At 63.9% G+C, this 57,671-nt stretch carries 47 protein-coding genes and 1 pseudogene (2 of these 48 cut by a window edge); 15 read left to right on the forward strand and 33 right to left on the reverse strand.

The features are described 5' to 3' along the window. From PCA20602_RS04750 to PCA20602_RS04835, 18 genes are all read right to left on the reverse strand, one after another. A protein-coding gene (locus tag PCA20602_RS04750) for a contractile injection system tape measure protein (RefSeq protein WP_281354624.1) crosses the window boundary here: on the reverse strand, positions 1 to 2,228 show its 5' portion. The gene continues 2,902 nt to the left of window position 1, outside the view; only the first 2,228 of its 5,130 coding nucleotides appear in the window; the start codon lies at positions 2,226 to 2,228; the stop codon falls past the left edge of the window. Positions 2,229 to 2,230: 2 nt separating this feature from the next. After that, positions 2,231 to 4,849 carry a hypothetical protein gene (locus PCA20602_RS04755; RefSeq protein WP_150720210.1) on the reverse strand — a complete coding sequence of 873 codons (2,619 nt, stop codon included), beginning with the start codon at positions 4,847 to 4,849 and terminating at the stop codon, positions 2,231 to 2,233. Continuing rightward, complete coding sequence (locus PCA20602_RS04760; RefSeq protein ID WP_150720211.1) at positions 4,846 to 5,232, reverse strand: hypothetical protein; 387 nt, start codon at positions 5,230 to 5,232, stop codon at positions 4,846 to 4,848. The genes PCA20602_RS04755 and PCA20602_RS04760 overlap by 4 nt, the downstream gene beginning before the upstream one ends. Next, on the reverse strand, positions 5,229 to 6,053 hold the full coding sequence (locus PCA20602_RS04765; RefSeq protein ID WP_150720212.1) for a hypothetical protein: 825 nt from the start codon (positions 6,051 to 6,053) through the stop codon (positions 5,229 to 5,231). Before PCA20602_RS04765 ends, PCA20602_RS04760 begins: the two co-directional genes overlap by 4 nt. Beyond that, the gene (locus PCA20602_RS04770; protein WP_150720213.1) at positions 6,025 to 9,927 is read right to left on the reverse strand and encodes a baseplate J/gp47 family protein; all 3,903 of its coding nucleotides are present in this window, start codon (positions 9,925 to 9,927) and stop codon (positions 6,025 to 6,027) included. The genes PCA20602_RS04765 and PCA20602_RS04770 overlap by 29 nt, the downstream gene beginning before the upstream one ends. 9 nt (positions 9,928 to 9,936) lie before the next feature. Continuing rightward, positions 9,937 to 10,386, reverse strand: a complete 450-nt coding sequence (locus PCA20602_RS04775) for a GPW/gp25 family protein (RefSeq protein ID WP_150720214.1) — start codon at positions 10,384 to 10,386, stop codon at positions 9,937 to 9,939. A gap of 27 nt (positions 10,387 to 10,413) precedes the next feature. Next, positions 10,414 to 10,710: a PAAR domain-containing protein gene (locus PCA20602_RS04780; RefSeq protein ID WP_240493581.1), complete on the reverse strand. Its 297-nt coding sequence runs from the start codon at positions 10,708 to 10,710 to the stop codon at positions 10,414 to 10,416. A 62-nt stretch (positions 10,711 to 10,772) separates the two neighbouring features. Next, positions 10,773 to 12,563 (reverse strand): type VI secretion system tip protein VgrG, encoded by a 1,791-nt coding sequence (gene vgrG, locus PCA20602_RS04785; RefSeq protein WP_150720215.1) that lies wholly within the window; start codon positions 12,561 to 12,563, stop codon positions 10,773 to 10,775. Between the two features lie 28 nt (positions 12,564 to 12,591). Further along, the gene (locus tag PCA20602_RS04790; protein WP_150720216.1) at positions 12,592 to 13,275 is read right to left on the reverse strand and encodes a CIS tube protein; all 684 of its coding nucleotides are present in this window, start codon (positions 13,273 to 13,275) and stop codon (positions 12,592 to 12,594) included. A 3-nt stretch (positions 13,276 to 13,278) separates the two neighbouring features. Then, complete coding sequence (locus PCA20602_RS04795; protein WP_150720217.1) at positions 13,279 to 13,473, reverse strand: DUF5908 family protein; 195 nt, start codon at positions 13,471 to 13,473, stop codon at positions 13,279 to 13,281. A gap of 54 nt (positions 13,474 to 13,527) precedes the next feature. After that, positions 13,528 to 13,992, reverse strand: coding sequence for a phage tail protein (locus PCA20602_RS04800; protein WP_150720218.1), 465 nt, complete (start codon positions 13,990 to 13,992; stop codon positions 13,528 to 13,530). Positions 13,993 to 14,116: 124 nt separating this feature from the next. Continuing rightward, entirely contained in the window at positions 14,117 to 14,575 is a 459-nt protein-coding gene (locus PCA20602_RS04805; protein ID WP_039398341.1) for a phage tail protein, read from the reverse strand. 124 nt (positions 14,576 to 14,699) lie between these two features. Continuing rightward, a complete protein-coding gene (locus PCA20602_RS04810; RefSeq protein ID WP_150720219.1) occupies positions 14,700 to 16,424 on the reverse strand; it encodes a phage tail sheath family protein in 1,725 nt (574 codons plus the stop codon). Positions 16,425 to 16,446: 22 nt separating this feature from the next. Next, on the reverse strand, positions 16,447 to 17,370 hold the full coding sequence (locus PCA20602_RS04815) for a hypothetical protein (RefSeq protein ID WP_150720220.1): 924 nt from the start codon (positions 17,368 to 17,370) through the stop codon (positions 16,447 to 16,449). 15 nt (positions 17,371 to 17,385) lie between these two features. Further along, complete coding sequence (locus PCA20602_RS04820; protein WP_069342902.1) at positions 17,386 to 17,961, reverse strand: Pvc16 family protein; 576 nt, start codon at positions 17,959 to 17,961, stop codon at positions 17,386 to 17,388. 244 nt (positions 17,962 to 18,205) lie between these two features. Next, complete coding sequence (locus tag PCA20602_RS04825; RefSeq protein ID WP_174980810.1) at positions 18,206 to 19,483, reverse strand: alkaline phosphatase family protein; 1,278 nt, start codon at positions 19,481 to 19,483, stop codon at positions 18,206 to 18,208. Between the two features lie 5 nt (positions 19,484 to 19,488). After that, positions 19,489 to 20,784, reverse strand: a complete 1,296-nt coding sequence (locus PCA20602_RS04830) for an ABC transporter substrate-binding protein (protein WP_150720222.1) — start codon at positions 20,782 to 20,784, stop codon at positions 19,489 to 19,491. Positions 20,785 to 20,883: 99 nt separating this feature from the next. Further along, complete coding sequence (locus tag PCA20602_RS04835; RefSeq protein WP_150720223.1) at positions 20,884 to 21,735, reverse strand: carbohydrate ABC transporter permease; 852 nt, start codon at positions 21,733 to 21,735, stop codon at positions 20,884 to 20,886. On the opposite strand from PCA20602_RS04835, the pseudogene PCA20602_RS26260 reads away from it, so the two are divergent. Together PCA20602_RS26260 and PCA20602_RS25910 are read left to right on the forward strand one after the other, a co-directional pair. After that, positions 21,679 to 21,849, forward strand: a pseudogene (locus PCA20602_RS26260) (cupin domain-containing protein); the annotation flags it as partial. The gene PCA20602_RS04835 and the pseudogene PCA20602_RS26260 overlap by 57 nt on opposite strands. Before the next feature lie 95 nt (positions 21,850 to 21,944). Next, a complete protein-coding gene (locus PCA20602_RS25910; RefSeq protein WP_246182030.1) occupies positions 21,945 to 22,193 on the forward strand; it encodes a cupin domain-containing protein in 249 nt (82 codons plus the stop codon). Between the two features lie 6 nt (positions 22,194 to 22,199). Here the strand turns inward: PCA20602_RS25910 and PCA20602_RS04845 are convergent, their stop codons facing one another. The 4 genes from PCA20602_RS04845 to PCA20602_RS04860 form a co-directional block, all read right to left on the reverse strand. Continuing rightward, positions 22,200 to 23,936, reverse strand: a complete 1,737-nt coding sequence (locus PCA20602_RS04845) for an ABC transporter ATP-binding protein (RefSeq protein ID WP_150720225.1) — start codon at positions 23,934 to 23,936, stop codon at positions 22,200 to 22,202. 190 nt (positions 23,937 to 24,126) lie between these two features. After that, positions 24,127 to 27,453 (reverse strand): hypothetical protein, encoded by a 3,327-nt coding sequence (locus PCA20602_RS04850; protein ID WP_150720226.1) that lies wholly within the window; start codon positions 27,451 to 27,453, stop codon positions 24,127 to 24,129. 206 nt (positions 27,454 to 27,659) lie between these two features. Continuing rightward, on the reverse strand, positions 27,660 to 28,670 hold the full coding sequence (locus PCA20602_RS04855) for an alpha/beta hydrolase (RefSeq protein ID WP_150720227.1): 1,011 nt from the start codon (positions 28,668 to 28,670) through the stop codon (positions 27,660 to 27,662). A 34-nt stretch (positions 28,671 to 28,704) separates the two neighbouring features. Beyond that, positions 28,705 to 29,286 carry a TetR/AcrR family transcriptional regulator gene (locus PCA20602_RS04860; RefSeq protein ID WP_150720228.1) on the reverse strand — a complete coding sequence of 194 codons (582 nt, stop codon included), beginning with the start codon at positions 29,284 to 29,286 and terminating at the stop codon, positions 28,705 to 28,707. A gap of 300 nt (positions 29,287 to 29,586) precedes the next feature. Here PCA20602_RS04860 and chrA point away from each other — a divergent pair, with 300 nt between their 5' ends. Then, on the forward strand, positions 29,587 to 30,756 hold the full coding sequence (chrA, locus tag PCA20602_RS04865; protein ID WP_150720229.1) for a chromate efflux transporter: 1,170 nt from the start codon (positions 29,587 to 29,589) through the stop codon (positions 30,754 to 30,756). Between the two features lie 22 nt (positions 30,757 to 30,778). Here the strand turns inward: chrA and PCA20602_RS04870 are convergent, their stop codons facing one another. Then, positions 30,779 to 33,454: a penicillin acylase family protein gene (locus PCA20602_RS04870; RefSeq protein WP_150720230.1), complete on the reverse strand. Its 2,676-nt coding sequence runs from the start codon at positions 33,452 to 33,454 to the stop codon at positions 30,779 to 30,781. 209 nt (positions 33,455 to 33,663) lie between these two features. Here PCA20602_RS04870 and PCA20602_RS04875 point away from each other — a divergent pair, with 209 nt between their 5' ends. Further along, on the forward strand, positions 33,664 to 34,689 hold the full coding sequence (locus tag PCA20602_RS04875; RefSeq protein ID WP_150720231.1) for a MerR family transcriptional regulator: 1,026 nt from the start codon (positions 33,664 to 33,666) through the stop codon (positions 34,687 to 34,689). A gap of 28 nt (positions 34,690 to 34,717) precedes the next feature. Here PCA20602_RS04875 and epsC read toward each other — a convergent pair whose 3' ends face one another. Next, positions 34,718 to 35,659: a serine O-acetyltransferase EpsC gene (epsC, locus tag PCA20602_RS04880; RefSeq protein WP_150720232.1), complete on the reverse strand. Its 942-nt coding sequence runs from the start codon at positions 35,657 to 35,659 to the stop codon at positions 34,718 to 34,720. Between the two features lie 196 nt (positions 35,660 to 35,855). Continuing rightward, entirely contained in the window at positions 35,856 to 37,292 is a 1,437-nt protein-coding gene (gene pdxR, locus PCA20602_RS04885) for a MocR-like pyridoxine biosynthesis transcription factor PdxR (protein ID WP_150720233.1), read from the reverse strand. A 149-nt stretch (positions 37,293 to 37,441) separates the two neighbouring features. Here pdxR and PCA20602_RS04890 point away from each other — a divergent pair, with 149 nt between their 5' ends. After that, a complete protein-coding gene (locus PCA20602_RS04890; RefSeq protein ID WP_150720234.1) occupies positions 37,442 to 37,873 on the forward strand; it encodes a carboxymuconolactone decarboxylase family protein in 432 nt (143 codons plus the stop codon). Positions 37,874 to 37,962: 89 nt separating this feature from the next. On the opposite strand, the gene PCA20602_RS04895 is transcribed toward PCA20602_RS04890, so the two are convergent. After that, positions 37,963 to 38,931, reverse strand: a complete 969-nt coding sequence (locus PCA20602_RS04895; RefSeq protein WP_150720235.1) for a LysR substrate-binding domain-containing protein — start codon at positions 38,929 to 38,931, stop codon at positions 37,963 to 37,965. A 351-nt stretch (positions 38,932 to 39,282) separates the two neighbouring features. Between PCA20602_RS04895 and PCA20602_RS04900 the strand changes: the two genes are divergently transcribed. Genes PCA20602_RS04900 through PCA20602_RS04910 form a run of 3 tightly spaced genes read left to right on the forward strand, consistent with a single transcriptional unit; the run spans position 39,283 to position 42,645 of the window. After that, the gene (locus PCA20602_RS04900) at positions 39,283 to 40,566 is read left to right on the forward strand and encodes a 2-hydroxycarboxylate transporter family protein (protein ID WP_150720236.1); all 1,284 of its coding nucleotides are present in this window, start codon (positions 39,283 to 39,285) and stop codon (positions 40,564 to 40,566) included. Between the two features lie 51 nt (positions 40,567 to 40,617). After that, positions 40,618 to 41,805, forward strand: a complete 1,188-nt coding sequence (locus PCA20602_RS04905) for a CaiB/BaiF CoA transferase family protein (RefSeq protein ID WP_150720237.1) — start codon at positions 40,618 to 40,620, stop codon at positions 41,803 to 41,805. A gap of 3 nt (positions 41,806 to 41,808) precedes the next feature. Next, positions 41,809 to 42,645, forward strand: a complete 837-nt coding sequence (locus PCA20602_RS04910) for an HpcH/HpaI aldolase/citrate lyase family protein (RefSeq protein ID WP_150720238.1) — start codon at positions 41,809 to 41,811, stop codon at positions 42,643 to 42,645. 21 nt (positions 42,646 to 42,666) lie between these two features. Here the strand turns inward: PCA20602_RS04910 and PCA20602_RS04915 are convergent, their stop codons facing one another. Continuing rightward, complete coding sequence (locus tag PCA20602_RS04915; protein ID WP_150720239.1) at positions 42,667 to 43,134, reverse strand: MerR family transcriptional regulator; 468 nt, start codon at positions 43,132 to 43,134, stop codon at positions 42,667 to 42,669. Positions 43,135 to 43,217: 83 nt separating this feature from the next. Between PCA20602_RS04915 and PCA20602_RS04920 the strand changes: the two genes are divergently transcribed. Beyond that, positions 43,218 to 44,459, forward strand: a complete 1,242-nt coding sequence (locus tag PCA20602_RS04920) for an NADH:flavin oxidoreductase/NADH oxidase family protein (RefSeq protein WP_150720240.1) — start codon at positions 43,218 to 43,220, stop codon at positions 44,457 to 44,459. A 49-nt stretch (positions 44,460 to 44,508) separates the two neighbouring features. Here the strand turns inward: PCA20602_RS04920 and PCA20602_RS04925 are convergent, their stop codons facing one another. The 4 genes from PCA20602_RS04925 to PCA20602_RS04935 form a co-directional block, all read right to left on the reverse strand. Next, entirely contained in the window at positions 44,509 to 44,901 is a 393-nt protein-coding gene (locus PCA20602_RS04925; protein ID WP_069342923.1) for a carboxymuconolactone decarboxylase family protein, read from the reverse strand. A 213-nt stretch (positions 44,902 to 45,114) separates the two neighbouring features. Next, positions 45,115 to 46,728, reverse strand: coding sequence for a methyl-accepting chemotaxis protein (locus tag PCA20602_RS26160; protein ID WP_150720241.1), 1,614 nt, complete (start codon positions 46,726 to 46,728; stop codon positions 45,115 to 45,117). Positions 46,729 to 46,987: 259 nt separating this feature from the next. Continuing rightward, positions 46,988 to 47,116: a hypothetical protein gene (locus tag PCA20602_RS26165; RefSeq protein ID WP_277990424.1), complete on the reverse strand. Its 129-nt coding sequence runs from the start codon at positions 47,114 to 47,116 to the stop codon at positions 46,988 to 46,990. Positions 47,117 to 47,320: 204 nt separating this feature from the next. After that, complete coding sequence (locus PCA20602_RS04935; protein WP_150720242.1) at positions 47,321 to 48,211, reverse strand: LysR substrate-binding domain-containing protein; 891 nt, start codon at positions 48,209 to 48,211, stop codon at positions 47,321 to 47,323. A gap of 127 nt (positions 48,212 to 48,338) precedes the next feature. On the opposite strand from PCA20602_RS04935, the gene PCA20602_RS04940 reads away from it, so the two are divergent. Further along, a complete protein-coding gene (locus PCA20602_RS04940) occupies positions 48,339 to 49,640 on the forward strand; it encodes an aspartate aminotransferase family protein (RefSeq protein WP_150720243.1) in 1,302 nt (433 codons plus the stop codon). A 78-nt stretch (positions 49,641 to 49,718) separates the two neighbouring features. Here PCA20602_RS04940 and PCA20602_RS04945 read toward each other — a convergent pair whose 3' ends face one another. Further along, positions 49,719 to 50,555, reverse strand: a complete 837-nt coding sequence (locus PCA20602_RS04945; RefSeq protein WP_246182031.1) for a molybdate ABC transporter permease subunit — start codon at positions 50,553 to 50,555, stop codon at positions 49,719 to 49,721. Between the two features lie 43 nt (positions 50,556 to 50,598). Continuing rightward, the gene (locus tag PCA20602_RS04950) at positions 50,599 to 51,552 is read right to left on the reverse strand and encodes an extracellular solute-binding protein (RefSeq protein ID WP_246182032.1); all 954 of its coding nucleotides are present in this window, start codon (positions 51,550 to 51,552) and stop codon (positions 50,599 to 50,601) included. Positions 51,553 to 51,766: 214 nt separating this feature from the next. Between PCA20602_RS04950 and PCA20602_RS04955 the strand changes: the two genes are divergently transcribed. From PCA20602_RS04955 to PCA20602_RS04975, 5 genes are all read left to right on the forward strand, one after another. Beyond that, a complete protein-coding gene (locus PCA20602_RS04955; protein WP_150720244.1) occupies positions 51,767 to 52,174 on the forward strand; it encodes a hypothetical protein in 408 nt (135 codons plus the stop codon). A 336-nt stretch (positions 52,175 to 52,510) separates the two neighbouring features. Further along, positions 52,511 to 53,941 (forward strand): glycosyltransferase family 39 protein, encoded by a 1,431-nt coding sequence (locus PCA20602_RS04960; RefSeq protein ID WP_174980814.1) that lies wholly within the window; start codon positions 52,511 to 52,513, stop codon positions 53,939 to 53,941. A gap of 119 nt (positions 53,942 to 54,060) precedes the next feature. After that, a complete protein-coding gene (locus tag PCA20602_RS04965) occupies positions 54,061 to 55,047 on the forward strand; it encodes an aliphatic sulfonate ABC transporter substrate-binding protein (protein ID WP_150720246.1) in 987 nt (328 codons plus the stop codon). Between the two features lie 332 nt (positions 55,048 to 55,379). Continuing rightward, a complete protein-coding gene (locus PCA20602_RS04970; protein ID WP_150720247.1) occupies positions 55,380 to 55,751 on the forward strand; it encodes a hypothetical protein in 372 nt (123 codons plus the stop codon). Positions 55,752 to 55,878: 127 nt separating this feature from the next. Then, positions 55,879 to 57,671, forward strand: the 5' portion of a protein-coding gene (locus tag PCA20602_RS04975; protein WP_246182033.1) for a TonB-dependent receptor. Its footprint extends 457 nt past the window's final position; only the first 1,793 of its 2,250 coding nucleotides appear in the window; its start codon is at positions 55,879 to 55,881; the stop codon falls past the right edge of the window.

A 57,671-nucleotide genomic window follows, 5' to 3' on the forward strand; every position in this document is an offset into this window, starting at 1 on the left:
GCCGTGATCCCGACATCACTCATATCGGTCTCTGCGAGCGCAACTTCGCCGGAATCCGCCGCAGCATCCGGGTCCGTTGCGTCTTCTGAATGCATGCTCGTGGCCGCATAACCGGTGAGGTGTTCCTCGTCTGCCTTGCTGTTGTGGATAGCTACGCTTGAATCCGCCTCCGTTCCCGTCCTGACATCAACATGCGCACGCGCCGTCAGATTTACGCTCGCGTTTTCCTCGTCTGCCTTGCTGTTGTGGCCAACTATGCTGGTATCCGCTTCCGTGTCCGCCATGACTCCGACATGCGCACTCGCCATCGGATTTGTGGTCATGTTTTCCCGGTATGCGCCGCCTTTGTCGCTGTCCGCACCACGCCCGCCAATCATCTCCGTTTCGATGCGTGTCTCGGGCCTGCGCGCATCTGCGCCGGCAAATCCGCCCCCGGTCGTCGACAGATGCGCGGCCGCTTGCAGGGCCACCGTCGCCTCGCGCCCCGCCACGTCCTCAGTACCCGATCGCGTCGGAATGCGTGACGTCAATGTACCCGGCGGCGTCGTGAGGTCGTCAGTCGTCATCGTCAGCAAACGAGACAGGAGCAGTCCAAGCATGTCCTCCAGCATCGACAACGGGAATGTCGAGGCGACGCGCTCACGCAAGTCCGGGACCGTTAGGTAGTGATGCAGCGCCTCGCTTAGCAGGACGGGATGGTTTTCCATCAGTTGCGGCCAGACGCTATAGAGCGGTTCGGCTTGCCCGCGCGTAAAGGCGGCTGCCAATAACGCTTTCCATCGGGCGACCCGTGCGCCGCTTGAAGGACTATGCGTCGTCGCCCTCGCCTCGAGCGTCGACGCGTCGGATGGAGGTGTCCACGGGTCTCCCGCCACGTGTCGGGTGCCGCGGTCAGAAGGGTGAAGCGTCGCTTCTGGCACCATGCTGACGGGCGTGCCGAGCGTCTGACTCACCCGGTGCAACGCGTCGATCATTGGCGACGGCAGTGCCCCCGTTCGCCCCAAGGTCGCGGCACGCAACACCGCCCGAATGCTCGCCGTTGCTTCCTCGTTCGTGCCTGGCCAGACACTGAGGCGAGCGCGGGAAAGCACGGCCTGCCAAACGTCATGCCAGGGCATCGATTGCGCGCCGGTCCCCGACAGACGCAGGCCTGCCACCATCAATCTCGCTCTCGCGACCCGTTGTGCGTCTGCGCGCAACGTTGGACGCCAACCGGCAGTGACCAACAGCAACTCAAGCGCATCAAGTTCGCGCAGCCATTCGGGCGCGGCATTTGGGTACAGCGCCCCGATCATTGCCGCGACGTTGCTCGCCGAAAACTGCTTCGTCAGGCGTTCGATCAAGACTTCCGGCGAGGCGCTTGCCTGAATTTGCCGACGAACGCTCTCGACGCCGCCTGCAAGCACCCGAGCGAGCAGACGGTCTAGTGGATCGTCCGATACCTCCGATACCGTCGATGCCACGGATGCCGCCGATTCCGTGGAGCGAGCCGAACTAACGCCCGAGGTCGCAGAGGTCGATTCACTGGATTCAGCCGAGGCGACCGCGCCAACAGGCGTGACCGAGGCGACCGAACGCCCGGTCATCGTCGAAGCCCCCGACGCCACAACATCGGAAGCACCGGAAGCCGCGACATCGGACACGCGAGCAGGCCGCTCAGTGTCCGCGTGCCTGCCGGGATAGCCATCACGCGAGTTGCCCGCTACGTCGCCCACTGCCAGACCGTGCGTCAGGAATGCCATGAGATCCGCGACGTCGGCGTCCGCCTGCGTCGCGAATCGGCGGGCCTTCGGTACGCGGGTCTTATCCGTCGGATCATCCGCCCCGTGGTTGGCGTTCAACGGCACCGGCGCGATCGAAACGTCTTCATGTTCCTCATGTCGCTCGGAGCCCTCGATGCTCCCCGCGCGCCCATCATCCCCTTCGCCCCCTTCGCCCCCTTCCTCCCGCCCACGCCCATCACCCAGCACCTCAGCCAGCACCAACGCTAACTGCTCCGCCAACACGTCGGGCAACGCTTCGGCCTCGACTTCGCCGAGATCGATGTCGAGCCGGTCGATACGATGGATCCCGAGGTCGCGGGCCGCATCGTCGAGCACCGACGCCATCACCGGCAGCAAACGCTCGACGACCAGCGCACGAAGCGGTTCACCCTGCGACATGCCCATCTCCCCAGACGCGAACGTCAGGTCGAAGTCGAGCTTGCGGATCCGATGACGGGCCTGCACCGCTACACCCAAAGCGTGAGGTGATGCGCCCGACGGCGGCGCATCAGCAACGCGCGCAGGCTGGCGCTCGCAGCGTCGAGCCGGTCCGGCGACGACGACGTCTCCCGCTCCCGAAGTCGCGCACGCCACAGCCCGTAGCGGTGCTCGAAGTCGCGCATGGCGACGTAGTCCAGCCAATGGAATTCCGGCAGCAGGTGCGCGGGCAGATTGCGGCAGACGGTCTCCTGCGCGAGCAGCCGGAAATCGGGATCGCTGAATCGCGCCGTCCATGCCGGGAAGACGACACTCACGCGCGCGTTGAAGAACGACGCGGCTTCGTGCGCCTGCGCTTCCGTCTCCCCTTCGGTTTGCGTGGACAGCCGATGCGGACGCAGCAACACGTGCTCCACCAGATAGAAACCCTCCGACGCCTGATTCAGCTCACACAGGAATTCGCGCAATATCGCGACGTACCGGTCGGCGTAGGCCACCGCCTCATCCCCATGAAACCGCGCCAGTTGCACCTCGTCGGCCGCTTTCCCGTTCGTGGCGTCGCCAAGGCGGGGATCGTGCGTGCGGAAATGAACGTGCAATGCGTCGCCATGCTGCCTGAGCACATAGTTCTCCAGACGCACGCCATGCACGAGCAGGCCGCCGGGCAAGGTGTCTCCCGATGCGGTATGCGCTTCGCTCCGGTGCGCCGCCGCCGCCGACGGCGGCTCGCCCTGCGACTTGAGCACGATGAGACGTGCCGCCGCATGCTCGTAGCTCGTCTTCGTCGCCGTAGCGTCGGACTGCAACCGCAGGTGCCAGCGCAGCAACGCGTCGCTCAGCGGCGCACGCGGCGGTTCGGCCGGCAAGCCCAGCAGGATCGAAATCTTCGCGTGGACCCCGGCCACGTTGGGCCGACCGTCGGCACGCACATCCATCGCAGTGATATCGAATGCCGACGCCCGGTCCCGCGACAGCGTCGCGATGTGACGAAGGAAATCGAGTTTGTTGTCGATCAGCCAACGCGCACCGTGCGCGTCCTGATAGTCGTCGAAGCGTCGCAGCGACTTTTGCGAATACGTCTCGCCATACATGGCGAGCAACACGTCGAGCAACCGGCTGCGGCGGTCCTCGGCCCGGTCTTTTCTCGACACGATCCGCTCAAGGCGGCTGCGCACGGCTGCCGGGGCGTCGGTATAGAACGCCTCGATATCAGGCAATGCGTCGTTGTCGATGGTTTGCGAGAAATAGGTTTCGTACAACGTGTCGACGGAGAACATCCGGCCGACCGATTGCAGGTTTTCCAGATAGTTGGCCATCAACTGCTCGGCCAGATAGAGATAGGCCTTCAGTTGATGCGCACTGACCCGATTCGCAAGCGGCGCCGTGGGCGGCACGCCGAATCGGTTGATGCCGTAGATCGCCGGAAACTGGTGCTGAATCGAGTAGTAATCACGCAGCGCGCGCGGCTCACCCTGCGGTGCCGGCACGATGCCCGCCACCGACTGCTTCGTGTTACGCAGCGTATCGAATTCGAAGCGCGCCTTGGCCAGCGCTACGCGAGCGTCGTCGAGCACTACCCGCGACTTTTCCTCCCGGCGGTGCTCGTTGCCGCCATTCGACGCCTGCGCCCTCGTGCCGCCACCGACCGCACCGCTCGCAAAGTGCAGCCGCAGGAAGCTGCCCTGCGCATCGCTCGGAAACCGCAACCGCAACACCCCGCCCGATGTGCCGTTCATGCTGTCGCCGTTCACTGGTTTGCCGTCGGCATCGCACAACGCAAGACGCTGCACGTGGGCCACGCCATCGACCGCCTGCACCAGCCCGACGAGGCGCGCCAGCGCGATCGGCGCGCCCTGCGCCTGCGCGCCGGTGCTCGCCACGTAGCCATGCTCCGTACGCGGCCCGGCAAACAGGGTCTCGAGCGGAATGCCGGCATCGAATGCCTTCACGTATCGCTCGATCCGGAAGCCCGAGTGCACCGCGCGCGCGCACTGAAAGAAGATGTCGGCAAAGATCGACGCCGGATCCCGTTCGCTGTGAATCTGGATCTCGCCGCACAGATACACGGGTTGCACCGGCACGACGACGACATCGGACAGGTCTTCGCCCAGATTCCGATGCGCATGGAACACTTCCCTGACGCGCAGACATACGGCGGCTTCATGCTTCGCGCGGGTGACGTCGTCCGCGTTGTCCTGAAGGGCGTCGTTGAGCTTGATGGCGACACGGCACAGACCGTGCGCGGCATGGACGTTGTCGAGCGGGCGTTCGTCTCGCGTGAGCCAGACGTCTTCAAGCTCGGGAATCGTGTCGTAGAAGCGCTTGCGATAGTCCTCGAACGTGAGCACCTCGCTTGGCAGGATGTCGTCTGCCGGATGCAGTGCGTGACGCTGGTAGTCGATCCGTCCGTCGTCGCCGACCAGATAGTCTTCCGGCGGGAAGTCCGAGCGGTACCCCAACTCCGTGATGGCGTAACACAACTGCTCAAGAATCGTGACGCCCGGATCGTGCAGGTTGTAATCGGTCCAGCGCTCGCCGCACAACGCCTGCAACGTCGCAATGCCCGCGCGACGCAATGCATCGAAATCGAGCCCATGAGGATCGGACCCGGCGCCGTCGTGACGGGCGATGGACTCGGGGGCGTTCATGGCATCCTCACGCCGGGCACCCGCCCGGAATGACGTGCGGCGCGCACGGGGCTGCCCGATGTGCGTTCGCCAGCAGCACGGGCGGCGTGCAGTTGTGCCTTCAGGTCGTCGATCAACACGTGTACTCGCTGATACGGCAGTTGCCCGAGGGCCTCCACGATCAGCGCGAATGCGCCCGGATCGAGCGAACACACCAGCGGCGCGCCCGGGGTGACGGCATTGGCCTGCCGGTTCAGCATACCGATCAGCTCGAAGACCCGCTTGAACGGAAGCTCGCTCAGCGCGCTCATGAGCAACTGCGCGTCGTCCGCGGTGAGGACGATGTCTACGGTAGCGGGCGCCGCGCTGCTGCCCGTTGTACCCGACGTGGCGGTCATGGTCATTGCGCCCCCTTGGGTTCGGGGTCCGTCGCGCTACCGGTCATCTCCGGATCGAACCAGAGCGTGGTCAGGTAGTACGTCACCCAGGTCTTGGGCGCACCGGCAGCGTCGCGCGCCGAGTCGTACGGACACCCCACGCGCATTTGCAGCACGTAGCTATGCTTGGCGCCATCCGGCGCGTCTGCCCACTGGAGCTGGAGACGGTTGCACTTGCTGCCGAAATGGGACTGACGATAGTCGATGTCCCCCTTGCCGTTGTAGGCCATGACGGCGTAGGCGTGCATCACCGCGAATTTCCCGCTGCCCCGCTTGCCCACGCCAGCCGTGATCTCGAAGGCCTGACAGCCGGTGAGCGGGTCCGTAATGTCGTGCCATTTCCCGTCCGCCTGCACCGCGCGTGCACCGGGACGTCCACGTCGCCCGTCGGCAACGACACGGCCGGCCACGTCGAGTTCGAATCCGACGGCTGGCGCGGCCTTGTCTGCGGCTGCCGTGGCCGTGACGTCGGCTTTACCTAGCTGACGCAGTGTCAGCGCCGTGGGGTTGTCGCCGTTACCGAACGCCAGCCCCCCGGCTTCGCCGTCGAGCTGAATCGTCCAGATGGGGCTTTTCAGATCGATGTTCTGGTAGAAGCTCAGCAGCTTGCCCTGATTGAGCTGCGACACCTTAAGGCCGTCGACAGGTGTCTTGTCGAAGCCTTCGTCCACGATGTTCAGCATGGAGTCGATCAGCTCGGAGAACGCCGTCGCCGACGGCATTTCGCCATTACCGAACTTGCGTCGCAGGGTGTCCCGGTTACGCCGGGCGATCGGTTTTCCATTCATGGTCGTCATCCGAAATGATGAAGGTGGTGCCGATTTCGAGTTGGCTCAGCGTGGTCGGCACGCCCTCGTAATCCTTGTCGTCGTCCACCGCGTCGATGGCGTGATGGGCCACGGGAATCGCGATGCTCCACGGGTATAGCGGGACGATGTCGGTCTGCGGCCCCGTTGCGTCTCCGGTCCGGCGTGCGGTGTCGGACAGCGTGAACGTCTGCATGTCGGTCGCGGCCAGCTCGGCAGCCTCGGCGCCGCTCGCCACCGTCGCGATCCGAAGCATCGAGAATCCGGAGACGTACTGCACATACGGCAGCGACCCGATGTAGGCCTCGATGTCGTGCTGGCGAATACACCATCCGAAATGCGTGCGATAACCCACGTCGTCCTGCCACGGCGTGAGGTAGCGTGAAATCGCGGCATTGAGCTGTGCCAGATAAAAGCCGTTACCCGCCCGGTCGGTGAAGCGCACCTTGCATCGCACCTGAATACGCTCATAGACGGGGTTCTCGACCGAGACGTCCGCCCACGGCGACGACAAGGCGTTGGCGAACTCGGCGATCTGCCGGATCAAGTTGCCGTCGAGCATCGGCATCTGCTCGGCGTCCTTCACGGCGGGCCAGTACGGCAAGGGCACGATGAGCGCCTGACCGGGGCGGACGCAATCATGCGGCCCGTGCTTCGTAGACAGATTGGCGAAGCACTTCACTTTGTAGACTTCGGGGAAGGCTTCCAGAATCAGCGACTCGAAATCTGCCGGTGTCACGGCCCGTTGCTTGTGACGAAGACGCTCGCTCACGCGCGTACGCATCTGCTCGCGGGTCTCTTGCGGACGCCCGCCGCAGGACGGCAGCGGCTGGACGAGCGAGACGATCCCGGGCAGCGGCCGCCGGCTGCGCGTAATCGTCCCGGCGGGCAGCACCATCGGCGCTTCCTGCGGCACGTCCGGCCCCCGCCTTACCTGTACGGCCTGCGCATGCACGGCGTACAGGCTGCAATACTTCTCCATGTCGCGATCGGCGCTCACGCGCAGCCAGTAAAGCCCGTCCGGCATGACCGTGTTGCGCTTGCCGATGTCGGCAGGCACCCGCAGGGTGACGATGCCGGACGTCATCAACTGATGTGTGCCGTCGGTCAGAATGTCCCGCCGTGACAACGGCTTCCACACATTGCCCGAGAGATAGCTCCAGTGCAGACCGGCCGGACGCCCTGGGTCAGCGGCATCCGTGACGTCAGCATCGTGCACGACCGGTGCAGCGACGGGCCGGGAGTCTGCGCGCAACTGGAACAGCAGCGTTAGCGTCTCACCGGGTTCGCCCAGTGCGCTGGCGTCGATACCGACATAGAGATTCCCGGCGTCCTCGAAGCGCGGCAGCAACTCCGGCGCGGGGTAACTCGTCATGTCAAGCGATTCCCAGCCCGCCGGGAACAGATGGAGGAAACGCCCGTCTTCATCGCGATTGGCGATGCGGTCCACGCTGATGGCGCCCGTCGCGGCGTAATCGAACGAAATCGTGTTGACGATCGGGGTGTACGGCGCACGTGGCATCGGACGCGCCCTGCGCCACATGCGCTTGCGTGAATTCGCGAGCATGGTCGTGGACAACGTCTGCGGATACGCTTCGTGACCGAAGGCAAACGCCGGTGCCGCAAAGGTGAACTTGAAGAAACCGTTCTTCGCGCCCGGCCCCCAGGTCAGCGGGTGCGCGGGGCTCACCCCGGCATCGGGTTCGAACAGCGACGCCAGGTGCCCGGCGTCCCAGACGATGGTGTTGTCGATCCGCTCCCCCTTGCCGGGTGTCACACGCGTGTGAAAGAGCGGCACCACTGGGCGTGGGGCCTCGCCCGCCGGCAGCCACCCGCCTTTCGCGAGCACTTCCACAGACGCCAGATAGTCTTCGTTAGCCAGCCGTACGTCATAACCGTCGTACCACGTACCGAACCCGCCCGTCACGCGCGGCAAGTCCGCCCACTCGATGCGCAGACGAAAGCGTGTAATGCGCTTGACGGCCATCTCCGTACTCCCAGCCACCAGATAGCTGCCAAGACGCGGCAGCGGTCCGAACGGGGCGAACGGCGTCGCGGCACTCAATTGGCCGATGTTGTTGTACAGGACCAGATCGCGGCAGCCTCGGGCCTCGACGTCGATCCGCGCCCCCGTCACGGGCAGATTGCGCAAAAGGCCGTATGGAAACAGATACGCGCCGGGGTTGATGAGGCATCTGAGGAGCGGCGTTTCGACGTCGAACTGCTCGCCGTGCAACGTGGGCGAGTAACGCACGACCGATGGCGATTGCGGAGGAAGCACGAAGCTCAATCGCAATTCGCGGTCTTCGAGTCCCGGCACGTAGCCTGCGATGTCGATCCAGCCCGTCTCCCCCGTGAGCGCGACGGAGAACAGACTGCGAAGGATCTTGAGATAGAGGTCCTGGCGTCGCAGATGCATCGCTTCGGATGCCTCGTCCGACCTTTCCCTGGTCTCATCAACCTCATCGCTCTTGCCGAACACCGCATCGGCCACCTGTCCGAGTTGCGTGACAAGTTTATCGTCGGCGAACGTGATCGTCAGCGTCACGATCCGCTCGCCCTCCTTGAGCAACAGGACCTTGCTGGCCAGTGCGAATCCGATGCGCGCCTGTCCGTAGGGACGAATACCGGCACCGGGCTTGGGCGCACCGAGAATCGGCCACGCCTGTGAGTGTTCGGTACCGGGCGGCGCGCAGGGCACTTCGTCGAACCACGCGGCCGTCGGCCATTTCCGTCCATTGGCACCCGCACCGGGATCTTCCGGCAGCAGGTTCTCCGGCATGCTGTAGCCGTTGTGATCGAGGAAGAGCGTTTGAACCCGGCTCACGCGCGCGCCACTCACGCGCAGCGCGTCTTCGGACAGATAGAGGATGTCGCGACCGTGGGCATCGATCCCGGCCGGAAATGCCGTGCCGGCGGGCACCAGCACGTCACGCGCGTCCGGGTTGCGGCGCAGCACCAGCCACGTGTGATCGGGCACGACACCGCGCGGCGTGCTGCCGAGCATGCGCTCGTAATAGAAGTCGATGAACTTCTGGGTGTAGCCGTTGAGCTTGCTCTGAAGCTTCTCGAACTGCCTCACGAAAGCGATCAGCATACCCACGGCCGGGTCGTGATTGCCGCTATGCAACGACGCGGGCAATCGCGACAACGCCTCCTTGCGGACCATTTCAATGGCCTTCATGTAGGCGTGGAAATCGGCGCGCACGTCCGCCTTCGTCAATGTCGATGCAGCCGGCGTTGCCATCGATTCGGCCGATGACGTCGGCGCGTGTGCGTCACCCTCGGCGGCATACGCGACGACCGATGTCTGCGCTTCCGTCCATACCGGATCGAGCGGCGTTTGCAGGTGCGCCGAGCTCAGCGCGCCGAGCACGCCCGACTGACGTCGGCTCAGTTGCATGATGACTGCGCGCAGCACCGTGCGCAGCCCGAGGCCGTTATCGCTTTGCGCCTGCGAAAGCGCTTCGAACCAGTCATTGAGCGTGACGATCAGTTCGGGAACGGGAGACGCCCGCAACATCGACCGCAAGCCGGTCCCCTCGCCGCTCGCGCCACCCACGCCGTCGTACTCCGGCGTATCGCGCCACCATTGGGCGAAGCGCTCCGTCTCGCGCGTGAGGTCGAAGGCGAGGATGCGGCTCATGACCACCGTTTCGTCCGCCCGGAAGAACGGCGACCAATCCCCTTGCGGCTCGTCGTTGCCGTTATGGAAACGCACCAGCGATGCGAATTCGACGACGATGTCGAGCAGTTCGTGAAACGTCATCTCGTCGAGACGGAAATACCCGTCCTGCAATGGAGGCAGCGCCCGCATCGCCTGACTGGTTCCGTCCCGAATGATGAGGTTGTGCATCGGCTGGCGCTATCCCTGAGTCGGCGACTCGATCTGCGCCGCCGGCACGTTCGTGCCTTCGAGGAAGTAGAACGGATAGACCATGTTGGTGCGAGTGTTCGTACCGCGCACGGTGTAGTCGATCAGCACGTCCACACGCCCGTCGATTGCACTCGACGCATCGATCTCGATACGCTCGACCGTCACGCGCGGCTCGAAGAACAGGATCGCCCGGTCGATGGCGTCGCGCATCTCGGTCATCACGCTTTCGCTGATTTCCTCAAAGACATAGGCCTTGATGCCGCAGCCGAACGTCGGCTGCATGATCCGCTCGCCGGGCACGGTCGACAGAATGATGCCGAGGCTTTCCCGAATATCGGTCTCGGCTTCGACCATCTGCGTGCGGCCGTTCGCGGCGCTGTCGCCGAAGCGCGGCGGAAACGCCCAGCCGGTGCCGAGAAACGATTTGTCTGCGCTCATGTGCGCTCCCCCGATTCAGTCACCGACTCACCCACCGATCATTACCGTCGGGCAACCCATGACGATGGCGCCGCCGTGCGCGCACGTATCGCCGACGCGGGCGGCCGGTTTGCCGCCGATCATCACGGTCGTCGAGCCCATGACGATGCTGTCCGGCGGGCCGACGCAAATGCAGTTGTCCGTCACCACGGCCGCAGGCAGCTTGCCCACGAGTACGGTCGGCACGCACGGGCCGATGATCGGGCCGCCAACGTGTGGAATCGGGGCCGGCACGGCGGGCGTCTGCATCGGACAGGTGTGCATGTCGGTGAGTCGGGCGGCCATCGGCATCTCGTGGTCTCCTGGGGCTGAATCGTCTTACTTACGTGTCTGACGCGCCTGCTTCGTCAGTTGATCATCACCAGCGCGCCCTTGACGGTCGTCTGTCCGCTGGCCGAGAGTTCGGCCGTGGCCGAGCCCTTGGCAGTGAAGCCGACCTTCGCGGTGCTACTGATGTTGAGTGCTTCGCTGGTGATGTCGGCCTGCGCTGAATGCTCGATATTCGCCACGGCGCTGATGCTCACCTTCCCCTGGGCGTTGATGACGATGTCCTTCGGGCTGTCGAGCGTGATACCGCTGGGTGTCATCTGGATCTTGTTGTCGTTCTGATCCGTCAGACAGATCGACTTGGCGTCGTCGCTCATCTGGATGGTGTTGTTCTGCGGCGTGATGAGCGTGATCACCTTCTTGTCGTCGTCGAAGATGACCTTGAGCAGCCCTTTCGTCCACAACGCCTTCGTATAGTTTTCGGCCGTCAGCTCATACGGCATCTTGCGCTGGCTGCTGTAGACACTGCCGAGAACCACCGGGTACGACGGATCGCCGTTGAGATAGCCGAGGATCACTTCGTCGCCGATCTCCGGAATGAAAAACGCCCCGACGCCCGACGATCCGTAAAAGCTGGCCAGCCGAGCCCAGACACCGACGGTCTCCGCCTGAAGCACCTGCACGGCCACCTGAATCCGGTATTGACTCTCGGGGTCGGCGTCGAGCTTCATGACCTTCCCGATCTGCAAGCCGCCAACGCCCGGCAGCAAGCCCGACGCCATCACGTCGCCCGAGCCTCGACGTTCGGCGAACGGTTCCGGCGACATGCCGAAATCCACTTCGGTGATCCAGTTGCCGTCGGCAATGCGATGCTGCACGGCGCTGACAAACACGCTGCCGCTGAAGCGCTTTCCTACACCCACGAGTTCGATCATGGTGCCGGGTTTGGCCGCCGCGCTGCCCTGAAACGACATGCGTCCGCGAATTCGCGCAAGGGCGGCGCGCATTTGCGTGGCATCGCTCCATGACTTGAGGTCGTCCGAAGGCACGGGGACCGTCGATTGCAGGCGAAAGGTCGACGGGCTTGCCACGGCGGCCAGCGTCGATGCGCTCAGATTGCCCTGCGCATACAGCGAGGTCGACGGCGACGTCTGCTGCACCATCGCCTGGGTGCTCGGATCCCAGGCGGCCGCCACCACGCTCTGCAACTGGGTACGCGCATCGATATCCGCGGAAAACGACATCAGATCGATGCCGTAAGTCACTTTGAGCACGGCGGCGGCAGATGTCTGCGGCGCTTTGACGGTCACCTTGCCGTTGTCGTCTGCAATCACCAATGCCCCATTGGCTTCGGCGCGCAGCAGCACGAAGTCCCAATCGGTGCTGTAGAACTGCACGATCTCCTTGTGCTGGGTGGTCGTTGCGGTCACCTCTGCGTCAGCGCCGACCTTCTCGATCAACTGACTGATGATGTCGCTGTCCTTGCTGTCGATGTAGTTGGCGTTGTTGCAGCCAATCGTCATCTTCACCGCCTTGTGACGGCACTCGATCACCAGACGCGCCTCGTTGTTTCCCGTGATGCGGATGCTGTGACGGATCACCACACCGTCGAAGATCTGCGTGGCGTTCGCGCCGTATCCCGCACTGATGACAATGGCCGTGCCCGGTGCGAACGTCTCCAGATCGCTCACCGGGAAGTCGTTATCGGGCATGTCGCCGTCGAGGATTTCGATGCGCGCCTGACAAATGCGGCCGACCGCGCGCTCGATGTCGACCGAGATCACGCGAATCGTGTCGGCAATGGCGCTACCCCCGCTCGTGATCGTGAGCTTCAGGACAGCGCTGGTATTCAGAGCGGGAGAATCGGCCATAGGGACAGACAGGTCATCGGGAAAATAATCAGACGAGCGGCGGGAAGCGCAGCATCATGCCCGGCTCCAGCTTGCGAAAGCCGGTCAGGTTGTTGATACGCGCGACCTCGCGGTAATACGACGGATCGTTGTAGATGCGATTGCACAGCAGCGGCAGCGTGTCGCCGGCCGTCACCTCCACGAGATGGCTCAGATCCGGCGAACTGAGATTCGCCCGCAGCGAGCTTTCCGTCGCACTGACCCAACCGACGATGCCCAGCGTGACCCGCGCGCGCAGAGGCTCGCCGGTCGGTTTGAACATCGTGTAATCGAGTCCGATCGACTCGACCCGACCGAAGAAGATGAACGTTCCCCACAACAAGCGCACATAGTTGGGTTCGTGCTTCTTGCCGTCGTACTTGTAGATCACCGCCAGCATGGCGTCGATCATGTCTTTCACGCTGCGTGAGCCGGTACCGTCGACGACACCGGTGCCGTCGAGCACCAGGTTGTCGATGGTGATGGTCTCGGGCCGCACCGCGCTGAAACGCGGTATCGCGCTGGGCTGCCCCAGCGTCTGCTTCTTGTTGTATTCGATGCTCAGCTTGCGCTTGTAACCGATCGGATTGATCAGCGCTTCGAACGGCGTGCGGCTGCCGTCCACAGAGATCTGCCCGCTGGAAACGGTGCACGGGGCGATACTGAACTTGCGCCGCGTGAGACTGGTCGCCATGACTTAACGCTCCCGGGCGCGTTCGAGCATCTCGCGCACCAGCGCCCGGCATTCCGCCAGCAGTTCCGCACGCGCCTGATCGTCAAACGCGCTCGCGGCGACAGGCAGATCCTCGACCAGTGCCGGCTGTCCGGCGCTCTGTGCCGCGCGCTGCACCACCGTCGATTTGATGCTCAGATGACCGATTTCGATAGGCACCGGTGAATCCCCCGATTCTTCGTATGTCTCGTAACGTCTCGTGCTGGCGGCGCGCTACATCATGCGCGACGAAAACGTGTAGCTCAGCACGATCTTCTCGATGGCGACTTCGTTTTTCGTCGAACCGAAGCTCTCGATTTCCCACTTCACCGGATAAGCGTTCGCGAAGGTCCAGATCCGGATCGGCAGGTGCAGTTCGTCGAGCAACTGCACCATCAGCGTTTGCGGCCGGATCGGCACGATGAACTCGCCTTCGAACACGGAACGGCACCACATCACTAACGGCGACGTCATGCCCGCAATCCCGCGCTTTAGCTCCAGATGCGGATGCTTTACGCCCTTGGGGAGCGTGTGGACGAAGCGGTTCTCGCCGCCCTCGGGCACCGACTCGGTATCGATCTCCGTCGTGATGCCGGAGACCTCCTGAAACGAGGCGTCGACAGCGCCCGCCGTGGACGAAAACATCACGCGGAAATGGAAAGCCGACGGCGGATAGGGATCGAAAGGCGATGACGGCATGTCGGGCAAACGGGAAACGCTTGGGAAACTCGGAAAGCTCGATAAGCAGAAGCCGCCAGCAGGGCGAACCGCAAGCCGGCGCTGGCGGCCCGCGCAGCGGGCGCACCAGTGCGGCGAACGGGACTCAGCTGTTGGCGATCGTCAGACCTTCGTGCACGATCTCGATGGTCTCGATGGCGACTTCGTTGCCTTCGGACTTCAGGTCGGTACCGGTGATCTTCGTCGGCCAGGCGTTGGCGAGCGTCCAGACCATCGTCGGCTTGCCGGCCTCGTCGAGCAGGCTGATCGTGACCGGCACCCGCTTGATCGTGTTCATCTTGATCTGGTTGAACCAGTCCCAGAACTTGTTATCCGACTTGAACACGCCCTTCTTCATGGTGACGTTGCCGTACTTCTTCATGCCCGGCATCTTGATGACGGAGAACTCCGGGCTGTCGCCATGCCGGTACTTGATTTCCTCGGACTGGACATCCAGCCCGCTCACTTCCTGAAACGACATGACCTGCGAGTCCCACTTCACCTGAAAGTAGAACTTGGGAAGGGGCCAAACCGTGGTGGATTGTTTCGAACCATCGTCTGCCATCACACACCTCGTCTATGGATTGCATGCGGAAAATGCCGGTCGGTACTGGCGCCACTTGCGCTATTCGCAATTGACGTCGCGCACGCTCGACTCGACCGGTCAAACGGATCGTGACCTAGCGGTCTCAGGATTTCTGCATCTGTTGCTGGAACGTGAGTTCGATGAACTCGGCCGGACGGCTCACCGCCACCAGCACCGTCACCTTGAGCATGCCTTCGAGAATGTCGTCGCCGGTCATCGTCTCACCGAGCCCGACGAAAACCTGGAAGGCATCGTCCGGGCTCGCGCCGGCCAGTCCGCCGCGCTTCCACACGCTGGTGAGGAAGTTGCGCACCATGCTCTTGATCGTCACCCACGTATTGGCGGTGTTCGGCTCGAACACATAGGCCTTACACGCCAGACGCAGCGATTCCTCGATCATGATCATCGTGCGGCGTACGCTCAGGTAGCGCCAGTCGAGGCTGTTGCCGTCGAGCGTGCGCGCGCCCCACACCATCACGCCTTCGCCGATGAAACTGCGAATCGCATTGACGGACTTGCCCGTGGTCGGCACGTTCAGGTCTTCCTGATCCGCGTTGGAGATGTTCACGCTCGGCGAGACCACACCGTTCAGGCTGATGTTCGCCGGGGCCTTCCACACGCCCCGCGTGTTGTCGACCAGCGTGTAGAGCCCTGCCATACCGGCGGCGGGCGGCATCAGGTTGACCTTCTTCTGGAGCGCCTGAAGCACTTGCACGTAGACGTTGCTGATGACGCTCAACGTCTTGTGCAGCGTGGCAATGTCGTCTTTCGACATCGGTGCGGCGGGCGCGGCACCAGCGTCGGCGGCTTTCGCGGCATCCGCGTCGCCGTCGGCCGCCGGAGCGGCAGGCGCTGCGGCAGCGCCGTCAGCCGTCGCGGCAGGTGCGCCGCCCGTCAGCTTGGCGATCACATCCTTGACCTGTTTCGCCTTCGCCTTGTCGGCGGGCGACGCGCTGTCAGGCGGATTGATCACGGCGCCGAGTTCCGTGGTGATCAGCGTCTGGAGTTGCGCGGGGTTGGAAATCTTCGTGAAGTCGAGGTCCTTGTCCGTCACGATCGACGTGTTGACCCACGGGTAATACGCCGCGCCGAAGTCGAGGAACGACGACCCCACGTCGTCGCGGAAATTCGTGATGCAATCGCCGCCGGGCGCTTGACGGTCCCACATGCCGTCGAACAGGTCGAGAATCGCGAAGCGGTTGCGCATCGTATAGCCGCAGTGCTGAAGCGCGTGCGTCTGTACCTTTGCGCAATCCTGCCGGGCGAGCCGTACCGCGTCGGGCACGAGCACCATCGTCGGCTCCTGCTCCTTGACAAGGCTATCGATGCCGTCGATCAGCTTGCCCGAATCGATGTCGCCGTCCGCATAGGTGCCGACCGACACGATGTAGCACGGCCCGCCGCCATTCTGGAAGAAGAACAGCATGCTGTAGTACAGCAGGTATTCCTTCGTCTGCGGGGTGAACTTGAACGGCTTGCGCGCGCCCACGGCCCCGATGAAGAGATCGGTGACGACAGGACGCTTGGGCGGATCGCCCGCGCCGTCGGCCGGAGCATCGGCGGCGGGCTTGTCAGCCGCTTTGTCGGCCGATTTATCGGTCGTGATGGCGTCGAGGGAATACGTCGTCGGCGGCGGCCCGCCGAAGTACATGACGAACTCGGCCATCGAACTGATGCGCCAGGGTGTGCCGCCCAGCGGCGTACCCTTGTTATCGGCGAACTGCGTGTAGCCGATGAACGCTGGCACTGCTGTGGCGACTTCGACCACGGAATTGGGAAACGCGTTTTGTTCGACTACGTATACACCTGGTGTTTTGTATTGCGCCATGAGTTCACCTCGGTCATCGATGTCAATTGATGTAGATCTCGGATACCAGTACTGCCCGGCTTTGCGCCGATTGTTCAGCTTCCTGCGGTTTCTGCACCTTCGGCGTCTTCTGCGTCAGGCTGCCGATGTCGGCATTGGGCAGTCTCCGGATCAACACGCGTTCACCCGACCGGCCCCGTTCCCGCAACTGAAAGCGCTGCGGGTATTGCTGCTGCATTGCAATCTCTTGCTCACTCTCGAAGATCACCGCACGGCGCCCGCCCGAGCGGTCTTCGCTGCCGGTGGTGACGAAACTCACCGTCTCGTCGAGATCGACGACGCTTAGCGCACCGCTGTCCTGCGGGCACACGTAGTAGTAGCGCCAGCAACTCGTGCGCGCGGCGAAATTGACGACGTAATCGATGCCGCGCTGCCCGTCGCTGTCGTCGAGGGCGACGTGATCCGACAGATCGATCTGCGCGACGAGCAAGGGCGGATTCACGCGATCGGCGCGTTCGAGATGCGCAGCGAGCGCCGGCGTGTCCACGGCAACGGCATCGGTCGCTTCGATGCACGCCTCGGCATGCAGGCGACGCGACGACGTCTGCCCGTCCACCGGAACGCTGGACCGACTCTGCACGACATAGACCGACGACCTGCCGGGCATGGTCGGCAGCGTGTAGAGGGAGAAATCGGTGTCTTGCGCGTACCACTTGAAGGTGGCGACGGCGTCGCCTGCGCGAAGCCTGTCGAGCAGCACCGCACGACGATCCGACGCGCAGAACACGGCCACGCCCTGCCGGTGCGGGCGCACCAGCAAATCACGCCGCCGCACCCAGTCGGCGGTCGCGGGCGTGGCCACGTGACGAAGCCACTGACCCGGCGAAGGCCAGTACGCGTGAGTGACGTCGACAGTGAATAGCCGCGTGTAGCCCGGCACTCCTGGCGCGCAAGCAGACGTAATCATGCCCCGTAGTTCCGCTCAGTGGTTAAGTACAGGCACCGGCGCGCGCACGGTCGGTACAGTACCGGTGATGTCGTCGGTGTCGGGCGCCATCAGCCGCACCTTGTACAACACGGACGGCAGGTATTTACCGCCGAGCATCGTCCAGAGGTTGCTGAGCTCCCGGATATTGAGGTTCTCGATTTCCAGCACGAGCCGGTCGATGCGCGGATCGAGCGACGGCGACGAGCGACGATCGAACACTGGATTGCGCTGGAAGAAGGCGATGGCGCCGGAGATGAGCTTCAGGGCGTCTTCGTAATTGCCGCCGGTGAAATTCGCGGCGACCATCACGTAGAGATTCAGATAGAGCGGCGCCACGCCGACCGACAGATGCGAAGCGCCCGCGTCGCCGGGAATGCCCTTGCGCACCGGCCCGGTATCGCGCTCGATGTGTGTGAGGATGACAACCAGACGGTTGTTCGTATTCGCGACAGCCTGCCCGTTGAGGTCCACCAGACCGGACATCGTCACGATGTCGTCGGTCAGTGTGTAGGCTTGCTTAAGATGTTCGTTGAGCCGCCCCGCAAGGTGGCCCACAGCAGCGTTAATCATGGTTCCCCGATACCCTTTCGCAATGCGGTTGCAAAATCTGATTCGGTACGACACTTTCGACTACTGGAACTGGCTTGTCGCAAATTTTCCTACACCGTCTCGCATGACGAAACGCGACGATCTGGATTCCTGAGCGTTATGCTTCCGCCCGGTCAATCTGCTTTTGATTTTTTGCTGCGGAACTGTAGCACAAGCGCGTTGTGAATAGCGCGCTTGTGCAAAAACGTGAAAGACTTTTGGAAATCTACTGAAATTTCAGGACGGACTGCCCTTGCATGTCCGGCGCAGGCACGCCGAGGAAGTCCAGCACCGTAGGTGCGATGTCGATGAGGCTCGTCGGACGCGTGACGAGCGCAGCATCACCGCCGCACTCGACGATCAGGAACGGGCGAGTCTCGTCCGGCCCCCAGCCGCCAGGCTCGCCGAAACCGGGTGTCTTGACCTTGCCGGGCTCCGCCGCCGCCCAACGTTTGCCTCGGACGCCGAAATCGTTTCCGCCCGGCAGATATCCCATGTCGATGGCCGCGACAACGCCCTCCTGCGTCGATACGCCTCGGCGTATCAACCGTTCACCAGTCTCGACCGTCCCCACCCATGGCTGTTCGCGCAACCGGTCGAGTATCCCCAGAAACGCCGGACGCCCCGTCTCTGTCGCATAGATCAGGGCTGAGGTGCCCTGTGCCGCGACCGCGATATCGCCACGTTCGACGAACGCCGCCAGCCCTTGCGCCCCCAGCCACGCTTCGATATCGACGCTGTCGCCGATCGTCTCCTGCCCGTGATCCGAGCGGACGATCAGCAGCACGTCATCGCCCGCGTCCCGAAGCGCATCGACCGTCGTGACGACCTCGCTCACGCAGGCGTCCGCATGACGCAACGACGCGAGGTGCGCGGGCGAGCCCAGGGGGGCGCCGTGCAGCGTTGCGTCGGGATGCGCAAGCCACAGTACCGCGACCGAGGGTTTGCGCGCGCGCAGGACTTCCTCGCAGAAGCGCGCCGTCATCTGCCGGTCACCGTCGAAATCCTGCCCGATGCTCAGCGCGTCGGCCTCCGGCACCGGATCACCGCCGGGCAGAAACGATCCCGCGCGGTGATATACCGTGCCGAAGTGATCCGGATCGAGAAAGTACGCGGCGCCGGGCGAAACATTCGACATGGCGACGAAGCCACGCATGCCGGCCACGCGTTCGGCGAGCGTCGGCACCTTGAGCGTGCGGCCGGTGGCCCGGCGCATGTGGTGTCGGAAGTCGGGATGCCCTACGTCGTACACCCGCACCTTGCCGTGCTCGAACAGTCCCATGCGGTTGCCGTGCAAACCATGTCGAGACGGCACACATCCCGTGGCAATCGACGCCGCCGAGACCCGCGTCACCGACGGGAACACCGCCTCATGCTGCGCGAACCACCGGCCCCGCGCCGCAAGGCGGCTCAGGACCGGGGTGCGCACCGGGTCGATCCAGTCCCGATTCAGCGCGTCGCAACAGACCAGCACGACCATCGGGTTTTGCTTCTGCGAGGACATCACACTCATTGCGGCAACAACGCCCCCACGTCAGCCGCCATTTCGGACAGCACCTTCTCCGGCTCGCCTGCACGCTTGCCGCTCGCGACCGATTCGAGTTTGTCCTTGATGATGTCGATGGTCTTCAAGCCGTTCTTGCCCGGGAACGCATACCAGCCAGACGCATACGGTTGCTCGCTCACGGCGACCGCATAGTTCGGGTTTGCCTTGTAGAAGTCGGTCAGCAAGTCGCCCGCTTTCCGGTTCGGCGGAAAGTAGCCCGTGCGACGCGCCACATCGGCAGCTTGCTCCGGCTGCGCGGCAAAGCGAATGAAGCGCCATGCGGCCTGTTGTTTGGCCGGATCGCGTGTCGTGATGAGGAGACCGTTACCGCCGGACGGCAGCTTCGACACGCCGGGCTTCAGGTCGGGATACGTGCCGACCACGACCGGGAAGCGACCGGCCGCCAGCTTCTGAATCGCATTCAACTGCGACGACGATGTGGCGAAAATCCCGAGTGCACCCACCGCGAATTGCTGACGCGCACTGATGTGATTCAGATAGGGCATCCCGCCCTCCTTGACGAAGCGGGCCAGCTGGTTGATCGCCCACTTGCCTTCGGGGCCGCCGAAGGCGACGCGACGCTCAGCCGCGTCGAGCATCGTGCCGCCCCGACTGAAGACCAGCGCCTGCCACATCCAGTTGCCCGTCTCGTCCCACGCGTAGAACAGGCCGCTATTGCCTGAACCCAGCGCATTGATCTTGCGCGACAATGCAATCACTTCATCCCAGGTCTTCGGCAGATTGTCCGGATCACCGCCCGCCCGTTTGACGAGCTCGCCGTTGTAATACAGCACCGGCAGCGAGATCGCGAACGGCATGGCGTAGCTGTGCCCCTTGATTTTGCCGGCGTCCAGCATCGATGACGTGATGCCCTGCGCGTCGAGTGACTTGTCAGCGGCGATCATCGCGTCGAGTTCCACGGCGACGCCGGCGTCGGCCGTCGCCCGGATACTGCTCAGGCCCTGCATGGTGACATCGGGCTGGGTGCCGGCGACGGACTCGCGCAATACCGTCTGGATGGCCTGCTCGTATTCGGCAGCAGGCGCACGGTAGACGATCTTGATGTCTGGGTTTGCCGCCATGAAGCGTTTGGCCAGTTCCTCCATCGCCGGGCGGAACAGGTCCGGGAAGGCGTAAAGGACGGTCAATTCGTTGTGTGCCGCGAAAGCCGGTGTGGCGACACCGAAGCCGCCGGCCATCACGGTGGCCATGGCGGCCAGTCCGGAGAGTTGTTTGATCCAGGTTCTGCGTGCGTTCACGTCGATACTCCAATCGTAAAGAGGACGAGTCGTGGGATCGTCCCGTGGGTCAGCGGTTGTGGGAGTGGTTGTGGGGTTGCAACTGTCGTAATGCTGCCGTCAGCCTTTCAGTCCGGAGAGCGCAATGCCTTCGATGAAACGGCGCTGGGCCAGCAGGAACGCAATCACCAGAGGCGCGATGACGATGGACGCCGCTGCCATCAGCGCGCCGTAATCGGTGCCCGCCTCTTCGTTGCGGAAGAACGCGATACCCAGCGGCGGGAGCAATTTCTCCGGCGAAGACAACACGATCTGCGGCCAGAAGAACTCGTTCCAGTGCGCCGTCACCGAGAAGATGCCGAAGGCGATCACGGCGGGCAGCGCCACCGGCAGCATGAGCCGGAACACGATGGCGAACTCGCTGAAGCCATCGAGACGTGCGGCGTCGAGCAACTCGTCAGGAATCGTCTGGAAGTACTGTCGAAGCAGATAGATGCCAAAGGCGGAGAATGCATGAGGCAGCGCCACCGCCCAGATGCTGTCGACGAGTCCGAGCTGTTGCGCCAGCAGGAACTGCGGGATCGCCACGACCTGCGTCGGCAGCATCAGACAAAACACCACGGCACCGAACAGCACGCCGCGCCCGCGATGCGAGATCTTGGCCAGTACATAGGCGCACGGCAACGCCAGCAGCAGTTGCAGCGCGAGAATCACCACGACCACGAACGCGCCATTCGCCAGATAACGCAGCATCGGCATCATCGAGAAGACCGTGGCGAAGTTCTCGGCGCAGGCGTAATGCGCCGGCAGGATGTGCAGCTCGCGACCGAACACCTCGTTCGCCGGCTTGCATGCCGTCAGGAGCATCCAGACGAACGGTGCGAGCGAGATCAGCCCCGTCACCCAGAGCACCGCGTGACGCACGACCCGCATCGCGCGGCCTTGCCGATTCATGGGCGCGATGCGGCTCATGCCGGTACGTTCTCTGCCGACGCACAGGATTACCCGCCAGGCGGGTATCTGCGCAATCCGCCTGGCTCGTCGCATCGACCGTCCAGTCGTGATGGGGCGACGATCTTCGTCAAACTGCGGCAGATGTCCGCGACGCAAGACCAGCAGGTCACAGCCTGGATACCCGCGAGGCTTCGCACTGGAAACCTGCGGCAGGTGGCGAAGTCTGCGTGCTGTTCGTCGACGCGCAGGAGCACGTCGAGCTACGGCGCCTTCATGCGAACGAGACGATCCGGTGCGGCGATACATCGCACATCGTCGAGGTACTGGTCACCGAGGGAACCCTCCTGCTCGAAGGCGCGACGCTTCCCGCAGGAAGCTGGATTCGGCTACCCGCAGGTGATGCCATCACGCTGACAGCGGGATCAGACGGCGTCTGCGTCTACCGCAAAGTCTATATGCCGCCTGTGCAGGCCTGACAACGTTCAGGTCCGTCTGGCCAGCACTTCGTCTCTCGGCCCGGCATCCACGACACGCCCGCCCTCCATCACGACAATGGTGTCGAAACGTTCGAGCAGACTCGGACGGTGAACCGACGCCACGATGCAAGCCGTCGGAAAGGCCGCGTACATGCGATCGAAAACGCGGCCTTCCGCGAGCGGATCGAGGGCGCTCGTCGGTTCATCAAGCAGCAGCAACGAACTGCCCTGCGCAGCCAGTGCGCCGCGCGACAACGCCAACCGTTGACGCTGTCCGCCAGAGAGATTGCTGCCGCGTTCGTTCAGGGTGCTGGACAAGCCATCCGGGAGGTGTTGCAGAACGTCGTCGAAAACCCCGGCGTGAACGGCCGCCGTCAACGCTTGCGCATCGGCCGGCTCGCCGAACGTCAGGTTCTCTTCCACACTTGCCTCGAATACCTCGGCTTCCTGCGGAATCAGCGTGGCGAGCGTTCGTAATGCCGGCCAGTCCGTTGCCTTGCCGTCGCAAAGCAGTTCGCCGCTTTGCGGAAGATAGAGACCTGCGAGCGTTCTCAGCAACGTGCTCTTGCCACCACCGCTCGGGCCGATCAGCGCCACGCGCGAGCCGCGCCGCAGCACGAGATCCACACCGCGCAGGCCACCGCGCGCGTCGTCCGCGTACTGCCATGACACGTTACGCAAAGTCAGCGTATCCCAGGGAGTGTCGGCGATGACGCCGGGCACGGCGTCGGGGTCCCCAGGAGCTTCCCAGATCGGCTCGGCGCTGCCGTAGTCGGTATGCATGCGGGCGAAACTCTGGAAGTTGGACGCCATCGCGCCCACGACCGTCGCCGCCTGCTGCGCGTACTGGTAAATCATGAACACGGTGCCCAGCATCACCGCCTGTCCCGGCTCACGCGACTGCAACACGTAGACCACCACGAGGATCCAGGTCAGCCCCATGCCGAGAATGTCGACGGCAAACCATTTGCCTTCGTTGACCGTCACCGTGCGGCGCAGCGGCACCATCACCGCCTCCATCCGGTGCCCCAGCAATTTGCGCGAGGCGGCCTGCAATCGCAGACCGATGACCGTTCCGGCGTTACCGACGAAATCGAGCAACGCGGCTGCATAACGTCGCTCGGCGTCGTTTTCGGCGCGGGCGAGTTGCATCAGTAAGCGATCGAAACGCAGGATGATGACGGCGATGACGACGTAGCCGGTCACGGCAATCACACCGCTCGTGCGCGAGAGCAAGGCAAGCGCCACGATCGGACCGACGAAATTGAACGCGCTTTGCAGATAGCCGAACTGGTTCTGCGCGAAATCGGAAAGCGCACGGCTCGACTGGACCACACGATGTTGCAGCTCGCCGGAGTGCCGACCGTCGCGCCATGCGAGCGGTGCGGCAGCAATGCGCGCATAAAGCTGATCCGCCAGACGGACACGCACGCGCACACCGACGTTGCGCTCGAGAATGCGTCCCGGGCCATGCAGGAGCCAGGACAGTAGATAAATGCCCACGAGACAGACGATCCAACGCCCCGCCGCCGTCATGTCGCCCTGCTGAAGTGCGTTGATGGCCTGCGCCGCGAGCCACGGCATGGTCAGGCGCAGCAATTGTGCCGCCGACAGCAACCCGGCCGCTCCCAGCAGATGCGCACGAACGCCTTGCGCGTGGCGCCAAAGCGCCCGGTAAAGATCGCGAGCGGCGCTGCCGAGGCCGATGGCGGGTTTGCGCTGGGAAACTTCGGGCGCCGTCATGCGTTCGTCGCTCCTTTTCGCTGAAGAATGCAGGGATGAATTCGGGAAACCCACGGAAATGCGCGGGCTGCGGCCATCTGTTCGCCAGGCCGCCGGAAGGCTGACGGCCTGACGCTCACGCCAACCGGTCACTCGACAAGATTGACGTCAAGACGGGTCAATATAGGGGAAAAACGCGCTGACGTCGCGGTTACAACGTCGAATGCACGTGCGCACCATCCCCGCCCGGACGACGTCTCGGTGTCGGCTTCGGCCCCGCTGTCGTGGAGAGCAACGAGGGTGTCGCCGTTGTCGGCGTGCGCTCACGCGGCGACGGGGCGATGTAATAGAACCGAAGTTCCGCATCCGGATAGTGATACGGCGCCATGGCGAGATTCACGGCACACGAATCGCAGAACGGCAGCCGTGAGCACATCACAATGGAGCGCACAACCCCTTCGCCCGCCGGGTGATCGGCATAAATCTGCGCCAGAATCAGCCGCTCGGTGTCCAGTGTGCGCGACTTCGTTTCGCCCGATGCCGGGTGGTAAGTCGGCATGTTGGCGTCGGCGATGGCCAGACGCAACGCTGGCGGCTCCGTCGGTTCGCCCCGACGCCGTGCGTTTTTCTGATGAACAACGCTGTGTTGCCGTTGTGCATATGCCTGACCGGCATCCACGAAGCGCACCGTCGGGGCGTTGGTCGGTAACTGGTTGCGTTGCAGGCCGGACATGCAATAGTAGATCACACGCGTGCCGTCGGTCAGAATCACCTCGGCCAACGCGATGTTCGCGTTGCCGGCCAGCATGCGCAGTCGGTTCTGCACGTCACGCGACGCCCGTGCCGCGCCGGTGACCAGTGCCTGAAGTCCCGACATCCCTGGAAAGACCTCGTGGAAGAGCGCCAATACGTCGCGCGCGGTCTGCACGTCGCCAGTGAACGGCAACTGCGACCAGACCGCCAGCGGCGACGGGCGCGACACGAAGTCCCGCGCGACGGCGTTGACGAAGGCATCCGCTTGCGAGGGATATCGCTGCCAGCGTGTCCAGAGCTGCTGAAACGTCGGCAACAGGGCGGGATCAACCTCCGGCAACACGGGGGCACGCGCGCCGTCCACTTCATCGGCACCGGCTGCGGCACCGATAGCAGCACCTCTGGCTGCCGCCACCCGACGTTCGATGGCATGCGTGAGCTGCTGCACGGCTTGCCGCGCCTCGCTCACCGACAACGGGATATCCTCCAGCCCTCGCCAGACTTGCGCCGGTGATGGCGCCTGCGCCCACATGCGCAAATACAACTGCAACAACGTGCGTGTCTCGCCGTACGAGATCGTCGGCAGCACAATCGCGTTTTCCGCAGCCGCGCGATGACGCTGGGCAATGCGGTACTCCCGGATATCCTGATGCTCTGCATCGCGCCGTCGCAGCCGGACGTGACGCCGCGCTTCATGCGCCTCCATATCGGGCAGGAAGAAGCGGTAATAGACGTCATGCGAGAGTTGAACCACGCCATAGAGCTTGCCGTGATGATCCCGATACGTGCCGAAGGGTACGGCGATCTCCATGCCGCCGAGGCTGATATGCACACGCCGGCCGCCGACCGGGCCGTCCGAGGTTGCCTGCTCGAAGAAAGTCATCTCGCCGTCCAGCGTCCGCACGTAGACCGACGCATCGACCACCGGAGAGTCCGGCCCCACGTGAGGGACATCGTCTTCGTCGAACGTCCCAAGCCGCCCGAACGCGAAGAATCGCCGACGGCCGTCCGGCGCCTCGAATTGCTGCGCATAGACCGCGACACGCAAGCGCAGTACGGGCGACGCCTCGATGACCTGATGCTGCGTCACCGTCGCGCCCTGCTCCGTCACCGTGACCTGCCCTTCGCGCTCGGAGTGACATTCGAGACACATGCCGTCGACGTCGGCCCCCATTCCCCGCGAGATACGACACAACGTGTACGGCCCGGCTTCGGCGCGTATTTCATCGAGGGGACGGAGATTGGACGCGTGCTTGCGTGTATGTGCGACGGTTGCGCCGTACAGCACCCCGTCGACCTCAAAGACCTGCACTCCGTTCTGCGTCAGTTCCGGACGGTACTCGACGTAGACATCAGGCGGCAATGTCCATTGCACACCCCGACCCAGTTCGCTTTCGAACGATTCGCGTTCATAGGTCGGATGTCCTTCGTGGGGCACTGGCGCCGGGGTCTGTGGCCATAGATGCGCGAGCAAGGCCAGCGCGTCCTTGCGCAGCGATTCGGGACGCACCACCGCCGCCAGACACTCGAACCCCGCGAGCGTCATTCGTGCGGCCAGCCCCTTCGCCCGATCGAGCGCCCGAGGGTCGCCCGACGCGGTGTGCCGTCGCGGCCGTGCGGCAGGCGAATCTGCCGAATTGAGCGAATTGGGCGAATCTGACGGCGCCGCCGATTCCGCCGGTGCGTGACGACGATCGCGAGGCAAATGCTGCGCGACGGTGTCGATCAGCAACTCCGCAATCTCCTCCATGTCCGGAGAATCGAGCACCGACGCGTTCGGCGACGGCCACCCCGGTGTGACGGGCGCCCCGGCGCGTTGCGTCCAGAAGCGCAACTGGTCGTCTTCATGAATCCTGGACTCGATGGACGGCCAGTCATTCCCCCACAGCGTCGGGCCGTGCGTGCTGGCATAGCATCGGGGCCAGAAGGTGTGGCGCGGCACACAATTCAACAGTTCGGAGACGAGTCCGGGCGCCTTGTCGGCGAGCGACAGCGCGTACTCGCGCCATGCGCCGTCCGGGCTACGCAGCATCAGCAAGATCGCATGCGTGGCCTCGAACGTCGTGCACCGCGCTGGCGTTCCGGATGTCTCCGGCGTTTGCCGCCCGGCAGCGCGCTCCAGATTCAGATGCATGCGAAAAGGCATCAGCACTTCGGCGTTGGCAAATACCTCGCGCGTTTCGGGGTCGGCGGCGGCCACGGCCTCGCGGATCAGCATCACCACCGCGCGCTGCACGTCCTGTCGATACGCGAAGTGACCGGCGCTCGCCGCATCGACGCCCGCCACCAGCGACGGCGCCCTGCCCAGCGGCCTGACATCGGCAGACGGAAGACAGGCCGGTGCGATGGCACGCACGTCCGAGGTTGTCCCCATGTCCAGCAGCCCGAAGATGCCGGACGTGATGCTGGCCTGCGGCAAGACCGTCGGCGCGGCGACGGCGCGCGGCCCCTCGACGAGATCCCGGCGGGTCGGCACGCGCGCGCCGGACACCGTGGCCGCAGAAGCGAGTCCACCGACGGTCAGCAGTGTCAATGCAAAAACGGCATATGAGGCATCTCTCGCTGTCGTCCGATCCGGCGTGACGGGCATCGCGGGCGTCTCGCGCGTCGCTATCACACGGCTCGTGCGCTTCCGGGAGCCATGGCGCGCCCCCGTGTGGCGCGACGCTCTGCCCGCATGCCAGTCATCGGCAAACGCAGGCCGAGGGCTGCGCGGCAACGCGTGGTACGACGATGACGCGGGACGATGGGCGTGGTGCGGCATCGCCTGATGCAATCGAGTCATTCAGCAATCCTCTATAAATCGCGCTGCGAATGGCCATCGTGCGAATGCACGCCGGATCGCATTACGCAGCCGGGAGAGAACGCTAACTTGGCAAGACGCCGCGTGATTGCTGAAACGAACCGTCAGTTGTGCCAGAGTTGACGATCATGTCGTGCCACACCAACAAATTGGGCGTTGGCCGATGACACCCGCCGTCGTCGACCACGTCAATCCGTGTGTGCCACGTCGGCCATGGATAGATGCTCGTGGACGAAGCGCGTCACTTCGGCGCGTAACTCCCGATCCTCCGGCGCGCCCATGAATCCGCCGTGCGGCATCGCTTCGAACACATGCAACTCACACGGCACCCGCGCGCGGCGCAACGCCCGGTGCATGCGCACGGCATTCGACAGGAACAGATCGCGTGTCCCGCTCTGGATGAACGTCGGCACAAAGCCCTTGCTGAAATCCCCGAACAACGGCGACAAGTGCGGATCGGACAAATCCGCGCCGGCGGCATACAGCAGATTGTTGGACATCAACGACCTGGGCAAGAGCACGTCCACCCGTTGATTGAGTTCGAAGCTGTCGCCGGACTCCGTCAGATCGAGTTCCGGTGACAGCAGCACCAACGCCCCGGGTAGCGGCAGACCTTCGTCGCGTGCGCGCAGCACCATGGCTGCCGCGAGATTCGCCCCCGCAGAACGGCCACCGATCACGATCTTCTCCGGCGAGTATTCGCACAGCAGATGGCGATACACCGTCAGACAGTCGTCGAGTCCGGCGGGGTACGGATGCGCGGGTGGCATGCGGTAGTCGATGCCCCAACAGCGCACGCCCAGTTGGTCGGCTTGCATCTGCGCACCGATCCGGCAAACATCACCCTCGCCGAGGACCAGGCCCCCGCCGTGAAGATCCACGTAGACGACATCGTCCGTGACGAGATCGGGCGGTGTGGCGACATGGGCCGTCGCGTTCCCGAGCGTCAGCGTCTGCACGGACGAGCGCAACCGGCCCGCGTACTGCGCCATCGCGGCGCCGTATTGCGCGTCGGCGGCGGCCTTGAAGCGCGTCCAGCCGTCGATGTCATCCGGTAACGGTGTCGTGTGCAAGGCATTGAACGGCACGCCGTCCGCATTGACCAGACGACGTAATGCCGCCTGGGCCTCGGCGCTGACACTCTCGGGAAAAGGGATAACGCGTGCGGGAACTCGCACGCCGTCCACAGGTGAATTCATGACTTTCGATTCGGTAGAAGAAAGATGCGACGCGTCAATTAGCGCCGGGCGTCGACGGCCAGTGCCGGAGGGACACGTTGAGCGCGTCGAGGCTGCGTTGCCATGAGATGTCGGACCCGGGTGCACTGTGCGAGAAGCCTGTCGCCAGTTCGAGCGTGATGTAGCCCATCAGGAAACCTCCGAGGAAGCGAACGGCATGGACCTGCTCGTCCTCCGGCACGCCATAGCCGCGCAGCACGGCGCGGATCAATTGCGTCAGTTTCGGCCCGGCGCTCGCCGCCGCCTGTGCCGACGTCAGCGGGTACCTTGCGGCGGTGAAGCGTCCCGGATGCCGACGTGCGTAGTCGCGATGGGCATCCGCCAGCGCTTGCAGCGCCTCGCGCCCGGAGAGACCCGCCATCGCTTGCATGGCCGCGTCGGCAAGCTGTGCGAGCGCGAACATGGCGATCTCGGCCTTGAGCGTGTCCAGATTCTTCACATGCGAGTACAGACTCGGCAGACGCACATCGAACTTCCGCGCAAGCGCTGCCCCGCTGAGTTGCTCGAAACCGATCTCGTCGGCCAGATCTGCGCCTCCTTCCACCAGACGTTCCAGCGTCAATCCCGCTCTGACCATCGTATCCCTCGCGCTCTCACATCAAAACTACTTAAATAAGGAAATTTCCTAATCATATTAGTTAACGATAATCCGATCAAGCAACGGATGTCGCCAAACCTGATGAAATGCGGAAGCTCCGCCATCGGCATCACACGCGTTTCGCGGCAAAACGATGCCGTACGCCAACGTCCCCCCAAGGTCACGGCTTCGCTGCTATGCTCGCGAGACTTTGGCTTCCGGCTTTCGTGCGCCTGTCCTTTGAAGAACCACCTCTCCCCGAACACCGAGGCACGCCCTCGGTCGCGCGAGGCATTCGACGTGCTCTGCGCCTTTCTCATCCTCGGCCTGACGAGTTTCGGCGGGCCGGTGGCGCACATCGGCTATTTCCGTCGTGAGTTCGTGCAGAGGCGCCGCTGGCTCGACGATGCGAGCTTCGCCGATCTGGTGGGGTTATGTCAGTTTCTGCCCGGACCGGCGAGCAGCCAGGTCGGGTTCTCGCTCGGCCTGCTCAGGGCCGGGTGGCTGGGTGGTCTCGCGGCGTGGTGCGGCTTTACTCTGCCCTCGGCGCTACTGCTTCTGGGATTCGCCCGCGTCGCGCCGCAACTGGGTGGATCGATCGGCAGCGGTGTATTGCATGGCCTGAAGTTGGTCGCGGTCGCCGTGGTGGCGCAAGCCGTGTGGGACATGGCAACACGGCTTTGTCCCGACACGCGGCGTGCCGGCATTGCACTGGCTGCCGTGGCCATCCTTGCCTTGACGACGACCGTCTACGCACAACTCATCGTGATTGCGCTCGGCGCACTGCTTGGCTTTGCGCTGCTGCGCACGGAAGGACTCGCGCCGACGGACGCAGCGGCGTCGCTGCGCTTTCCTGTCTCTCGAACCGCGAGCGTCCTGGCACTGATCGTCTTTTGCGTCCTGCTATTCGGACTCCCTGCCCTGCACCCTCTGACCGAAAGCCGGGCGATCGCCATCTTCGACGGTTTCTATCGCTCGGGCGCTCTGGTTTTCGGTGGCGGGCACGTCGTGCTGCCCCTGCTTCAGGAGCAGACCGTGGCATCAGGATGGGTGTCCGCGAATGACTTTCTGGCGGGCTACGGCGCTGCGCAGGCCGTGCCCGGGCCGTTGTTCACATTCGCGACATTTCTCGGCGGGTTGTCCGGCGGGCCAACGCACGCGTGGTCAGGCGCAGTGCTCGCCACGGTAGGCATCTTCCTGCCGGGGCTGCTGCTGGTCGTCGCGGCATTGCCGCATTGGCAGGCATTGCGTTCACGCCCCATCACAGCAGCCATGCTGGCCGGCGTCAACGCGGCCGTCGTCGGCATTCTCGCGTCGGCGCTGTACTCGCCCGTGTGGACGAGCGCCGTGCACGCGCCGGCCGACTTCGCGGTGGCCGTCATCGCATTTGTCCTGCTGGTGCGCTGGAAAGCCCCGCCGCTGGCGGTGGTCGCGTTATGCGCCATCGCCGGTGCGGCGGGGATCGTCTGAGAGCGACGCGCGCTGTTGCCGGTTACTGCGCGTCGGACAGACGTTCAATGTGCAGACGTTCCACCGACTTCGCCGCGCGGTCGACATCCGCCGGGTCATGCCACAACGGCTTGCGGCCGAACGACGTGTACATCTCCAACTGATCCGCGTAATGCGACGAACGCGTGCCGTCCGGGGCGATGAAGCCGCTTTGCCCCGGCGCGACGACGTCGTAAGCCGCGACCTTCGCCCGGCTACCCGTCGGACCGAACACGATCAGATCGTTCTCCGTCCCCCGGTTCATGTAGACGGGCGTACGCACCGCTTCAGCAGCGTTAGCCTGCGGGATGCCGAAGAAGTTGTTCGCGCGGAACGTCAGCGGCACGGTCGGTGCACGCCACGCCGACATGTCCGGCCCGAGCTTCGTCTTGAGCGATGCAATCGTGTCGTCCAGCGCCGCCAGAATCACGTCGTTGCGGGGTTGGCCGCCAAAGATGTCAAAGGCTTGCGGCACGCCCGACTTGTCGCCGCGCAAGGCCTCGTACAGGACCTTGCTGCCGTTGCCGATGTTGAGCGAACCCGTCGGGCCGTCCTGCGGCGCGGCATAACCGCTGGCCAGGAACCACTTGTCGTACGGCGCGGGCACCACATGGCCCAGCGTCCGCTTGAGCATCGCGCTCAGCCATGCGTCCATGATGGCCGGGCCTGCGGTGTCGTAGTGACCGGTGTGCCCCGCGTCGCGAGCCAGACCGTTCCACGCGGCAAGCTGCATCGCGAGCTGACGGCGTGCGTCGGTGGCGGGCAGATTGGCGGTGGCGCCTTCGATGAACGGCAGGAAGTGCGTACGGTTGACGTCCACGGCGCTCGTGTCCTTGAGGATCTGCCACATCTCGTCGACGCCCAGCTTGTTATGCGCTTCGATGCGATTGTCGATCTCGACGACGCGGTCTGCCCCGCCCCACACGAACGCGAACAGATCGCTCGCCGGATAGCCCTTCTGCGGCGAGTTGTTCCAGTTGGCGATCCAGCCTTGCTTCGGGTTGTAGACCTTCGGGTTGGTCGAGAACGGCAGCAGGCCCTTCCAGTCCCACTCGCCGGTGCCCGGCACCGGCAGACGCGGGTCGTGCCCCGGCTGACGCGCCGGATACGCCCCCGTATGCACGTAGCCGATGTTGCCGGACACGTCGGCGTAGTACCAATTGATCGTAAGCGCATGGCGCGCAGCCTGTGCCGTCCACGACTTCCAGTCCTGCGCCTGCGCCTGGTGCGTCCAGGCGAGCAGCGACTGCACTTCGAGGCCATCCCACGCGCGCGCCTTGGCGTACGCAATGTGTTGCTTCGCATCGCGCTGCATGACGATACCGTGCACCGTGCGATAGACCTCCTGCACGACCGGCTCGGCGCCCTTCACCCGAATGATCTCGACACGCTTTTCCATGTCGTGCCATTGGCCCATGTGGAAATACCGGTTCGGGTTCGCCGGATCGAGCTTCTCGGCATAGATGTCGATGTCGTCGCCAAAACCGGCCGTCGAGCCCCACGAGATCTTGCCGTTGTGGCCGAACAAGATGCAGGGATAGCCGAACGGGGTGTTGCCCACGAGATCGAAGCCTGCGCCGTGCAACCCGATACCGTAGGTGTAGGCTGGCGCGAACCAGCCGAATTGCGGGCCGTTGAGCATGATGGCGCGGGCGCCGCGCGCCTTTTGTTTTCCGACGATCCACATGTTGCTCGTCGTCGGGAAGCCTGCCGGACCGGGCTGTCCGGACTCCGCGAACTGCGCGAGCATCGTGGCGGCGTTGGTCTCGGCGTCCTGATGCAGCAACGCGCCGTCACTACCGCGTGCAAGACGTGCGAAGGTCGGCGCGGGGCCGTCGTAGCGGGCAAGCGGCTGCATCGGCGCGCCCGTCGACGCGCCGACCTTGACTGGATAAACGCCGTCGGCGGCAGGCACGGTGGACGGCGCATCCGGATTCGTGATCCACTTCAGTTCATCGAACAATGCCATGCCCTTCTGCGGGCCATATTTGTCCTTGAGGGCCGTCACCAGCGCCAGATTGTCGATCTCGCTGGTCGCATCCGAGAAGCGGTTGGCCATGGTGCCGACGAAAACCATCGCAACATCGAACGCGTCCCAGTTCGCGGGCTGGAAGCCGAGGTCATTGAATTGCTTGGGCATGCGCGTAGACGGTTGCGCGCGAATCTGCGCGATCCATGCGTTCATGCCTGCGGCGTAGCCGTCGAGAATGTCCCGCTCGCGTTGGGGCAGATCGGCCAGTTGACGGCGGATCGACGCGGGCCAGTAATTGCCGCGAATCGACTTGTCGAAATCGACGAATTTCTCGCCCAGCACTTCTGCGACGGTGCCCTGCGTGCTGCGACGCGCCATCTCCATCTGGAACAGACGATCCTGCGCAATGGCGTAGCCATAACCGTAGAACAGCGCATAGGTCGTCGAGGCATAGATGTGCGGCACGCCGAACTCGTCGCGCTTGATCGTCACGTCGGTGCGTCCGGGGACTTTATCGGCGGATGCCGCCGCGACCGTTGCACGGGGGGCGGCGATTGCCGCCAACGGCACCGTCAGTGCCAGACTCAACAGCGACGCTGCGACACTTGCCCAGAGGCGATGACGGTTAAGGCGCACACCTTGCGTGCGGGCGTGCCCGAGCGCAATCGATGAAGGTGAGGAAACGCTCGAGCGAGAAATCAAGGTCATTCATGTCTCCGTAATTGTTATGAGCCAGCGCGTTGAAGCCTAACATGATAAAACCGACCGGTCGGTTAATTATTCAGAAAATAATTCGACAGCAATGGCTCCGTTGCGTAGTGTCGGATACCGGTCAGAAAACCTGTCGAATGTCGTTGACCTGTCCCTTGGGGACGGCCCGAGCATAGCGTCACCCGGTCAACACTCAGAGGTGAACGATGAACGATTTTGCGGTGCGACTTAACGCGTCGGATGCGGCCCGCCGGCTCGGTGTCTCGAACAAGGCGTTACGACTTTACGAGCAGCATGGGTTGCTCAGTCCGGCCAGAACGACGGCGGGATATCGCGTCTACGACGCCGCCGAGATGGCGCGCGCCGCGGAAGTCGTCGCCCTTCGCGCATTGGGTTTGAGCCTTGCCCAGGTGGCGAGCGTGCTCAAAGGCGACCGTCAGACCCTTGCCGACGCGTTGGCCGTCCACGAAGCGACGCTGGATGGCGAGATCCGCGAGCGTCTGCATCGTATGGAAACGGTCCGGAGTCTGCGGGCGGGATTGGACGCGGGACGGATGCCCGCCGAGGGCGAGCTGCCTGGTCTTGTCGAGCAGGCAGCGCCGAGCGTTGCGTTCGATCTGCCATGGCCGTGGGGTGGCGAGCGGTTCGAGATGCGGGACATCCGGCCGCTGAACTACATCATCGGCTCGCTGGGCAGCGGCAAGACACGTTTGGCGATGCAGTTGGCGCAGGCGATGCCCGGCGGGACGTTTCTTGGGCTGGATCGTTTGCAGGAGACGTCTGCCGCGCATGCCCTTCAGTCGTTGGAACACGACGCGGCATTGCGATCCGCAGTTACCCGCGCCGAAGGGTGGCTGCTGGACGACGGCGCCGAGTCGTCGGTAGCGCTGACGGTGTTGCTCGTCACGCTGGAAGCCGAACGCGCGGGTGCGCTGGTGGTCGATATGGTCGAACAGGATCTGACGCAGTCCACACAGGAGGCATTGATTCGCTATCTACGGCAGGAAGCGAGGCCGCGCAAACCGCCCCGCTTTCTGATGACGCGCTCGTCCTCGATTCTCGACCTGAGCGCCGTCGGCCCACATGAAGCCATCATTCTGTGCCCCGCGAACCACAGCCCTCCCGTACGCGTCGCGCCTTACGCGGGCGCGCCGGGATTCGAGGCCGTAGCGACGTGTCTCGCGTCGCCCGACGTTCGCGCCCGCATCGCCGCGCCCCCGTCGATGGTGTGACGCCGCGCCGGGCGAATGCGGGTCGCGATCAGGCGCGTTCGTTATCGCAACCGGAGACCGGCGGCGAACCGGCTTCGGTGCGCGAGCGGGCTTGCGTGATGTTGCTGAACGGGGGCACGTCCTGCGTGAGCCAGACGTTACCACCGATGACCGAGCCTTCCCCGATCGTGACGCGTCCGAGGATCGTCGCTCCTGCATAGATGACGACGTTGTCTTCCACGATCGGGTGACGCGGCAACCCTTTGCGCGGATTGCCGTCGTCGTCTGCCGGGAAGCGCTTCGCGCCAAGCGTGACGGCCTGATAGACGCGCACACGCTGGCCGAGGATCGCCGTCTCGCCGATCACCACACCGGTGCCGTGGTCGATGAAGAAGCCCGCGCCGATCTGCGCACCGGGGTGAATGTCGATGCCCGTTTCGGAGTGCGCCTGTTCGGCGATGATGCGCGCGAGCAGCGGCAGTTCCAGACGATACAACTCATGCGCGATCCGGTGATGGATCATCGCGTGAATGCCGGGATAGCAGATGAGCACTTCGTCCACGCTGCCCGCCGCCGGGTCGCCCTGATAAGCCGCCAGCACATCCTGATCGAGCAGCCCGCGAATCTCCGGAAGCCGGCTCGCGAATTGCTGGATGGCCGAGTGCGCGCGTTCCTCGATCAGCGCTGCCGTGATATCGGCGTCGTGACGCGCCTTGTAGCGCCATTCGAGCCGGGCCTGTTCGGCAAGACCGTTCAGGGCGCTCGTGAGCGTGTGGCCGACGTAATAGTTCTCGCCTTGATGATGCAGGTCGAGCGGCCCGAGCCGCATCGGGAACAGCGCGCCCTTGAGTTGCACGACGATGTCCGCCAGACGCTCCCGCGACGGCAGATCGCGACCGCCGGATTCGAGCAGCCGGCGCTGACCGTCGCGCCAGCGCAAGCGGGCGTCATGCAATGAGGAAACGATACCGTCGATGTCGAACGCTGCCACGGGGGAAACTCCTGAGAAGCATGAGGTGCAGACGGCGCATGCGCCGCCGTTGCACGAAATCGGGGGACGCGCGAGCGCCAATCCACGAAGCATAGCGGGTTTCGAAGGCACCTGTCCTGACGTGGTCTTATCGAGTCCCTCGCCTCCTCGCCCTGAATCATCGCGGATCGCCCGGATGCGCACCGGGCGTTGTGCCTTACGGCGATTCGATAGCCGCCTTGAGGCGTCGGCTCAACGCCATCGCCGTGGCCATATCGGGGAGATTCGTGAACCCCATGAGCAAGCCCGAGCGTGACGCCTTGCCGCCATACCAGCGGCTGAGCGCATGCACGGCGAGTCCTTGCACGTGCGCGGCTTCGGAGAGCGGCACGTCGCCCCGTCTGGCGAGGGCATTGCGCAGATACGCCAGCGTCTGGATGCCGCCCGCTTGCGGTTGCACATACAGATCGTCGCCGAAGACGTCGGTGAGCGCATCGCTAAGGTACCGACGTCGCTCGGCGTAGAGCGAGCGCATCTTGCGCAAATGCCGGGCGAAATGCCCCTGCTCCATGAAGTCGGCAACGGTGGCCTGCACGTGCACCGAACCGGGGCCACCCAGTTGGCTGGCCGACGCGGCAAAGCGCTCGATATGCGCCTGCGGCACCACGAGATAGGCAAGCCGCAGGCCGGGGAACAGCACCTTGCTGAACGTTCCCGTGTAAAGCACCCGGCCGTCGTGATCGAGACTTTTGAGCGCGGGCAATGGACGTCCGTGATAGCGAAACTCGCTGTCGTAGTCGTCCTCCACGATCCAGGACTGCTGTTGCCCTGCCCATTCGAGCAGTGCAAGCCGACGGGGTAATGACAGTGTCGTGCCCGTGGGGCTCTGATGCGTCGGCGTGACGACAGCGAAGCGGGCGTTCGGCGCACGTTTGACGCCTTCATTGACGTCGAGCCCCTCGTCATCGACGGGAATCGACGCGAGTTGCATACCGATGCTCTCGAGGAAATGCCGGGCATACGGATAGCCGGGGTCCTCGAACCAGCCTTGCGCCCCTGGTTCGATCAGGGTTCGGCACACGAGATCGAGCGCGGCGCGATAGCCGGGCGTGACGAAGACCTGTTCGGCGGTGCAGGCGATACCGCGCGAGATGCCGAGATACGTTGCGATGGCGTGGCGCAATGGCGCATAGCCCGCCGACTCGGGATAGGACATCGACGCCAGGTCCATGACCCGCAGGCTCCTGCCGGCGAGACGCACCCAGGTCTTGCGCGGGAAGGCGTCGAGTGCGGGCAGTCCCAACTGAAACGGACGCGGCGCGCCGACCGCCGCCAGCGCATCTCTCGGCACGGAAGGTTGCGGCGAGGGCGTCGCGACCGGTGGCGCCGCCTCGCCGAGGTGCTCCAGACGCGGGGACACGAACGTTCCCGCGGCGCCCCGGGGGATGAAGTAGCCTTCGCTGGTGAGCATCTGATAGGCCAGTTCGACGGTGCCACGCGCCAGATTGAGTTCGCTGGCCAGGCTGCGCACCGACGGCACCCGGTCGCCCGCACGAAGCTTTCCGCTCGCGATGGCGTCGCGGTAGCGGCGGTAAAGCTGGAGGTAGAGCGGCGCGTCGTCACCGGGTCCGGGCTTCAGATAGGGATAGTCCATCCGGAATGTCCTATTGATTTCGTCAATTCTTGCATCTGAACACTAGGACATGATTCTCGTAAATTGGTGACGTTGCGACAAGCCCCCGCTATTCGTTCTTGATTGCACTTGATGCGCACCCCGCGCACCCACTTTTTTGGAGAGTTTTGATGAGCACGCTTCGTTTGTCCTATTACACATTGTCGTCCGAGGCCTATCAGGGATTTGCCGCCACGAAGAAGGCGCTGGAGAAGAGCACGCTTGGCAAGGCGCTGATCGAGCTGGTGTATCTGCGCACGTCGCAAATCAACGGTTGCTCGTTCTGCCTCGAGATGCATGCGAAGGCGCTCCGTAAGGACGGCATGCCCGATCACAAGATCGACAGCCTCGCCGGCTGGCGCGTGAGTTCGCATTACAGCGCCCGTGAGCGCGCAGCGCTGGAGTGGACGGAATCGGTCGTCGCCATCGACCAGACGCATGCCCCGGACGAAGCGTTCGATCCGCTGCGCGAGCACTTCAACGACACCGAAATCGCCGACCTGACATTCGCCATCGCCCTGATGAGCGCATTCAACCGTCTGGCGATCGGGATGCGTCAGTAAGGCGTCGGCGATGCGGCCTTGCCCCCCGACCGGGCCGCATCCACCGCGCGTGTTGCGCATGCCGCAGCCATCGGCCATCACGACGTCGCTCAGACGTTCACGGCACCGCTATCCACCGGTCGCAACGTAATCCCCTTCCAATGCCCGTCCGCCTGTAACTCACGGACGAGGTCGGCGATGCATTCGCGCACTGCGATCGTGGCCGATCCGACGGGCAGCGAGTTGGACCAGCAAATGCTCGCCGGGCGTTGCAATTGCGGCGAGACGATGCGGCGCGAGCGCGGACGCAAGGCCGGATCACGCGACGCCAGCGCCGATACCGGCAGAATCGAACACGCATCGCCCAGACGCGCAATGTCGATCAGTGTCGGCAACGAGTCGATGTCCGCCACGATGTTCAACTCCGCATTCGCCTGCGCGAAGCTCCGCTCGATCAGCAGACGTAAGCCGTTCGACGCACTGGGCACCACGATCGGCACGTTCGCCAGCAACGCCAACGCGCAAGTGTCGTGCACATCGTCCTCGTAGATCGCTGGGCACACCCGATGTCCACCCAGCACGTAAAGTGCCTCGTCGAACAGCGGCATCACCGAAATCCCGCGTGTCTCCGAATCCCGAAACAACATCGCCAGATCGAGGCGTCCGTTCGCCAGCAACTCGCCGATGTACCCGCTCATGCTTTCGAAGATTTGCAGGCGGATGCCCGGGTACTGCTCACGCACCCGCGTGAACAGCGGCACCGCGAGAATCGACGCAATCGTCGTCGGGAAGCCCACCGCCACCGGCCCCGCTTCACTGCCGCCGCCCTCCCGCACTTCCTGGCGAATCTGCTCCATCTGACGCAGCACCACCCGCGCATGCCGGTATAGCGCCTTTCCCGCATCGGTCGGCGTCACCCCCTGCGCGCTGCGCACCAGCAATTGCGCTTGCAGTTCGTCCTCAAGCCCGCGCAACTGCGCGCTCAACGACGGCTGGGCGATATGCAATCGCTCGGCCGCCTTGGAGACGCTGCCGCTGTCGACGATTGCCACGAAATTTCGGAGTTGTCTGACGTCCATGACCTCGGGCCACCGACACCGTCGCATCAGTGGGTTGTCTCGAAAAGCCATAGCGTACTGCTATACGAGAACGGACGAAACTCAGCTTTTCGACCCATCGACCGGGTTAACACCCGATTCTCGTCGTTCGAGAACACCAAGCCATAGTCTGGCCCTATACCCACATCCAAAATCGGTATTTCCTCCCGCAAGGCACGCGCGCCTATAGTCCCGTCAACAAACCAATTCCAATACGGAGACAGCAGGATGCGAGACGGACTCTCTGCCACTGCCGCGCAAGGCGGTCAAGGTGGTCAAGGCGCGACTTCCCCGGTGCAACATCACCCACTGCGCGACCTGTGGTGGCGCATCATGGATTTTCGTGTAGGTATCGTGCCGCTGCCTGTGCATCTGGTGCTGATCGCCGCCATCGTAACGACGGTGCTCACGACCGGCAAACTTTCCGCCGAGCTGTCCCCGATCATCGCCTTACTCGCCGTGTGCAGCTTCACCTGCATGGAAATCGGTCAGCGCATCCCGGTCTTCCGCAGCATCGGCGGGCCGGTCATTCTGGTGACGTTCCTGCCGTCGTGGCTTGTGTTCTCCAATGTGCTGCCGCCGTCGGTCGTCACGCCCATCGTCGCCTTCTGGAAGCAGAGCAACTTCCTGTATCTGTTCATCCCCGGCATCATCGTCGGCAGCATTCTGAGCATGGATCGCAAGGTCCTGATCGGCGGCTTCGTGCGCATTTTCGTGCCGCTCGCCATCGGCTCCGTCCTCGCCGGCCTTGTCGGCACGGCCGTCGGCACGATGCTCGGCATGGGCCTGTTCCACACGGTGTTCTTTGTCGTGATCCCAGTGATGTCCGGCGGTCTCGGCGAAGGCGTGATTCCGCTCACCATCGGCTACTCCGAAGTGATGCATCAGGCGGCTGGCGATCTGCTCGCTCAGGCGCTCCCCGCAGTCATGCTCGGCAACGTCTGCGCCATCGTCTTCTCGGGTGTGCTCAATGCCATCGGCAAACGCTATCCGGCGCTGACCGGTAACGGCCAGCTCATGCGCACCGGCAGCGACGACCTCGGCGCGCACGATGCCCACGACGCTCACGGCCAACCTGCGAAAGGCGTCGACGCCACCGACATCGCCGCCGCCGGCATGATCGCCGTCTGTCTGTATTTCGTCGGCATGCTCGCCCAGAGCACGCTCGGTCTGCCCGGCCCCGTGATGATGCTGGTGCTCGCCGTCGCCGCGAAGATCGGCTTCATCTTCTCGCCGAAGCTCGAAGCCGGTGCCGGTGTCGTCTACAAGTTCTTCGCCACCGCCGTGACCTATCCGCTGCTGTTCGCCATCGGTGTCGTGATCACGCCGTGGCAGAAGGTCGTCGCGTCGTTCAACGTGCCGACGCTGGTAACGATCATTGCCACTGTCCTCACGCTGATGGCAACGGCCTTCGTCGTGGCCCGCCGCATGAACATGCACCCCATCGACGCGGCCATCGTCGTCGGCACGCACAGCGGCATGGGCGGCACGGGCGATGTCGCCATCCTCACCGCCGCGAACCGCATGCGTCTCATGCCGTTCGCACAGATCGCCACCCGCATCGGCGGCGCCATCACGATCACGCTGAGCCTCATCGTGCTCGCCAGGATCGTCTGATCACGCCCCGCCCCTCGCTCAACCTGTTTCGATTCTTCGGAGATTTCTGTCATGAGGCCCTTGGACGGCATCAAGGTCATTGCGCTCGAACACGCCATTGCGGCCCCGTTCTGCACCCGTCAACTGGCCGATCTGGGCGCACGCGTGATCAAGATCGAGCGTCCCGGCGCCGGTGACTTCGCCCGCGCCTACGACGCGCGCGCGAACGGCATGTCGTCGCATTTCGTGTGGACGAACCGCTCCAAGGAAAGCCTCACGCTCGACCTCAAGCAGGACGCCGCCCAAGCCGTACTCCACGATCTGCTCAGCGACGCCGACGTGCTCGTCCAGAACCTCGCCCCCGGCGCGGCCGATCGCCTCGGCCTGAGCTACGAGGCGCTGTCCGCGCGCTATCCGCGCATCATCGTCTGCGGTATTTCGGGCTACGGGCCCGACGGCCCTTACCGTGACAAGAAGGCCTACGACCTCCTCATCCAGAGCGAGTCGGGCTTTCTCTCGGTGACGGGCTCCCCCGAAGCCTCAGCAAAGGCGGGCTGTTCCATCGCCGACATCGCTGCCGGCATGTACGCGTACACGAACATTCTTTCGGCGCTGATTCAGCGCGGCAAGACCGGCAAGGGCTCGCGCATCGACATCTCCATGCTCGAATGCATGGTCGAGTGGATGGGGTTCCCGCTGTATTACTCGGTGGACGATCAGACGCCGCCGCCGCGCGCCGGTGCTGCCCACGCCACGATCTTCCCGTACGGTCCGTTCGAAACCGGCGACGGCAAGACGGTCATGCTCGGGCTGCAAAACGAACGCGAGTGGAAGACGTTCTGCGAAAAAGTGCTTGAACAGCCACGACTGGCCGAGGACGCGCGCTTTGCGTCGAACCCGAAGCGCCTGGAGAACCGCAACGCATTGCGCGCCATCATCCACGCGGTCTTCATGCAGCTCGACGCGCCCCAACTGGTGAGCCGGCTCGATGCCGTCGGCATCGCCAACGCGAACCTCAACGACATGCATGACGTCTGGGAGCACGCGCAACTCGCTGCGCGTCAGCGCTGGGCCGAAGTCGCCACGCCCAATGGCCCGATTCGCGCGCCGATCCCGCCGGGTATGCCGAGTGCCGGTTCCGAGTTCACGCCACGCATGGACCCGATTCCCGCGCTGGGGCAGCATACCGATGCCATCCTCGCGGAACTCGGTCGCAGTGCCGATCAGATCGAAGCGCTGCACGCAGCGCAGGCGGTGTAAGCCATGTCGACCGCTCCCGTCATTCGTAGCTGGCTGTTCGTGCCCGGCAACCGCCCGGAACGCTTCGACAAGGCATGTGCGTCCGGGGCCGACGCAGTCATCCTCGACCTCGAAGACGCTGTGTCGCCTGCCGACAAACTCGCGGCCCGCGAACAGGTCGTCCACTGGCTGACAGCACGACAGGCCGACGCCACCGCGTCCGCTCCTGTGCCCATCTACGTGCGCATCAACGCGGCATCGACGCCGTGGTTCGAGGCCGATGTCGCCGCGCTCGCCGGGGTGCCGCAACTAGGCGGTCTCGTCGTCCCGAAGGCGGAAGACGTCGCCACGCTCGCCCGCGCAGCGCAAGGTGCTACGTTGTCGTTGCGCCTGGTCCCGTTGATCGAAACCGCTCAGGCATTTGCCGCGCTCGGAGACATCGCCAAAGCGCCGCGCGTCGAGCGCCTGATGTTCGGCACTATCGATTTCCAGCTGGACATCGGGATCGAAGGCGATGGCGACGAGCTGCTGTACTTCCGCTCGCAACTGACGCTCGCCTCGCGCCTCGCCGGTATTGCCGCGCCGGTCGACGGCGTGACGACCGCGCTGGACGACGCCGCGCTCATCGAAGCCTCGGCGCGTCGCGCACGTGCACTCGGGTTTCGCGGCAAGCTGTGCATCCATCCGCGTCAGGTCGCGCCCGTGCATGCCGCCTTCGCATGGCGTGATGACGAGATCGCGTGGGCCGAACGTGTGGTCGCCGCAGCCAACGCCAGCGGCGGTGCCGCCGTGGCGCTGGACGGAAAGATGATCGACGCGCCGGTCATCGCCAAAGCCAGCGAAATTCTCGCCAGCCGCTGATCGACGGCGGTCGATGACGTCTCAGGCGCGCTTGCCGACAGGCGCGCGCCGGGGCACGATCTCCGTGCCGTTGTCACCGCCGATATCCCCTTCTCGAACGGAAGCGAGCACGCGTTGCGATGCTGCCGCGCAATCCTCTCCCGCCTCCCGATGTTCGATGGCGTCGATCAGCGACGTCAGATTGCGCTTCGATACCGCCAGCTTCTGCGCCAGTGCATCGATCTCCGCGACCTTGCGACGGAGCATCTCCAGCAACGTGTCATGCGGCCACGCCTTGAGATCCGGCGGCAGGATTGCGCGGATTTCGTCGAGCGTGAATCCCGCGTTCTGCGCGCGCTGGATCAGGCTCAGACGTGTGAGCGCATCGTCGTCGTATTCCCGATAGCCGTTCGCCTGACGCTGCGCATTCGGCAGCAAGCCCTCCGCCTCGTAAAAGCGAATACGCGACGCCGCCACACCGCTCGCCTGCGCCAGTTCACCGATCTTCATGGTCTTGCTCCCACCGCTTGACATTGAAGTGAACTTTAAGGTTATGGTCGTGCCATCGTCAACTGAAGATTCGAGGCGCGACCGTGACACTCTTCACTTCCCTCATGCTGCCCAACGGCACATCTATCCCCAACCGCATTGCCAAGGCTGCCATGGAGGAAAACATGGCCGACGCCGATCACGCACCGTCCGACGACCTCATCCGGCTGTACGACGCCTGGGCACGTGGCGGTGCGGGGCTGATCATCACCGGCAACGTCATGATCGATGCGCGTGCCATGACCGGGCCCGGCGGCGTGGTGTTAGAGGATGACAGGCATCTCGCACGCTTTCGACACTGGGCCGACACCGCGCGGCAACGGGGCGCACAAGTCTGGATGCAACTGAACCATCCGGGCAGGCAGATGCTCTCGGCGCTGGGCCAGCCGACGGTCGCACCCTCTGCGATTGCCCTCGAACTCGGCACGTTCTCGAAGCGCTTTGCCATGCCCCGGGCGCTGACCGAGACCGACATTGCCGATGTCCTCGCGCGCTTCACCCGCAGTGCCGTGCTCGCGGAGCAAAGCGGCTTCACCGGCGTAGAGATTCATGCGGCGCACGGCTATCTGTTGAGCCAGTTCCTGTCGCCGCTGACGAACCGGCGCGAAGATCGATGGGGCGGCAGTCTCGAGAATCGCGCGAGGTTATTGCTCGACGTCGTGAAATCGGTGCGCAACGCGGTCTCGCCCGGGTTCGCCGTTGCGGTCAAGCTCAACTCGGCCGATTTTCAGCGCGGCGGGTTCGGCCCTGCCGACGCGCGTCGCGTCATCGACATGCTCGGCGCGCACGGCGTCGATCTGATCGAACTCTCCGGCGGCAGCTATGAAGCGCCCGCGATGCAAGGCGAGGCGCGCGATGGGCGCACGCTCGCGCGCGAAGCCTATTTCCTCGAATTCGCGCGTGACATGGTGGCTGTCGCCACGATGCCGCTGATGGTGACGGGAGGCATCCGCCGCCTCGCTGTGGCCGAGCAGGTGCTCGAAAGCGGCACGGCGATGGTCGGCATTGCCACGGCGCTGTCCATCGATCCGGAACTACCGAACCGATGGCGGCAAGGCGATGCCTCTGCGCCACAACTCAAGCCCATCCAATGGAAAAACAAGGCGCTCGGCTCACTCGCGAACATGGCGGTCGTGAAGTTTCAGCTCAAGCGCCTGAGCGCCGGGCGTACGCCAAACCCTGCCGTCTCGCCCCTGCGAGCGCTCATCGCACAGCAGATCGGCACGGCATGTCAGACACGTCGATACCGTCAATGGATGACGCGCGGCGCGGCGATACCGCAGTGATGCGGCATGGCGACGGTGAAGCATCAGCTCACCGTCGCCGCCGGATGACTTACTCGAAGGCAGGATCGATCGGCACGCGGTACCCCACGGCCAGTCGATTGGTTTCGTTGGCCATGCCGACGACGGCCAGCAACTCGCCGAACATCTCGTCCGTCATTCCCGCACGACGAGCGCCCGCGGTGTGGCTGGCGACACAGTAGCCGCAATTGTTGGTCACGCTCACGGCCACGTAGATCAGTTCCTTGACGAGCGGATCGAGGGCGCCCGCAGACATGATGTCCTTGAGGCTGCCCCACGTGCGCTCCAGTGTCGGGGGATGTTGAGCGATGTACTTCCAGAAGTTGTTGACGTCAGGCACACCGCGCGTGTCCTTGATGTCGTCGAAAACGGCTTTGACTTCGGGCGAGGCGGTGGCGTACTCGACAGGCTTTTGCTGGCTCATGGGTGGCGGCGCCGGACAGGCGGTCGTGGAAGTGAAAGCGTAGGTTACAAGCTCTCGTGCGCAGTTGTGTGCTCATTGGGGCGTGGAGCCGCGCCCGATCTTCGACGCGGTGCCCGGCGCATAGTCACTGCGTCCCCAAATTGGGGGGACGTTCGTCGATTCGAATTCGGCGGATCGACCGATCTGCCGACGAACGTCTTCACGCTTGCTGACTTAAGATGTCACCGCATGCAGCCGGGTACGCGCCATGCCAGCCGTGCCAGACATCAACGTCAAATCGTCGCTCTGCTGGGTCAGACGAAACACGGCCACGGCGGCTTTCAGCGCTTCGGCCTGCTCGGCCAGTGATTGCGCTGCCGCGGAGGCTTGCTCCACCAGTGCGGCGTTCTGCTGCGTGACTTCGTCCATCTGCGTGACCGCACGCGCGACCTGATCGATCCCTGCCGTCTGCTCTTCCGATGCCGCCGAAATTTCGGCCATGATGTCCGTGACGCGTTGCACGCTGCCGGCAATGCTGTGCATCGCCGTGCCTGCCTCACCGACGATCCGGCTGCCCGCCGCCGAACGCTCGGCCGACGTCTCGATCAGTGTCTTGATGTCGCGTGCCGCGCTCGCGGAGCGTTGCGCCAGCGTGCGCACCTCACCCGCGACGACGGCGAAACCACGCCCCTGCTCCCCCGCCCGGGCCGCTTCAACCGCCGCGTTCAGCGCCAGAATGTTCGTCTGGAATGCAATGCCGTCGATCAGCGCGATGATGTCGCGAATCTTGGCAGAACCGGCATCGATGGCCTGCATCGTCTGCGTGACTTCGACCATCGCCGAGTCACCCGCCCCGGTCTGTTCGCTCGCCTGACGCGCCAGTTGATTGGCCTGACGGGCGTGCTCCATGTTTTGCCGCACGGTGCTCGTCAACTGCTCCATGCTCGCCGCCGTTTCCTCCAGCGACGCGGCTTGCTGCTCGGTACGGGCGGACAGATCCAGATTGCCCGCAGCAATTTCGCGCGCACTCGCGGCAATCGCTTCACCGCTCTTGCGCACCTTGGCCACGGTGTCGTTGAGTTGCATCTTCATGTTGCCGAGCGCCGTCAGCAGACGGCCCATTTCGTCGCCCGACGTCACATGCACCGGGCGTTGCAGATCGCCTGCCGCGATTTCCTGGAAATGTTCAAGCACGTCATCCAGTGGACGCGTAATCGCCCGGTTCAGCGACCGCGCCGTGAGCAGCGCGGCGATGATGGCGAATGCGATGGCACAAAGCGTGAGGACGAACAGCCGGTCGTAAGTCGTCACCGCCGAATCGAAGCTCGACTTGGCGCGGGTGTCGTAGAGCGTCTTGAGCGCCTCGTTGGCGTTCACGTATGACGTGTAGCGCTTGCCCAGCACTGCTGCCTGCGTGTAATAGACGTCGGTCTGGCCGGCGGCGATGCTGTTCTGCACCAGGGTGAAGGCGTCCTTGAGCGCCTGACGGGCACTCGTCACGTCTTTGGCAAGGCGTTGCTCTTCAGCATCGGACGGCAGCGCCAGATAGGCTTGCCACGCCTTCTCCGATTCGCCCCAGTACTCGGTTCCCTTCTTGACGTCCGCCGCCTTGATTTCCTCGTTCGGCGCCTGCGGCGCACGCAGCACGACGGCACGTGCACGACCGATCTGGATTTCCGACTCGCCGAGCAACCGTGTACTGGCGAGCTCCTTGTCGTACACCTCGCGCAAACTGCCGACGGTGTCGCGCAACCCGAGGAGCGCCAGCGCTCCGATGATCAACACCAGTGCCGCCAGACCGGCCACGGCCGTCCGCAACCGCCAACGAATCGTCCAATTTTTCAACATTTGCGCTTCCGCCTTTCGTTCTGTTCGTGGCCGCCGAGAGCGGCGGTCACCGTACGCCACCCGGCACGATACCCCTGTGCCCGTGACAGCGTTAGCGGCTCCAACGGCGCAAATGCGAAAAACTTGAGTGACGATCGGGAGACTGGCGCTTACTCAGCGAATTGCGCGCCAGTTCACGAAATATACGAGGGATATATGAGGGACATATGTCAAGTTGGTGCGCGATGGGCGCACGACTGGAGCGCTGGCTTACCGCGCCTTACAGCGCCCGCTTGACGGTGCGTGCGGCCCCCGAAATGTCCTGCCCCACGCCGTCGACGGTATTGCAGCCCGCGAGGGCAAACAACGAACCGACCACCAGGAAAAACGCCACGAAACGCGCCAACATATCGACCTCGATACAAAAATGCTGCAAAAAGTGATGACCCTCGGGCTTCCGGCCGTTGATGCCCCCAGTGCCGGGTCCCGAATGCTTTTGATTGACACCTCACGTCGCGCCGACAGGTGCCGTACGCCGTGAAGCAATGCGCAATTGTGCTTGAAATTCGCCCGGACGGGAACGAACGTCGGCACCGCCCACGTCGTGCCCGCGTTACAGCACCGCCAGCGTCTGCCGAATATGCTCGGCGAACGCCACACTCAGATGCGTGGGACGCGCGCGATCGAACTTTACCGTAATCCCCACGGACGGCAACGCCGGCAAGGTATCAGCTGTAACAATGCGTAAATCCGCAGGGACGGCCGTCTGTGTCATGACAGCGAACGCCTGCCCGGAGCGTGCCAATGCCGTCAGCCCCGCCAGATTGCTGCTCGCGTACGCAATTCGATAGGCACGTCCCGCTCGCGTCAGGGCTTCACACGCCGCGATGTGGTCCAGCGTGTCGGGATCAGAAAGCGCTAGCGGTAATGGCTCATTCATGTCGGACAACACGGCGTCGAGCCCCGGGTTGCCGATCCACACCAATGGCTCGCGGCGGATCACGTTGCGCTCATCGACACCGTCGGGCAACGAAATCAACGCCAGATCGAGCGCGTGACGGGACAGTTGCTCCAGCAGGCGTGGCGTCGGCTCGCAGATGACCTCGACCTGTGCGTGAGGATGCGCCACCGCAAATTCGCGCAGAAGATGGGGCAGGAACGCCGCCGCGTAGTCGTCCGGGCAACCGAACCGGATCGTGCCGGTCAGACCGCTCCCCGACATGTCGGCCATCGCTTCGTCGTGAGCCCGCAAAATGCGCTGCGCGTGGGCCAGCAAGCGTTCGCCGGACCCCGTGAGCACCACCCCCCGCCCCGTACGCTGTAGCAACGGCTGATCCACGATCGCTTCCAGCCGCTTCATTTGCTGACTCAGCGCGGACTGGGTGCGGGCAATGCGCTGAGCGGCCCGACTGAGCGAACCGGCCCGCGCGATGGCGACGAACGAACGCAGCAAATCGATTTCCAGCATCGCACTCAAGGTATTAGCCTCGCTTCTATCTTTCATTAGCACTATTCGCTTCTATGAAAGCAGAGCGCTGCTTAGACTGCAAGCGGTAACGATTCACTGCCGATTCCCTCAACGTCGCGAGCTTCAAGCCGCGAACTTCAAGCCGCCCCTCGGAGATTTCCTCGTGTCCAAGAACCAAGACGCCGATTTCTGGCGCAACGCCCGCCAGCACCTCATCCGCTATGGCGGCACGTTTGAACCGGCGATCATCGAGCGTGCCGAGGGCAGCTTCGTCTATGACGCCGACGGGCGGGCCATTCTCGATTTCACATCGGGTCAGATGAGTGCGGTGCTCGGCCACAGCCATCCGGACATCGTGGCGGTCGTCACCGAATCCATCGGCAAGCTCGACCATCTGTTCAGCGGCATGCTCTCGCGCCCCGTCGTGGATCTGGCGACGCGTCTGGCCGACATCACGCCGCCAGGGCTCGACCGTGTGATGTTGCTGAGTACGGGGGCGGAATCAAACGAAGCCGCCATTCGCATGGCGAAACTAGTGACCGGCAAGTACGAGATCGTCGGATTCGCACAGTCGTGGCACGGCATGACGGGCGCGGCGGCCTCCGCGACGTACAGCGCGGGACGCAAAGGCGTTGGCCCCGCCGCCGTGGGGTCCTTCGCGATTCCTGCGCCGTTCACCTACCGCCCGCGCTTCGGCCCGGCGGGTCAGTACGACTATCTCGCGGAGCTGGACTACGCCTTCGATCTGATCGACCGGCAGTCGAGCGGCAATCTGGCCGCCTTCATCGCCGAGCCGATCCTGAGCTCGGGCGGCATCATCGAGTTGCCGCCCGGCTATCTCGCCGCGCTCAAGCGCAAGTGCGAGGAGCGCGGCATGTTGCTGATCCTCGACGAAGCCCAGACCGGCATCGGACGCACCGGCACGATGTTCGCGTTCGAGCGCGATGGCGTGACGCCGGACATCCTCACGCTGTCTAAGACGCTCGGTGCGGGCTTGCCGCTCGCTGCCATCGTGACGTCCGCCGAGATCGAAGAACGGGCGCACGAGCGCGGCTATCTGTTCTACACCACCCATGTCTCCGACCCGCTGCCCGCTGCGGTCGGCCTGCGCGTGCTCGACGTGGTGGCCCGCGACGGACTTGTTGAGCGCGCCAACGTCATGGGTGAGCGGCTGCGCAACGGTCTGCTGGGGCTGATGGAGCGCTTCGAGTGCGTGGGCGACGTGCGTGGCCGGGGCCTGTTGCTCGGCATGGAGATTGTCAAGGATCGCCGCACCAAGGCGCCGGCGGACGGCCTCGGCGCGAAAATCACGCGCGAGTGCATGAACCTCGGCCTGAGCATGAACATCGTGCAACTGCCGGGCATGGGCGGCGTGTTCCGCATCGCCCCGCCACTGACCGTGAGCGAAGCCGAGATCGATCTGGGCCTGTCGCTGCTCGGTCAGGCCATCGAACGTTCGCTGTAAAAACAAGCGGCCCCGCGACCACCCGGACAGGCAATTGCGGAGCCGCTGCGCGCCCGGTTCATCAGTTAGCGCATCACGTCAAAACACGGTGTCGTTGCCCTGCACTTCTCGATGGCGGCGTCGCGTCGCCATCAACACGAGGATCGGCAACGGCAATGCCACGACAAGCAGCAGCCACAGCAGCGCATAGACAGCACCGAGACTATCGTTCTGCAAGTTGACGTAGAGCTTTACCGGGATGCCTTGCGGGAAGTAAGCGAAGATCATGACGATGCCGAACTCGCCGATCACGCGCACCCATGCCACCACGAGCCCCGCGGCAAGCCCGCCCCGCGCCAGCGGCAACGTCACGCGGCAGAACACCTGCCACGGGGTGGCGCCAAGACTGCGGGCCGCCATAGGCAAGACGGGCGGTACCGCTTCGAAGGCAGCACGCGCTGCAAGGATGAAATAAGGCAGGCCACCATAGACTTGTGAGAGCACGAACGCTGGCGGGTTGTTGCCGAGCATTACGCCGCCGCGCGCGAGCAATGCGCCCAACGTCCCAACAGGTCCGTACGCCGTCGCCAGCAATATCCCCATCGCCAGCGGCGGTGTCATGAGCGCCACCAGCACGAGCGCCTCGCCGATGCGTGCGACCCGCGACCGTGTCGACGCCAGCCAGTGTGCGACCCGCGTGCCCAGCACGACGATGATCGCCATCGAGACACAAGACAGTCCGAGCGATACGGCCACGGCATCCCAGTCGCCGTAAGCGAGCCGGAAATGGCGCCATGGCGTCTCAAGCGCCAATGCGGCGAACGGCACAGCCAACAGCGTCCAGGTGACGATTTCACCCAACCGGCCAAGGCCATGCCCGACGGCACCCCATCTTCGGCCTGCCGTGAACGGTGGGCCGTCGCTCCATTTCTGCACGAACGCTTCCTTCAGTGTTCCTGGGCTTTCATCGATTGCCGGATCAGTGATAAAGCGCGTCGCCCTTCGGTTTGCCGTAGCCGTTCTCGTCGAACAACTGCTGCCCCTGCGTCGAGGTCATGAAGGAGAGGAAGTCGTCTGCCGCCTTCGGATGCGCGGCGTTCTTCAGCTTCGCAGCGTAGAACACCAGCGGCTGCGGACGAACGGTCTTTTCCTTGCCATCCGCCGCAGGCAGCGCGAACGACACGGTGTCGTACCAGTTTTTGGAAAACGCGGGATTGCTCAGATTGATTTCATCGGGAAGTGCCACATAGGGCAGTTTGGCCGAGCGGGTGGCGCTTTCGTAGCCCGAGGCAGCGTCGACCTGCCCGGCTTCGAGACGCGTCAGCAAGCCGCCCTCGCCGAACACTTGCTGCGGATTGCGAATGTCGCCCAGCACGGAGTGCGCGAGGCCCGCCTGATCGTAGTACTTCTGCGCAAGCATCAGCGTGAAGACGATGTTCTGGCCCTGCGGGTCCGTCGCGGGGTCAGTGCGGCCGAAGCGCAGGCCCGGCGTTTGCAGCACCTTCCACCAGACGGGATGCGCCGCATCGGAGCCTGCGAGACGGAATGCTTCGCCGAAGCGGCCCTTCGGGTTGTAGGCGATGACCATGCGTGTGCTGGCCACCGGGATGGCATCGTCGATCAGTCCCGCGTCCTTGAGAATGGCCATCGGCCCCGGGGTGATTGAGACGAATACATCGGCCGTCGATCGTCCCGAAGCCAGCAGACGAGCCAGCCCGTAGGCCCCTTCGCCCTGGCCCTGATAGGTCACATGCTCGCGCTGCGCGAAGGCCGGTCCCAGCGCCTTGTCCATCACCACGCCCATCGAACCGGCGTATGCCACACGGAACGTGTCTTCGGCATGCGCCGGCATCGTCCCCGCCATCGCCGCAGCCACGAACGCCACCACTTGCATCGTCGCGGCAACGCACGAACCGAACCGCAAAGTCTTCACAGCCTGAACTCCGTTATATAGATTGGTATATAGCGAATATCATATACCAGGCGTAGCGCGCGTTTGTGACAACCCTACAAGATTCGATGGTTTGCAACGCTTCTTGTGCTCTGCGCGCGCCATCGCGCTACCATGTCTGACGCTGTTCCCTTGATGCCGCGTCAGCGCAAATCACTCGCCGCGACGACGGCGCGAAGTCCACTCGACATCCCCCATGAGCGATCTTTCCTTCCTCGACCACGCCGCATTCCTTACCCTCGCCGAATCCGCCAGCAACGTCGCTATCGATTGCCAGTGCACGAAAACGCCGCTCGACGGCTGGGCCAGCCTGCCTAACTCCTTGCCCGAATCACAGTTGGAAGTCGTGGGCACGTTGTGGGATCAACAGGCCTCACAGGAGCCGACGTTCGCCGAATACCACCCGGACGGCACGTCGTACTGGGCGCCCGATGCCCCCATCGCACCGCGCTACTTCCCGTACAACCGTGCCAACGTGTGCCGCTGCCGCGAATGCGGCCGTCTCTATCTTCGTTATCAGGAAGGCGGCGGCTACTTTGTCGATCAGCGCATCCGGCACGTCGATCCGGCGCGGATCGTCGACGCGCCTGCCGAGCACGCATAACGACAAGCACGGCCCGTGCCGCGCCGGTCGTCAGAAAGATTGTTGCCTTCTTTTTTCATTCGTTTTCATTTGTTGACGTCTGTGAACGAGTGTTGTCGATATGCGCCTCGCCGTCATGCGATGGCGCATTAAATCCCCAAACAAAACAAGGCTCTACACCGCAATTCAAATGCACCACATTTGATTTGGATTGCAAAATAACTCCAAGAACATGCGCGCACTCGCCCGGTCGAAGCGCGCATGCAAAAACACGACGCCTCCTCAACGACGCCTGTCTTGGCGCCCATTCGGCGCGCAACGTCCGTGCGCGCGCTCGCACGGCGTGCCGCGACGGCGATGCAATACTCCCCTTCGCTTTACGTCGCGATCTACGCCATCGTCTGGACGCTCGTCAGCGCCAGTCTGGACCCGACCGTCCCGTTCGACGCCGTCGAAGCCCTCAACTGGGCGCGTAACGCCGAATGGGGAACGCCGAAGAACCCCTGGCTGGTCGGATTTTCGATGTGGCCAGCACTCGGTCTGACGGGCGAGGCGCTGGCGTTCTACTGGTACGCGTCGCACTTCGCAGCGATTGCCATCGGCATGCTGGGTGTATGGCATCTCGCCAGACGACTGTGTGCGGACACGCGCCTCGCGTGGCTGGCAATGCTCAGCCTGCACCTGACCGGCGCGACCAACATCGACATCCTCCCGTACAACGACAACTACCTGCTGGTCATGTTCTGGCCGTGGATGCTGTGGCTGTTCGTGCGCGCGATGTGCGATTCGCCCCGGTACTGGATCGGGTTCGGTGTCGTCGCCGGTCTCGCGGCCATGACCAAGTATTCGACGTTTGCGCTGCTGGGCGCCATGTTCGTCATCACCGTCTGGACGCCGGCGACCCGTCAGCATTACCGGCACCCGGCCTTCGTGCTCGGGCTCGTCCTCTTCACCGCACTGATTACGCCGAATATCCTCTGGCTCGCGAGCCACGACTTCGCCGCGTTTCGATGGGTCGACGATCAGATCCGACAGCGTCTGAACTTGCATGGGTTGCGCGGTGCGCTCACGGCGTTCTATCCCGTCGTCACGCTCGCCGTCGTCATGCATCTGGCCGGTATCCGCTTCACGCAAGCGCCGCGATCCGTGCAGTTAGCCGCCTGTGCCGTGCTGCCGCCGCTGGTGCCGATCCTCGTGTACTTCACGCTGCATGACGGCGGACGCATTTCCGAATGGCTGCAACCGTTTGCCGTGCCGTTGCCTGCGCTGCTCGTCGGATGCGTGGCCCCCGCCACCGGCAAGCGCGCGTGGCGAATTTCGCGATGGCTGCCTCTCGTCGGCCTCACGGTGCTGATCGGATACGTTACCGTGCTCGGGCTGAATCTGCGCAACGCGGGGCAAAAGTTCGCCGGGGTCAAGACGGTGAGCCTCGCCATCGAGCAGCGCTGGAACCAGCGCTACGACGTGCCATTGTCGTTTGTCGGCAACGACCATCTCGCCACGTGGTTGACGTTCTATGCGCCGAGCCAGCCGCGTCTCATGACGGCATGGTCGTCGACCTCGCGTCCGAACATCTACACGCGGGATCTGGATGAGGCCGAGGTCCGCGCACGCGGGGCGATTCTGCTCGGGCATCCCGGACGGTCATGTCGACGGGCGAGCTTCGCGCGAACGCTGTCGTTATGGCCCTCGCTGAGCATCGAGTTTCGGGAGACCCTGCCGTTCGCCTATCACGGCGGCGCGTCGCCTATTCCACTTTGCGTCGCTTACATCGCACCGCATCCCTGAATATCCAAAGCAGAATCGCTTCGTTGCCCCCGCGCGGAACCGGTCCGGATAATTTCCCTTCAATTTCTCGTCGATCGGTCCCATCCGGCCTATTCCAACATTCATACGGGGCAACGCTCATGAAACCGCTGAAACCACGCAAGGCACTCTCACGCCGCCAATTCCTCGGTGTGCTCGGGGCCGGAGCCGCCGCCGTGGCGCTGCCGTCGTTGCCCGCGCATGCGGCTTACGAGCCGCGCAAGTTCCGCATCGGTTACCAGAAGGCTGCCAGCACGCTCGTGCTCGCCAAGGCGAACGGATCGCTGGAGGCGCGTCTGCGTCCGCTCGGTGTCGAACTCACATGGGCGGAATTCGCCGCCGGCCCGCAACTGCTCGAAGCGCTGAACGTCGGCGCCATCGACTTCGGGTACGTCGGCGAAGCGCCGCCGGTCTTCGCGCAAGCGGCAGGTGCCGACTTCGTCTACAGCGCTTATGAGGTGCCGACACCGCTTGCCGAGGGCGTCGTCGTCGGCAACAACTCGCCGATCAAGACCGTTGCCGACCTGCGTGGCAAACGTGTCGCGTTCAACAAGGGTTCGGACGTCCACTGGTTCCTCGTCGCGCTGCTGCGCAAACATGGTCTGGACTATGGCGACGTCAGCCCGGTGTTCCTCGCGCCCGCCGACGCCCGTGCCGCCCTCGAACGCGGATCGGTCGACGCGTGGGCCATCTGGGATCCGTTCCTCACCGCGGTCCTCGATCAGAGCCCTGTGCGTCTGCTCGCCAATGCCGAAGGCGCCGCCGATCATCATCAGTTCTTCCTGAGTCAGCGTGCGTTTGCGGAGAAACGTGGCGACGTGATCAAGGCGACGCTCGAATCGCTCGGTCAGACGGGGCTGCAAATCCGCTCGGATTACGCGGCAGCCGCGACGCAGCTCGCGCCGATCCAGGGGCTAGACGCGAAGATCATTGAGAAGGGACTACGGCATTACGCGCACATCTACAAGCCGGTATCGGAACCCGTACTGGCCGCCCAACAGCGCATTGCCGATACGTTCCTCCAGCTCCGGCTGATTCCGAAGCCCATTCGCGTGGCCGACGCCACATTGCGGCAACCGATTGCCTGAGCCCACGCGTGCCCGGCACCTCGCCGGGCACGCGCCTGCGGTGCGTAAATTCTCCAGGCATGGTGGTGACGATAGCGCCATGCCTGCGCACGTTGCGCCTTCGCCAGTGCACGCCCGCCCACTGCACGCGCCCCGCTTTCCGTCCGCACGCCTCCCGGCGCCCTCCCCGAACGTCCGCCTTACGTATTCCGACTTGGCAAAGTCACCCCGAATGTGACAGAATTCGCAACTCAGTTGCATTGCAACTTGGTTGCATTTAATCGCCGACGCTGTCATGCAGCGTTCCGTCGCGTTCGCGCGCTCTCGTCTTGTTTTCCGTTTTTCTTCGGCCCATGCGTCGCCGCTGGTTACCTTTATGGCTGGTCGTCTGCGTGCTGGTGTCGCAGATGGCGCTTGCACGGCACGTCGTGTTTCACACGGCGGCCGCGCTGGCGGCTGCATCGGCTGCATCGGCGCAATCGGAACGTCAGCATGGTCTGACGGATACTTCCGATCAGCATGCGTCGGACGAAGACGGTATCTGCGAGCAATGCCTCGCCTTCATCGCGGTCGACGTTGCACTCCCGGCGCTACCGGTCTTCGCCGCACTGCCTTCCTCTCGCGACTGGCACTACCCGCCTGCCGCGCCATTGCATGTCCGCTCGGTCTCACGGGGACCGACGCGCAACCGCGATCCGCCCCGCACCTCGATGTCGCTTGCCTGAGCTCGCATTAGTTCGCCCAGGCACTTCCGAACCAGAACATTCGCCGCCGCCCGGTGCGGCTCGCCAGCGTTGGCGAGCGCGCCCCCGGCCGCGCGGCGTCCACACGTCAAGCACATTGAGGTCCGGCATGATTGCCCGCTCCACACGATTCCGCTCGCTCCGAGCTTTCGGCGCTTTCGGCACTTTCTCCTCGTCACGCCCGTCGCGGGTTTCCCGCGCAGGCACGCGCGCTCAGTTCTCCCGTCACGCCCTGGCTGCGGCGGCCGCATCCGTCTTCGTCGTCAATGCGCACGCGCAAAGCGCGAACACAGCGCCCGGTAGCGACGCCAACGTCTCGCTCTCCGGCACTACCGTGTCCGCCAAGCGTCTCGACGCCGCCCGCAACGCGTTGTCGCCCGACACCGGCAGCTCGGTCTACAACTTCGACCAGACCGACATCCAGACACTGCCGCTCGGGAGCAACACACCGCTCAATCAGGTGCTGCTGCAAGCCCCGGGCGTCGTGCAGGACTCTTACGGTCAACTGCACGTGCGCGGTGACCACGCCAACCTGCAATACCGGATCGACGGCGTAATCATTCCCGAGTCGATCAGCGGCTTCGGTCAGGCCATCGATGCGCGCATCGCGTCGCAGATTAATCTGATTACCGGCGCGCTGCCGGCCCAGTTCGGCTACCGCACTGCCGGGATCGTCGACATCCATACCAAGGGGTCGCCGGGCCTTGCCGACGATACGGGCGAACCGCCGAAAGCCTTTGGCGGCGAAGTCGGCGTCGTCTTCGGCAGCCACGCGGACCGTGAGGTCAATACGCAGTTGTATGGCACCAAGGGCGCGCTCAGCTACTACTTCAGCGCCCGCGTGTCTGCGAACAACATGGGTATCGAGAATCCGACGGGCGAGCGCAACGCCATTCACGATCACACGAACCAGACAAACGCGTTCGGCATGTTCTCGTACCTGCTGAACCCGGACAACCGCGTGTCGTTCATGTTCGGCACGGCCAACAATCGCTTCCAGATTCCGAACTCGCCGGGCGTCGCCCCGCAATTCACGCTGGACAACGGCGTCGTTCCCGACTCGTCGAGCCTGAACGCCAATCAGCGCGAACTCACCGACTTCCAGGTGTTGTCGTGGCAAAGCCACGTGTCGCCGAAACTGGACACACAGATTTCGCTGTTCCATCGCACCAGCCGCATCGACTACACGCCCGACCCGCTCGGCGATCTCGCGTACAACGGGGTGGCGTCGAACATCACGCGCCGCAATGAAGCGTACGGCGTTCAGGCGGATAGCAGCTACAAGCTCACCGACCGTCACACGTTGCGTTTCGGTCTGTTCGTGCAACAGGAAAACTTCAGTACCGACAACACCTCGAACGTTTTCCCTGCCGACGCCGACGGCAATCAACTGAGCGGAACGCCGCTCACCATCGTCGACAATGCCAAGGACCGTGGCACGACCTATGGGCTGTATTTACAGGACGAGTGGAAAGCGACCGATCGCCTGACGATCAACTACGGCGCACGCTACGACCACGTGAACACCGTCACGGACGAGGGACAGCTCTCCCCGCGTCTGGGCCTGACATATGACCTGACGAGCCGCACCCGCCTGCACGCCGGGTACTCGCGCTACTTCACGCCGCCCGCCACGGAGAAGATCGATACGACCTCGGTGACGAAATTCCTGGGCACGACCAATGCGCTCCCGTCCGACGCCAACACCTCGGTGCGCGCCGAGCGCTCGGACTACTTCGATCTCGGTGTCTCCCATCAGTTGACGTCGGCCATTACGGTAGGACTCGATGCCTACTATCGCAACGTGAATCACCTTCAGGACGAAGGCCAGTTCGGCAATGCGCTGATCTATTCGACGTTCAACTATCAGAAGGGACGGATTTACGGCCTCGAAGGCACGGT

This window comes from Pandoraea capi, assembly GCF_902459735.1.
Lineage (GTDB): Bacteria > Pseudomonadota > Gammaproteobacteria > Burkholderiales > Burkholderiaceae > Pandoraea > Pandoraea capi.

Coding starts and splice junctions, on each gene's coding strand:
- PCA20602_RS26165 (WP_277990424.1), bottom strand. CDS start 47,116: ATGTTGGCGCGTTTCGTGGCGTTTTTCCTGGTGGTCGGTTCGTTGTTT.
- PCA20602_RS04850 (WP_150720226.1), bottom strand. CDS start 27,453: ATGACTCGATTGCATCAGGCGATGCCGCACCACGCCCATCGTCCCGCG.
- PCA20602_RS04845 (WP_150720225.1), bottom strand. CDS start 23,936: ATGACGGCGCCCGAAGTTTCCCAGCGCAAACCCGCCATCGGCCTCGGC.
- PCA20602_RS04910 (WP_150720238.1), top strand. CDS start 41,809: ATGTCGACCGCTCCCGTCATTCGTAGCTGGCTGTTCGTGCCCGGCAAC.
- PCA20602_RS04895 (WP_150720235.1), bottom strand. CDS start 38,931: ATGGACGTCAGACAACTCCGAAATTTCGTGGCAATCGTCGACAGCGGC.
- PCA20602_RS04905 (WP_150720237.1), top strand. CDS start 40,618: ATGAGGCCCTTGGACGGCATCAAGGTCATTGCGCTCGAACACGCCATT.
- vgrG (WP_150720215.1), bottom strand. CDS start 12,563: ATGGCCGATTCTCCCGCTCTGAATACCAGCGCTGTCCTGAAGCTCACG.
- PCA20602_RS04825 (WP_174980810.1), bottom strand. CDS start 19,483: ATGTCCTCGCAGAAGCAAAACCCGATGGTCGTGCTGGTCTGTTGCGAC.
- PCA20602_RS04770 (WP_150720213.1), bottom strand. CDS start 9,927: ATGCACAACCTCATCATTCGGGACGGAACCAGTCAGGCGATGCGGGCG.
- PCA20602_RS04815 (WP_150720220.1), bottom strand. CDS start 17,370: ATGATTACGTCTGCTTGCGCGCCAGGAGTGCCGGGCTACACGCGGCTA.
- pdxR (WP_150720233.1), bottom strand. CDS start 37,292: ATGGACTATCCCTATCTGAAGCCCGGACCCGGTGACGACGCGCCGCTC.
- PCA20602_RS04875 (WP_150720231.1), top strand. CDS start 33,664: ATGAACGATTTTGCGGTGCGACTTAACGCGTCGGATGCGGCCCGCCGG.
- PCA20602_RS04765 (WP_150720212.1), bottom strand. CDS start 6,053: ATGAATGGAAAACCGATCGCCCGGCGTAACCGGGACACCCTGCGACGC.
- PCA20602_RS04890 (WP_150720234.1), top strand. CDS start 37,442: ATGAGCACGCTTCGTTTGTCCTATTACACATTGTCGTCCGAGGCCTAT.
- PCA20602_RS04800 (WP_150720218.1), bottom strand. CDS start 13,992: ATGCCGTCATCGCCTTTCGATCCCTATCCGCCGTCGGCTTTCCATTTC.
- PCA20602_RS26160 (WP_150720241.1), bottom strand. CDS start 46,728: ATGTTGAAAAATTGGACGATTCGTTGGCGGTTGCGGACGGCCGTGGCC.
- PCA20602_RS04810 (WP_150720219.1), bottom strand. CDS start 16,424: ATGGCGCAATACAAAACACCAGGTGTATACGTAGTCGAACAAAACGCG.
- PCA20602_RS04960 (WP_174980814.1), top strand. CDS start 52,511: ATGCAATACTCCCCTTCGCTTTACGTCGCGATCTACGCCATCGTCTGG.
- PCA20602_RS04915 (WP_150720239.1), bottom strand. CDS start 43,134: ATGAAGATCGGTGAACTGGCGCAGGCGAGCGGTGTGGCGGCGTCGCGT.
- PCA20602_RS04790 (WP_150720216.1), bottom strand. CDS start 13,275: ATGGCGACCAGTCTCACGCGGCGCAAGTTCAGTATCGCCCCGTGCACC.
- PCA20602_RS04805 (WP_039398341.1), bottom strand. CDS start 14,575: ATGGCAGACGATGGTTCGAAACAATCCACCACGGTTTGGCCCCTTCCC.
- PCA20602_RS04870 (WP_150720230.1), bottom strand. CDS start 33,454: ATGACCTTGATTTCTCGCTCGAGCGTTTCCTCACCTTCATCGATTGCG.
- PCA20602_RS04900 (WP_150720236.1), top strand. CDS start 39,283: ATGGATTTTCGTGTAGGTATCGTGCCGCTGCCTGTGCATCTGGTGCTG.
- PCA20602_RS04820 (WP_069342902.1), bottom strand. CDS start 17,961: ATGATTAACGCTGCTGTGGGCCACCTTGCGGGGCGGCTCAACGAACAT.
- PCA20602_RS04860 (WP_150720228.1), bottom strand. CDS start 29,286: ATGGTCAGAGCGGGATTGACGCTGGAACGTCTGGTGGAAGGAGGCGCA.
- PCA20602_RS04755 (WP_150720210.1), bottom strand. CDS start 4,849: ATGAACGCCCCCGAGTCCATCGCCCGTCACGACGGCGCCGGGTCCGAT.
- PCA20602_RS04760 (WP_150720211.1), bottom strand. CDS start 5,232: ATGACCATGACCGCCACGTCGGGTACAACGGGCAGCAGCGCGGCGCCC.
- PCA20602_RS04780 (WP_240493581.1), bottom strand. CDS start 10,710: ATGGCCGCCCGACTCACCGACATGCACACCTGTCCGATGCAGACGCCC.
- PCA20602_RS04835 (WP_150720223.1), bottom strand. CDS start 21,735: ATGAGCCGCATCGCGCCCATGAATCGGCAAGGCCGCGCGATGCGGGTC.
- PCA20602_RS04925 (WP_069342923.1), bottom strand. CDS start 44,901: ATGAGCCAGCAAAAGCCTGTCGAGTACGCCACCGCCTCGCCCGAAGTC.
- PCA20602_RS04935 (WP_150720242.1), bottom strand. CDS start 48,211: ATGAAAGATAGAAGCGAGGCTAATACCTTGAGTGCGATGCTGGAAATC.
- PCA20602_RS04955 (WP_150720244.1), top strand. CDS start 51,767: ATGAGCGATCTTTCCTTCCTCGACCACGCCGCATTCCTTACCCTCGCC.
- PCA20602_RS04965 (WP_150720246.1), top strand. CDS start 54,061: ATGAAACCGCTGAAACCACGCAAGGCACTCTCACGCCGCCAATTCCTC.
- PCA20602_RS04970 (WP_150720247.1), top strand. CDS start 55,380: ATGCGTCGCCGCTGGTTACCTTTATGGCTGGTCGTCTGCGTGCTGGTG.
- PCA20602_RS04775 (WP_150720214.1), bottom strand. CDS start 10,386: ATGAGCGCAGACAAATCGTTTCTCGGCACCGGCTGGGCGTTTCCGCCG.
- PCA20602_RS04855 (WP_150720227.1), bottom strand. CDS start 28,670: ATGAATTCACCTGTGGACGGCGTGCGAGTTCCCGCACGCGTTATCCCT.